Source organism: Polyangium jinanense (assembly GCF_028435365.1).
The window spans coordinates 1-57,671 of record NZ_JAGTJJ010000017.1; the positions used below are offsets into that span (position 1 = coordinate 1).

A 57,671-nucleotide genomic window follows, 5' to 3' on the forward strand; every position below is an offset into this window, starting at 1 on the left:
CTGGACCGAGGGCCGATAAACCGCGCGATGCGCGGTTTATCGGACGGCCCGTGGCAAGACCCTCCACGACCTTGCCAACCAAGACAGCAGCGCTGCCGTATCTCGTAGCGACGTCTTCCCTGTCGACAGCGCGCATCGCGCGCTGTCGCCCCGCGTCCAGGGCTTGCCCTGGTCCGGGTCCAGGGGTGGACAACCCCTGGTCGGGGTCCGGGGTGAAACCCCGGCGCGACGCTGTGAAGAACACCCTCCTCAGAACTGGATGTTCTTCGGGACGGGAGGCGCTTTCTTCTGCGTCTGCGTCGTGCGCACGGGCGTGGGCGTCGTCTTCGCCGTCGCGGTCGTGGTGGGCCGCGCCTGCGGCACGTCCGTCGCGACGGACGTGGACGACGGCGTCGGCGTTGGTGTGGGCGCGGGGAGCGGCGCGGGTTGCGCCTCGGTCTGCGCGGCCGGCACGCCTGGCGGCGTGGCGGGATCCGGGAGGAGCGCGCGCACCAGGAAGAACGCTGCGACGAGTACCACGACCACGCCGACGGCGAACATCACCTTCCGGTTCGAGCCGCCGCGCTGGTTCTTCCACTCTGCGGCGTCGTTTGCGTCGCGTGCGACGCCTGGCAGCGCGAGGGCTGGCGCGGAAGGGGTGACGGGTGGCGGCGCGACGGGCGGCGCGGTCGCGAGGGCGGCGGCGCGCGCGGCGGCGAAACCTGCGACGTCCGCCGGCTGCACCGTGAGCAGGCGGCGCATCTTCGGGGCGAGCCACTCGGACTGGAGAGACAAACCCGAGATGTCCTGCTGGTTTCCGCGCTCGAGGGCCCAGCCTGCGAGCGCGACGCCCATGTCGCGCAGCGACTGCCAGCGTGCCCCGCGCTCCTTGGCCAGGCCTCGCTCGATGATCGCCCAGAGCGCGGCGTCGCCCGTGCCGAAGGCGTGCGTGGGCATCGGCGTGTTCGCCACGATGGCTGCGATGAGCGCGTTGTAGTTCGGCGCGTCGAACGGACGGCGGCCGGTGATCGTCTCGTAGAGCAGGACCGAGTAGGTCCAGACGTCGGTGCGGTGATCGATGTTCGCCTCGCCGCGGGCCTGCTCGGGGGACATGTAGTCGGGGCTTCCGAGGACCTCACCGGCGATCGTGACGTGCCGCTCGACGTCGTTGCGCAGCACGCGCGCGATGCCGAAGTCGAGGAGCTTGGGCACGATCTTCCCCGACTCGTCCGTCGTCAGCATGACGTTGTCGGGCTTGAGATCTCGGTGAACGATGCCCTTCAGATGCGCGGCCGCGAGCGCGGCGGCGACGGGCAGGAGCGTCTGGAGCGCGACGCCTGGATCGAGCCGCTTCTTGCGCGCGAGGATGGCGGAGAGCGACTCGCCCGTGAGCAGCTCCATCACGAGGTAGGGATCCCCGACCTCGGTTTGTCCGAAGTCGAAGACGCGCACGATGCCGGGATGGCCGAGCTTCGCGGCGGCACGCGCCTCCGTCAGCAGGCGCGCGGCGGCCTCTTCGGTGGCGCGATCGCGGCGGATGAGCTTGAGCGCGACGTCGGCGTCGAGGCTCAGGTTTCGCGCGACCCACACGGCGCCCATGCCGCCCTGGCCGAGCACGCGCTGGAGCTGGTACTTGCCGCCGATGAGGTCGCCGGGCGCGTACGCGATGGGCGTGGAGCCGGATCGCTCGGGATCGACGAACGCGCTGTCGCCTTGCGGGCCCAGGCCCGGCGAGGAGCGACGCTGCGGTTCGAGCATGTTCGGCGTGACGGCGGCGAGGCCCGAGGAGGAGCGACGGAGATCGTGACCAGGTGGGACGACCGCGGGCAAACTCGAACCGGAGCGGCGCAACGCATCCGGGCCTTGCGGCGGAGCCCCTGGAAAACTCGGCGACGACGAACGACGGAGCTCGCCGCTCATGCTCGGCGCACCCATGCCCGGCGACGAACTCCGCCCGCTCGCGACGGCCGCGGGCGGCGGCGGAGGCGGAGGCGCGATGAAGGGGAGCCCCGGGGCCGACGTGCGGTTCGGGCGCGGCAGAGACGGGGGGTTCGCGGAAACGGGAGCGGGAGTGGGAGTGGAAGCGCGAGCGGGCGCGGCAGCGGGCGCGGGCGCGGGCGTAGCAGCGGCGGCAGGCGCGGCAGCGGGCGGTGGTTCCGGGACGGGAGGCGCGGAGAATCCGCCTGCGAGCGTCGCGCCGAGCTCGACCTCCCACTCGGGCTCGGGCGCTGCCGCGGCAGGCTCGGCGGGCGCGGGCGCCCCGCTGCTCGAAGCGCGCAGAGGCGCCGGAGCGGCGGGAGCTACCGCCGGGGAGCTGGGCCTGGGAGGTGCGGACATGCGGCCGATCCACGAGCCGACGAACGAGCTCGCGGGGCAAGCGTACACCGGATCGCGTTGCGTGGGCGAGACCTCGACGAACAGAGTGCGTATCGAGCCTCGCGGGCGGGACCTCAGTCGGCTCGCTCGGCTCCGATCGCGTGGCGGATTCGCTCGCCGAGGGCCGGATCCGCGGCCGTCCGCGCGAGCATCTCGCGCTCGATGCGAAGCATGGACGCACGCGGCAAGCCGAGTTCGGCCAGGGTGCGCTCGGCGTGACCGCGCTCGGAGGCGACGACCAGGCGCGCGTACTCGGCCGGGGTGATGGGGCCGCGCTCTTCTTCGAGGCGCGCGACGTAGGCGGCGTCGAAGGCCCGGAGCAGGCGCGTCTTGCCGCGCTCGGACTCGGCGCGGATGGCCTCGGCCCAGTGCCGTTCGAGGTCCGTGTAGCGGGCGAGATCGAGCTCTTCGGCTTCCAGGATCTCGGCGCGTTCGTCACGGCGGCGCGCGATCGATGCGGTGATCTTCGCGCATCGCTCGATGGGGTAGTCGTCGAGCGGGAGCGCGGGCGCGGCCGGGGCTTTCGCGGCCTCCGGCGCAGGCGAGTCCGGCGGCAGCGGCTCGGGCGGCGGAGGGAGCGGCGGGGCCACGCGCGCGGCCATCTCCGCGGTCGCCAGCGGGCCGATCATCGCGGGCGCGTCGACGGTCTCCGGTTCGGGTTCGTCCAGGTCGACCGGCGGAGGGACGGGCGCGGGCGGCACCGGCGCAGGCGCGACGAGCGGAGGCGTTCCCAGCGGCGCGATGCCAAGGCGCGGCACGATCGGCGGCGGCGTGGGCGGCGCGGGAGGCACGACAGGCGGCGCGGGCGGGAGCGGTGGCGCGACGAACGGCAGATCGTGCCGCGAGGGAGGCCGTACCTGCGCGGGCGCGGGGGGCGTGGGGGGCAGAGGAAGGCCCACCTCGTGGGCCGACCGGAGCCCCCCACCATGGGGAGACGGCGGAACCGGGGGAGGCGCGAGCGGCGAGAAGAACGGCAGATCCCGCGCCTGGAAAGGCACGGGCGCGGGAGGCGGCGGCGCGAACGGCAGCGGCGACGGGGCGGCCGGGGGCGCGGGTGGCGCTTGCGTGCGCGGACGCGCGAACGGCAGCGGATCGGCAGCCGGCGTATCCAGACCGACGAACGTCACCTCGTCATCGAAATCCGGATCCATCGGGAACACGCCTGACTCGCGCGGCGGCGGCGCGTGCACCGCGTTCGTCGTGAAGGGCATGATCGGGTGCGGCCGCGAGGGCACGGACGCCGCGCTCGTGACCGAACCATCGGGATCGTCGGGCGCGATTGCGATGTCGTGGAGCCCCTGGAACACGAGCGCCGCGCGCGTGCTCGCCCAGCCCGGACCCACCATCGTGACCATCACGCGCCCGGCCTCGGCCGGATGCACGAGCGCCGCGCGCCCGCGCCAGACCAGCGTGCAGATGCCGCGCGTCGTGTCGAACCACAACGTGTCGGCCGTCAGCGTGATCTCCTCGCGGAGGCCAGGCGCTCGCTCCATCACGACCTCGGGCCGCAACCCCGGCAGGTTCGTCACGAGCCGCGCGTGCTCGTGGTGCAGACCTTCGAGCACGATGCGTTCGTCCGGGCGGATCTCCGGGATCTCTTGATCGTGCGGGGCGACGTTGAAGAACAGCGGATCGAGCCCCTCGGGCAGCGGCGCCTCGTGCCAGCGCGCGAGGGAAAACCGCCCGGCGAGGTGGCCGAGGCGCGCCTCGCGGGAAGGCCATGACGCCGCGATCGGGCCGTATCCGATGGGCTCCACGAGATCCGAAGGCCCCGTCACGTGCCGCCCCGGCGGCTGCAGGTTCGGCAGCTTGATCGCGCCGAACGTGTCTCTCTGATCGTGCCGCATGCCCACCGGGTTCGTCGTCCCGGGCCCGCCCGCGGCGCGCTCGTAGCGCAGGCGAACACGTGTCACGCGCGGGCCTTCGCGCAGCTCTCCCGACGGCGTCACGTGCCGATCGGCGAAGACCTCGATCGCCTTGTCGAGCTCGCCCACGCAGAGACGCGTGAGGATCGATCGCACGGGTACGTCGTTCGGCGCGAACGCGTGGCCCACGAGCACCACGTCGGCGCCGCGCTTGTGGGGAACGAGATCGCAGGGCGAATAGACGCTCAGTCGCGGATCGTCGTCCCAGAAATTGTCCTCCTCGTTCACGTCCTCCTGGGACTCGTGGAGGACCGATGTGCCCGGGGTGAGGAGGTACGTCGCTTTGCAGACGACGAGCAACGCGTGCCTGCGATCGGCCGTGACGAACGGCCGCGCGGCGACCCGGAGCGGGCAATACGAGACGATATCCATGTGAGGAAGTGGCGCTCTAGCCGCGGCTGTAGCGCGCGTAGGCGTTCGCCATCTTCGTGTGGTAGTTGTTCGACGCGTAGTCCTCGCCGTTGTAGCCGCGCGCGAACGAAGCCCAGTTCTTGCTGCGGATGTACCGCACGAGGTTGTTGCCGCGGCAGAAGCCGAGGAAGGCGCGCATGTGCTGCGCCTCGGACTCGTACATGTCGTAGACGAACTGCCGGACGCTCTTCCAGCCGACGAGCTCGTGGTTGAAGCCCATCACCTGGAACATGCCCCAGGAGGCGCTCTTCACCGCCGCATCCGGATCGAGCGCGAAGGCCTCGCGGATCACGGCCCACTGATCCTTCTTGTAGCTCGCGCGCCGGAGCGGGCTCTTGTACGGCGCCGAGAGGTGCGGGTGGCTGCGATCGTAGCGGCCTCCCGTGAGCCGCTTGAAGTGGTGGATCTCGAAGAGGATCTTCGGGCGCTTCTGATCGTCGAAGCCAGTTCGTCCGCCCGACTCGACCTCGGCCACGGCGCGCACCGCGGCTGCCTCGCACTGAAGCTCGCGCGCGGCCGCGTCGAAGTCGCCGGCGGCGAGCCTGCGCGCGGGTCCGCGCACGGGCAGCTCCCACGGACCCGTCGCGGGCGGCGTGCCGAGCGACGAATTCCCACCTTCCGCCGGGGTTTGCGGCTGCTGTTGCTGCGGCTGCTGCGGCTGCTGCGGCTTCGGCTGCGGCTGCGGCGTTCCGCCTCCGTTCGATTGCCCCGGCAGCTTGATCTCTTGGCCCGGCGAGATCTGGTTCGGGTTCTTGATCTGCGGGTTGGCCCGCATGATCTCGTCGACCGTCGTGCCGTTCCGGTTCGCGATCGCGCCCAGCGTGTCGCCCGAGCGCACGGTGTACGTGCTCGGCGACGCGGGGGAGGGGATGGCGCCACCGCCTCCATTGCCCGGGAGCGTGATCTTCTGGCCCACCGAGATCGCGTTCGGATTCTTGATCTGCGGGTTTTGCGCCATGATCGCCTGCACCGTCGTGTTGTTACGGCTGGCGATCGCACCGAGCGTATCCCCCGATTTGACGACGTAGCTCATCGCGACCCTGTTCGTCCGCCGAGGGAGCGCGCTCTCGCACGCACGAGAGGAAAGCCTTCGCTCGGACGCACAAGACGGATATCACAGCCCCGCGCGCGAACCAACGCCCGCGCGCGCGCGTCGCGCTAGTCCCCGATCAGCACCGTGCCGCCGCCGACCACCATGCCATTCGGCGCATCGGCGGGATCGTTACACGTCGTCGCCGGGTCCCCCACGCGGGCGGCGGGGCGGTCCTCGATGAAGACCGAGCCGCTGCCCTGCTCCACGGCCCCCTCGTTCGAAGGTGTCTTCTGGAAAGGGCCGGCCGCGGGCACGTGGGGAGGCGCGTTCGAGGCCCCCGAGCCCACCATCGCGGCCGGCTGATCCTCGAGGAAGACGCTCGACGCGAGGTCCTTGTCGAGCGTTCCCCCGAACGGCATCGGTGTCGGCGTCGGCACGGGCCCGCCGGGCGAGGGCACGAGCAGGACGTGCGTATCCACACCCACGATGCGATCCCCCCGCTTCGCTCCCGGCGCGCCCATCACGTCACTTCGGCTTCGCCTGGAGCTCGAACGACACCATCGCGTCCTTCGAGACCTTCTTGCCGAGCGTCGCCAGCTCGTCGGCGGTCTTCTGCAGGATCGCGCCGAGCGTGTCGCGCGGGCGCACGTCGTGCTCCTCGAGGTTCACGGCGATCGGCTTCGTCGACTTCACGCGGACGGCTGCCACCTTGTCGCCCTCCATCACGAACGTGACCTCGAGCGCCGCCTTCTTCTGCACCGTGCGCTCGTGCAGCCGGAAATCGCCCGTCACGTCGAGCGACACCTTGCGCTCGGGGCCCGTGAGGGCCGCGATGCCCTTCGGCCCTGCCGTCTCGATCTTCGAGATCTTGAACTCGATGTAGCGGTGCTTCGTCCGATCCGCCTCGGGGACGTCCTTGCCGATGCCGAGCCAGTTGCGCGCGTGCTCGTTCTGCAGATCGCTCTTCGTGCGCTCGCCGAACTCCGCCTTCTCGTCGGCGCGCTTCTGCTGGTAGATCACGAGTTTTTCGAGGTCGATCTTCACGAGCCCCGTCGATCGCGTCACGTCCTCCGGATCGACGAAGAGTTCCCCGGAGAGCGAGCCGTCCGCCTCGCCGAAGATCTTCTCGATGGGCGCATCCATCGTGAAGTTCACCTTCGTACCTTGTGCTTCGACCGCGTACGGTTTGCCCGCGTCGGTCTGCGGCTTCGCGGGGGCGAGCGATGAGGAGACGGGAGCGGCGTTCGGGTTCGGCTCGTCCTTCGCGCAGCCGGCCGCGGTGAGCGCGACGAGCGCGAGGACAGGAAGACAGCGGTGAAGGAGGAGGCGTGCGCGTGGCATCTGGCCAGCGTACTACGCGGGCGCGTCGGCGTGGGGAGGGGCGTTCACGCGGGGTCTTTCATGCCCTTCTCGGGCAGCTCCTCGCGGAGCGCAACGCCGCCGAGATTCTGGAGGATCGGCGCGTTCTCGCAGGCGAGGTAGCGGGCGATACCCGTCGCGCTCGTGTTGACGTGGTTGTGCCAGGCCCAGACCGGGATGTAGACGGCGTCGCCCGCCTTCCACTCGATCTTCTGGTCGTGGACGACCGAGTAGCCTTCGCCTTCGAGGACGTAGAGGATCGTCTCGTAGGTGTGGCGGTGCCGGTTCGAGGACTGCCCCGGGTCGAGGTGGCCGATCGTCATGCTGATGCACTTCGAGGGCAGATCGACGAAGAAGACCGGGTGCTTGCGCTCCTTGGAATACTCGTCGCGTTGCCCGTCGCCCTCGACCTGACGGTGGATCAGCTTGTCCGGCATGACGACGCGCGGGCGCGGCGGCGTCTTGTCGAAGTCGGCGGATTGATAGACCTTGTCCTTGCTTTCGGGCTTCGTCGTCATGGTGCCTCCGAGGCGAAAGGCGTGAGCGCGCCGATTGTCGGCGGAGGATACGAGGAGCGCAAGCCGCATCGGGCAGATGCGGCGACGTGCTTCCTGCTTGACACACGTGGGCGCGGCACAGCCGTGCGGAGGAGATTTCGATGAAGGGTTTGGCCGGCAAGGTTGCGATCCTCTCGGGGGGCGCGACGCTCATCGGCGAGGCGTGCGCGAAGGCGCTCGTGTCGTACGGCGCGCGCGTGGTGATCGCCGACATCGACGAGGAAGGCGGCGCCGCGGCGGTCGCGCGGATCGGCGAGGCGGCATCCTTCGTCCGGACCGACGTCACGCGTGACGAGGACATCGCGGCGCTCGTGAGCGGCGTCGCGTCACGTTACGAAAGGCTAGATTTCCTGGTCAACCTGGCGTGCACGTACCTCGATCACGGGGCCGCGACGAGCCGGGCCGACTGGCTGCGCGCGTTCGACGTGAACCTCGTCGGCTCGGTCATGCTGCTCGAGGCGGCGCGGCCGTACCTCGCCCGGACGAAGGGCGCGATCGTGAACTTCAGCTCGCTTTCGGGGAGCGTCGCCCAGACCGGGCGATGGGTGTATCCCGCCACGAAGGCCGCGATCCTGCAGCTCACGCGCAGCCAGGCGATGGACCTCGCGCCCGACGGCATCCGCGTGAACTCGATCTCGCCCGCGTGGACGTGGAGCAACCCGATGAAGCAGATGACGAACGACGACCGCGCCAAGATCGAGGCCGTGGCGAAGCATTTTCACCTGCTCGGGCGCATCGCGGATCCGAGCGAGGTCGCCGAGGCGGTGGCGTTCCTGCTCTCCGACGCGGCGAGCTTCATGACGGGCACGGATCTGCGGGTCGACGGCGGGTATTCGGCGATGGGCCCGGAGCGCGCGCAGCCGGTAGACCTCGACCAAGGGTAAAGAAGCCGAAGCCATGACCGCCCCCGATCGACTCAAGTTCACGACGATCGCCCACGCGACGCACCGCTACCTCTCCCCGCTCTCGCCCGAGAAGGCCGCGTGGCTGATCGACGGGCTCGCGCTCCGCGAAGGCGCCGAGGTGCTCGACATCGGCTGCGGTCGTGCGGGGTTTTTGCTCGATCTCGTGGAGCGTTCTGCCGTGTCGGGGCTCGGCGTCGATCTCAACACGACGTTCATCACCTCGGCACGGGCGGAGGCTGCGCGGCGCGGCGTCGAGGCGCGCGTGCGTTTCGTGGATCAGCCGCTCGCCAAGGCGGTGGGCGATGCGGCGCGCTTCGACGCGATCGTCTGCATGGGTTCGAGCCAGGCGATCGGCACGTTCGCCGAGGCGTTGCGCTGGGCCCATGCGCACCTCGTCCCGGGCGGCGTGGCTTTGTTCGCCGACGGGTTCTGGCGCCGCCGGCCGGATCCCGGCTACCTCGAAGCGCTCGGCGGGGCGACCGAGGACGAGATGACTACGCACGCCGGCAACACGCGCGTCGCCCGCGAGGCCGGCTTCCGCGTGCTCGCGACCGCGTGTGCGAGCGACGACGAGTGGGACGCATACGAGGGCCGCTACTGCGCCGCGATCGAGCGGTACGTCGACGCGAACCCGGCCGACCCGGATGCGCCCGCGATGGCCGCCCGCATCCGCGCCTGGCACGACGCGTACGTGACCTGGGGCCGCGACACGCTGGGGTTCGGTTTCTACACGCTGCTGAAGCCCGCCTCGCGCGAGCCGTAGATCGAGGGAATAGGCAGAGGGTTCTCCTGTTCCCCGCGCCGGAGGGTGCACATGCGCTGGCGAAGGGTCCTCTTGATCGTGGCGCTCCTCTGCGCCGTTTCCCTCGTCATCTCGTTTCTCACCCTCGACCGGTGGCTCTACGTCGCCCTCGACCCTGGCCCGTTCGAGCCGAGCGCCGCGCCTGCCGCGCCGAACTACGCCGAGCCCTCCGCCTGGGCCGCGCTCCCCACCCTCGACGACGACGCCGACGTCTCCTTGCCCGAGCTCCCGGCCCTCGGGCCCGGCGTCGCCAAGGCCGACGTCTTTTATGTCCATCCGACGACGATCGTGGGGACCCAGTGGAACATGCCGATCGACGACCCCGCGGTCGTGAAAGCGACGGCCCGCGGCGCGACGCTCATCCAGGCGAGCGCGTTCAACGCTTGCTGCGCCGTGTACGCGCCGCGGTACCGTCAGGCCAGCGGCAAGGCCTTCGTGCATCCGAGCCCGGACGGCGATCGCGCCATCGATCTCGCGTATGGCGACGTCGCCGCCGCCTTCGCCTCGTTCCTCGAACGGCGCGGCGAAGGGCGCCCGTTCATCCTCGCGTCGCACAGCCAGGGCACCGTGCTCGCTGCGCGCCTGCTCCGGGAAAAGATCTGGGGCAAACCCATCGGAAAACACCTCGTCGTGGCGTACCTGATCGGGGGCCCGATCAGCCGGCAGACGATCGGCGAGGACATCCCGGTCTGCGCGTCCGAGGAGCAAGGGGGCTGCGTCGTCGGCTGGAACGCGCGTGGTCCCCACTACGAGCGCAACGATCTCGAGTTCAAGGATGCCCCCTCAGCCACGCGCATCTGCGTCAATCCACTCACCTGGAAGACCGACGGGGCGGCCGCGCCGGCGTCGCAAAACCAGGGCGCGGTTTTCTTCGACGCGGAGCCGCCCGCGGTCCTGCCGGCGTTCGCCGACGCCGCCTGCCGGGAGGACGGGAACATGTGGATCAGCCAACTGGACCGCATGCCCGCGCGCGACTTCGCGAGCGGGCTCCTGCTCTGGACGATGGGCCCCGAGAACTACCATCCCATCGAGTATCAGCTCTACTACGTGAACCTCCGGAAAAACGCCGTCCGGCGCGTCGAGGCGTTCCAGGCGGCGCACGCCTCGCCCTGAGCGTCAGGGAATCTTCCATCCGGTCGGCGTCACCTCGCCGCCTCCTTCCTTCACGGCCAGATCCACCAGAGCGACCATCCGCCGCGCGATGTCCGTGAAGGTATCCTCGGCGTCGGGATCGTCGGGCAGGCGGTCGGGCAGGGTGGGGCGGGTGCGGTGGATGCGGTAACGGTCGGAGAAACGTTCGTCCGGGAACGCGGCGCGGAGCTCGGGTAGACCTCCGAGCAGCGCGACGAGGGCGCCCATGGTCGCCGTGCCGTTGTCGGAATCCCATCCGGATAGGGTGCCGATCTGCACGGTGCGCGCGAAGTTCCCCTCGCCGAACAGGAGCGCGAGCAGGCCCGTGGCCAGGTTGATCGCGGACTCCGTGAAGCCCCGATACACGAAGCCATGCAGCAACGCCTCGTCCTGGTAACGCCGCGCAATGGCGTCGCGCGTGCTCTCCCAATCGCCCTTGTCGTTCGCCGCGAGGTACGCGGAGAGCACGAAATCGATGACATCGGCGGCCTTCGAGGTGTCCGGGATGTACCGCCGGGCCTCGCGGACGATCCGGACGATCTCCTCGCGCCGCGGCTTGTCCGGATCGACGGTGGCGGCGAGGGAAAACAAGAGGACGTGGAATTGCGCCGCATGCGCCGCGTGATCGCGGGCGGTGGTGCGGATGGGCAGATCCGCGATTCGCAGGGCGAGCTCGGGCATGCCGGGCGCGAGGGCGCCAAACAGCTCGGTCGTGAGCTGCGCGTCGATCTGCAAGGCGTCGGGGTTCCGTGACGGATCGCTCGTTTCCGGCGGGACGAGGCCGCGCTCCATGAGAGCCCGCGCTCTCCGGTTCGACACCCAGATGAAATCGTTCACGTGCGCGCGCCAGCCGTCGCGGATCTGCCTGGGCGAGAGGTGGATGCTGCGCGCCTTGGTCATGAGGTGCAGGTAGACGTATTCGATGTCGGTGTCGTCGTCGGCCTGCCAGGGATCGAGGACGACGAAATCGATCCGCGCCCCGTCCCGGCCGAGAGGTTTTCCCCAGTCGTCGTCGGTGAAAAACGGGTGCGTGATGCGGACGCCTTCGGTCCGGAGCCCCGTCCAGTTCGCGAGGCATTCGCCGATCCACATCGCCCGCAGACGCTCGGCATACGCGGTGCGATCGAGGTGGATCGACGTCACGTCCGCCGCCGCCAGGGATTCCCGGCGGTCCGCGGGATCGGGCCCCGCGCGGCCTGGGTCGCGGCTGCCGCAGCCCGCGAGGCCGGCGATTGTCGAGAGGACGAGGAACGCGCCGACGCGATGTGTGGGTGGGAAGTGCACCCTGTCGGCTCATTGCAAGCGAGGTACCCAGTCGAGGCTGGTCCTTCGGTCCAGGTCTTGTGTAAAGTCACGTCATGACGCCCCCCGTGGCCCTTTCCTTTCGACGCCCCCTTGCCGCTTTCCTCGCGGCATTCCTTCTTTCCGCCATCGGCTGCGACAGCGCGCGCGCGCCTTCCGCGTCGACGTCTTCTTCCACGAGCCCCTCGGCGGCCGCGCCGGCTTCGTCTGCGCAGGCGGAAAAACCCCGCGCCGTGGAGCTCCCGGAGGGCGTTTGTCGCATCGCCGCCAAGGGGTTCCGCGGTGAGGGCCTCACCCTCCGGTTCACGCCAGGCGGCCGCGCATTCGCGATCGTCGGGCAGAAACGCGCCGGCGGCATGGCCGGCCTCTTCGGCTCGGCGGGCGACGGACGCTCGGGGGAGGTCGTGCTCCTCGACGGGCCTGCCAAAAGCTTCGGCGTGCGCATCGAGAACCCGCTCCTCGTGCTGCGTGGTTTCACCGACGTCGCGGACCTCGACCTCCACCCGGCCCGCGCGAGCGTCATCGCCGGCTTTCTCGTCCCCACGCGATTGCGCGTCGTGAGCGCCTCGTCGGCCGGCGTCGAGGTCGCGCCCGAGATCGACAAGAAGGTCGAGCTCGTCGGGAGCCTGCCCGCGCAGCGCGCGACCTGCGCGGAGCTCTCCCTCGACCCCGCCGCGGCCGACGTCGACGCCGCGCTGCCTGCCGCCACGAAGAAGGACACGTACATGCTCCTCCGGGAAGGCGATCCCATCGACCTCGCCGTCGAGCCCGCAGGGACGGCCGTCGCGCGCCTCCGCCCGTCGAGCTCGTCGAGCTCCGTCCGCGTGCTCGACACGAAAGGCAAATCGACCCGCATCGCGTGGTCGCTCGACGGAGGGACCGTCTTCGGCTGGATCTCCTCCTCCGCCCTCGAGAAGCCGCCCGAAGGTCGCCGGCCGGGCGCCGAGGGCCGCATGCGCGCGCTGCCTCCGGAGGAAAAGCCTGTGGAATCGCTCGTCTGCAGCCAGGATGTGCCCCTCGTCGCGGAGGTCGCGGGCGAGCGCGTCGCCGTAGGCCACGTGCGCGCCGGCACGGTCCTCGGCGTGATGGAGCGCGCCGCCCCCTTCGCGCGGATCGCCGCCCCGCGCGGCCCCGACCACGGCTTCGGAGCTCCCCCGCCGGAGACCACCGCCGCCGAGGGCGCGAGCTTCCGGGTCCCCGCCTCCGCGCTCGACGGCTGCAAACCCCGGCCGTCCCGCGCCCCGACGACCCTTCCGTGAGCAAGCGGCTCGGAAGGCGAGCACGGCACGACGGGTCAGTGGCAGCGAAAATCCGCCTCGCCACGCGAAGCGCATGCATTCTCGCAACTGATCCTGGCGCAACCGCATCGGCGCAGGCATCCCCGGCCTTCCTCTCCGTCCGCACATCCGGCGGAACATTGCGCGCTTTTCTTCGAGCATTCACTTTCGCACGCGTTCACACCCTCTTCGGTGAGGATTGGCGCGGACGGGGGTGGCGCGGGCTCGGGCGGGTCGTCGGGCGCGGGCGCCTGCGCGTCATGGGCGGCCGCGTCGGCCGTTTTCGTCGGGCGCGGAGCGTCGGGGAGGGGGGCATTCGTCACAGGAGGCGTCCCGCAAGCGGCCACGACGACGAGTGTGACGGCGACGCGCCATCGACAACGGCAGGTCATACCGCAGCCTACCATTCTTCGGTCGTCGGGGGACCGCGGACGTTCGGGAGTCCTCGGAGCGGGACCATTGTCGCACGTGTCCCCGCGCAAGCCCGGGATCGCCGACATGGTTCATATCCAACTTTTACTTCGTTCTTCTCGCCGAGCCCCCGGGGGGCGTCGGGGGGATGACGCTACACCCGACCTTGGTCGGGTTTTCTCCATCGGCGATACCGTTCATATAGGATGCCGATGAAACAAGAGCAGTTCGAGGGGAAAGATGGCGTAGAGCTGTTCTTGCCCACCTCCTCACGCTCGATGACGGTTTTTCGCGCGCCCCTCACTTCGTCGCGCAGATGAAGGCCGACCCGGGTCCGCGCCGACGAGCGGCTGAAGCGGGACTTCCCGCGGATCCATCTCGGCGCGTATCCCCTGATCACCCACCGGAAAGAGCAGATGACGCAAACGACACGACCCTCGATCCCCGGCTACACCCTCGGCACGCCGGAGGTCGCCACATCACCCATCACCGACGCCGAATTTGCGCTGCTCAAGCAGACCGTCCTGCTCGGCGATGACGACGTCCGCTACCTGCGCATGGCAGGAGAGGTGCTCAGCGACCAGATCGAGGCCATCCTCGATGTCTGGTATGGCTTCGTCGGCTCGAACGCCCATCTCGTGCACTACTTCAGCGGCGCCGACGGTAAACCCGACGCGCGCTATCTGGGCGCCGTGCGCCAGCGCTTCGCCCAGTGGATTCGCGACACGTGCGCGGCGAACTACGACCGCGCGTGGCTCGATTATCAGCACGAGATCGGTCTGCGTCACACGAGCGCGAAGAAGAACCGGACCGACGGCCTCGTATCGCCGGCGCCGCACATTCATCTCCGCTACCTGATCGCCTTCATCGTCCCGATCACGGCGACGATCAAGCCCTTCCTGTCCAAGAAGGGTCATTCGGCCGCGGACGTCGACGGCATGTACACCGCGTGGTTCAAGGCCGTGACGCTGCAGATCACGCTGTGGAGCGAGCCCTACGTGGCGCCCTCGGCGTTCTGACGGTGCGTCTGGCCCGCACACGAACAACGAGGAAACCATGCTCGGTTTGTCAACGCTCGGCATCGTTCATACGGCGATCAGCCTGGTCGCCCTGGGCGCCGCCATCATCGCATTGGTTCGGTACAAGGAGATTTCGCCCCGAACCCTGAGCGGGAAGACGTACGTGATCACGACGATCCTCACCTGCCTCACCGGCTTCGGGATCTTTCGCAATGGCACGTTCGGCCCGCCCCACATTCTGGGCGTCATCACGCTGGTGGTGCTGGCCGTCGCCTGGGCGGCGAAGGCGACCAAGATGTTCGGACGGGCGTCGCCCTACGTCGAGACCGTCGCCTACTCCGCGACGGTCTTCTTCCATCTGGTCCCGGCATTCACGGAGACCCTGACCCGGCTGCCAGTCGGCGCGCCGGTGGCCTCAGGGCCGAACGATCCCATTCTGCAGGGCCCGATCGGAGTCAGCTTCGTCGCGTTTCTCGTCGGTGCCACGCTGCAAGTGCTGCGGCTGCGCGCCGCTGCCGCTGCCACGCGGCGCGTGCTGCCCGCCTGAGAGGGTGTTCCACAGGGATGCGCGGGGCTTTGCCCCGCACCCCAGAAGGGGGCTGTCCGCCCCCTTCACCCCGGACCAGCGCAAGCGCTGGACTCGGGGTCGATGAACTGCGCGATGCGCAGTTCATCGAACAGGCCGTGGCAAGACCCGCGACGACCTTGCCAGCTGAGACAGCAGCGCTGCCGTATGTGCTGGGAACGTCTTCCCTGTCGACAGCGCGCATCGCGCGCTGTCGCCCCGGGTCCAGCGCTTGCGCTGGTCCGGGTCCAGGGGTGGACAACCCCTGGTCGGGGTCCGGGGTGAAACCCCGGCGCCACGCCCCCACCACGGGCTTGCCCTGACACGCGCATCGCGGTAGTGGACCTCCCGCGGCCCGCCTTCCCAGCGGGACGGGGTTCGTGTTGACGAATCCACGGGCGAACGGCCGCGATGACCTCCTCATGACTGAGCTCGCGCTCATCCTCGGCATCAGCCTGCTCGGCATCGGGTTCGCGGGCTACCTCGCGCGCTGGGTGCTTGGTTGCCCTACGGGGGAGGGGGACATGCCGCGCGTGGCTGCTCGTATCCGCGCGGCTGCGGTGTTCTTCACGAAGCGGCTGCGCGGCACCATCCTCGCTGTCTCGGCTGTGCCTGGGGGCGGCATCTTCCTCGCTTATGGCCTTGCTCGGCAGAAGCCTGAGGCCCAGGCGTTCCCGCCGCTCGAGCTCGGGGCTTGGCTCACGCTTTCGTTCGCTCTCGGCGTCGGCTCGGCTGTTGCGGCTGCGCAGGTTGCTTCTTGGACTGCCGCGCGCGCGAACGTGCGTGCGGCGAGTGGTGCTCGGCGCTCGCTCGATCATGCGCTGCAGATCGCCATCCGCGGCGGCGCTGTCTCGGGGCTGTTTTCTGTCTCGCTCGGGCTTGTTGGGCTTGTCGGCCTCTTCGCTGCGGTCTTTGCGACGAAGGGCGGCTTCTCGGCTGAACCTGGCGCTGCGCTGAAGCTTGCTCCCTCGATCCCGCTCGTCATCGCTGGTTATGCGCTCGGCGGCGCGTTTGCTGCGCTCATCGCCGAGCTCGGCGGCGGCGCCTTTGCGAAGAGCGCGGACATGGGCGCCGACCTTGCTGGCAAAGAGCTCGGCTTGCCTGAGGACGATGCTCGCAACCCGGCCACGATCGCGGATCTTGCGGGCGACTGCGCGGGGGAGGGCGCGGGCAAGGCTGCGTCCGCGTTTGCTTCGACCGTGGCGGAGAACCTCGGCGCGATGCTGATTGGGGCTGCTGTCTTCCGCGGGAACGAGGGCATCCCGAGTGTGCTCTCGATCATGCTGTTTCCCGTGGTCACGCGCGCTTTCGGCGTGCTCGCCGCGATGTTCGGCGTGATGGTCGTGCGCACGGATGACCGCGAGGATCCGATGAATGCGCTCGCTCGGGGCTTGTTCGTGACGGCGCTGCTCGGCGCGGCGGGCACGGCGGGCGCGGCGAAGTGGCTGCTCGGCAAGCACTGGCTGCCGCTCTTCGGCGCGGCCGCCGTGGGCATGGCTGCTGGGATCCTCCTCCTCTTCGTGGCGCAGTACTACACGGAGAGCCGCTACCGTCCCGTCCGTGAGATCGCCGAGGCCGCGCGCGTCGGCCCGCCGCTTGCGCTCCTCCGCGGGGCTTCGGTGGGCCTCGAGGGCGCGCTCGCTCCGCTCGTGATCCTCGGCGCGGCCGTGGCGTCGGCGCACGTGCTTGGCGCGCGCACCGGCCTTGAAGGCGGCGGCGCGCTCGGGATCGCGGTGGCCACGATGGGGCTGCTCGGCACGGCTGCTTACGCGCTCGCCATGGCCGGGTTCGCGCCGATCATCGACAGCGCGGGCGGGATCGTGGAGATGACGATCGGTCGCGAGCGCCCGGATGTTCGCGGGCGGACCGTGGTCCTCGACGCCGTTGGCAACACGGCGAAGGCGTTTGCCAGGGCGCACGCGGGCGCGGCGGCGCTCCTCGCGACCTCCATGCTCGTGTCGGTTTGGCTGGAGGAGGCCAAGCGACGGCTGCCTGCGGGCAAACCGGCTGCGGCGGCCGCGAATTCGCTCGCGGTGGGCCGGCCGGAGGTGTACCTCGGCGCGGCCGTCGGCATCGTCCTGGTCGTATGGTTTGCCTCGCGGTGTATCGGTGGCGTGTCACGCGCGGCCAGGCGTGTGCTCGATGAGGCGCGCCGGCAGATCAACGCGCCCTCGTCGCTCGGGACGAGCACGGCATGGACCCCGCCGCATCCGCGGGCGTCGCGGTCGAGCCAGTCCGCGGCGCCTGCCACGCGGGGTGGGCTTGTGGCGCCCGACCTGGACGCTTGCGTGGAGCTCGGCAGCCGCGCTGCGCTCGGCCATGCGATCACGCCGGCCCTGGTCGCCGCCTCGGTACCGATCGCGGTGGGACTGGGCTTGCGCTTCGCCGGAACGGAAGATAATCCTCTAGCCGTTGCCGACGCGGTCGCTGCCTTGATCCTGGCCGCGACGATCGCAGGCGTCCTTGGCGCGCTCCTGCTCGGCAATGCGGGGGGCGCTTGGGACAATGCGAAGAAGTACATCGTGACCGGGGCGCACGGCGGGCGGTACCTCGTCGACGAGACCGGCGCGCGGGTCGACAACCCGACGTACCTCGCGGCGGCCTGCGGTGACACGGTCGGCGATCCGCTGAAGGACGCCGCCGGGCCCGCGATCCACGTGCTCGTGAAAATGCTTCCCGTGGTCACGCTCGTCTTTTTGCCGTTCTTCGTCTAGTCCGCGCCAGAAGGCGCGAAAACCACCCGATCGACGCGCCCGCTCGCCGCGGGACAAACCCCCCATTCAAACGTGCCGCCTCCGATCACCGACGCACTCTCCACCTTGAGCGACCGCGGGCTGCGCCGTTTGCTCGGCGCTCGCACGTTCCTACGCGGACTCGAATACTTCCGAAGGCGCGTCGTCGAGGACATCGACGTCCAGGAGATGAGCTCGAGCGGCGTCGTCCGCGCGAGCGACTCCGAGCCGTACCCGGTAAAGGTCGAGCTCACGCCGGACGGCATCAAGTCGTACTGCTCGTGCCCGACGTTCTCGAAGGGGGGCCAGCACTGCAAGCACGTCGCCGCCCTTCTCATCACGCTGCGGGATCAAGCCCGCGGCGCGCAGCCGAGGCCGGGCCCGCCCGCCCCGATGATGCCGCAGACGGCGCACGCCGGCGGCGATGCTTTGAAGCGCGTGCGAAGGCGCGATCGTCCGCGCGGCACGCAGCCGCCGCTCGGTAGCCCCGGCCCGGGCGCCCCGATGGGGCACATGGGCGCAAGCGAGAGGACCTCGATGGCCGCGATGGGACCGCCCGGCTCGTCCGTGATCACAGCGCCGCAGCAAGACGCGACGGCGAAACAAACCGGCATCGGCGCGTGGCTGCCGCCCGAGGGGCTCGGCGGCTCGCGGCGCGTGGAGTTCCGCCTGCACGTCCGCCAGGGCGCGCTCACGGTCACGGTGCTCGACGCCGACGCGCGCGTGCCGATCCTGCCCTCGACGGCGCTCGCCTGGCAGGCGCTCTACCCGACGCCCGATCGCGACGCCCTGCGCCTCCTCGCCCGCTTCGAAAGCGGCAACCCGCGACACCCCGCGGTCGACGTGCGTGGCGAGGACGTGGCCGAGCTTCTGCCCTTGCTCGAAGGCCAGCGTGTGCTGCTCGAGCCCGCACTCATGCAGCTCCGTTTCGCCGAGGAGCCTTTGCGCCCGCGCTTCGACCTCGAGACCGTCGGCGGTGACACGATCATCGTGAAGGCGAGCTTCGAGCGCCCGACCGACAGGCGCCGCTTCTCACTGCTCCAGGGCGGCTGGTTCGAGGGTTGGCCCGGCTGGCACGTCGACACGCAGGAGGGCATCGCGCGGCGCCTCGACAAACGCGTCTCGCCCGCCGCGATGCGCAGGCTCCTGCGCTCGCCCACGATCGGCGAGCCGATGCGTGACCTCGTGCGCCTGATCATGCAGGGCTTGCCGAAGGTCGCGCTCGAGGTCGGCGCGGAGCTGCCGGACCTCGCGCAGATCGCCGACGTCGTGGATCTGCCGCCGACGTTCCGCATGCGCGCCGGCGGTTCGCTCGTCGAGGCGCACGTGCAGCTCTACGCCGCGTATGGCGAGGAGGAAGTGCAGGTCCGCGCCGACGGCATCTCGCCGCCCGTGCTTGTGCAGCCGCCCGAGGAGGGCATGAAGCGCGCGCGGTGCGTGCGTGTCGACATCGCGGCGCAGCAGGAGGCGGCGGCGCGCTTGCTCGGCCTCGGCCTCAAGCCCGACGAGACGGGCCAGGAGTTCGTGGCGAATGGCGACGCGGCCATCCGCTTCTGGAGCGATGGCCTCGCGGAGCTGCCCGAGGACTGGGACCTCTTCGTCCCCGAGGATCTCGTCGACACGCAGGTGCGGCACAAGCCGCTCGGCGTCTTCGCGAAGGTCACGAGCGGCATGGACTGGCTCAACGTCAAGCTCACGTTCGAGAGCGAGGGCGTGGCCGTCGATCGCGACGAGCTCCGACGCTGTCTCACCGAGGGCAAGCGCTACGTGCGCCTCGAGGACGGCTCGTTCGCGCCGCTCGATCCGGACACGATCCGCGCCATGCTCGACCGCGAGATCGAGCTCATGACGGCGGCCGGTCGCACCGGAAAGCTCCCGCTCGCGCACGCGGGCCGTATCCAGGAGCTGCTCTCGCAGGTGAGCGGATCGAGCGTGGGCCAGGGCGCGCGCGAGCTCTTCCACAAGCTCTCCAGCATCGAGGAGATCGAGAGCACGAAGAAGCCCCGCGCGCTCAAGGCGACGCTGCGCCCCTACCAGGAGGCCGGCCTCTCGTGGCTCAAGTTCATCCACGACATCGGCTCCGGCGGCGTGCTCGCGGACGACATGGGCCTCGGCAAGACGGTGCAGACGATCGCCCTGCTCCTCAGCGTCAAGCAGGAGGAGAAGCACGTCAAAGCGCTGATCGTGGCCCCGACGAGCGTCGTGACGAACTGGGAGCGCGAGCTCGTCCGGTTCGCGCCGACGCTCAAGGTGGCGCTCTGGCACGGCGCGGATCGCAAGGACCAGATCGAGGAGGTCCAGGAGGCCGAGGTCATCATCACGAGCTACGCGCTGCTCCGCCGCGACGAGGAGTTCCTCGCGAAGCTCGACCTCACCTACGCGATCCTCGACGAGGCGCAGCACATCAAGAACCCGCTGTCCGCGACCGCGGCCGCCGCGAAGCGCCTCAAGGCGCGCCGCAGGCTCGCGCTCACGGGCACGCCGATCGAGAACCGCCTCTCCGAGATCTGGTCGATCTTCGACTTCGTCTCGCCGGGCCTGCTCGGCTCGCTCGACAAGTTCGAGGCGCGCCTGGCGCGCCCGATCGAGGCCGGCGACTACAAGGCCGCGCAGCGCCTGCGTTCGATCATCCACCCCTTCATCCTGCGCCGCACGAAGCAGGAGGTCGCCAAGGACCTGCCCGAGAAGATCGAGACCGATCAGATCTGCGATCTCACGGGCGATCAGCGGTCGATCTACATGCAGGTGGCGCGCGAGGTGCGGGCCCAGGTGCTCGGCGAGGTGGAGCGTGTCGGCATCGCCAAGAGCCAGCTCCAGATCCTCGCGGGCCTCACGCGGCTGCGCCAGGCGGCCTGCGATCCGCGGCTCCTCGGCCTGCCGCGCGAGTTCTCGGACGAGGACTCGGGCAAGCTCGTGGCGCTGCGCGAGCTCATCGCGAACGCGGTCGAGGGCGGCCACAAGGTGCTCGTCTTCAGCCAGTTCGTGATGATGCTGAAGATCATCGAGCGGGCGATGAAGGAGGACGGCGTGGCCTACGAGTACCTCGACGGCGCGACGAAGGACCGCGCGGAGCGCGTGGAGCGCTTCCAGAACGATCCGACGGTGCCGGTCTTCCTGATCAGCCTGAAGGCCGGCGGAACGGGCCTCAACCTGACGGCGGCGGACACGGTCATCCACTTCGATCCGTGGTGGAACCCGGCCGTGGAGCAGCAGGCGACGGATCGCGCGCACCGCATCGGACAAACCCGCGTCGTGACGGCGTACCGCCTCGTCGCGGAGGGGACGATCGAGGAGAAGATCCTGCAGCTCAAGGCGAAGAAGCGCGAGCTCGTGGCCTCGGTCCTCAGCGAGGATCAGGGCGGCGCGAAGAAGCTCACGAAGGCCGACGTGGAAGAGCTGTTCGCGGTGGATTGAACGCGGCCCTCGGGGGGAGGGCCGGGGGCAGGGAAGGGGCCCGCGCCGCGTCTTGCGGCCGCGGGCCTTACTTCTTCCCGCTCAGGATCATGAGGTGGTACTTGCCGAACTCGCTCTGGCCGAGGGTGTAGAGCACCTCGATGAGCAGCCGGTAGGGCGTGGTCTTGTCGGCGACGATGCGCGCCTCGGACGTGGACGGGTCGAGGCCCTTCGCCGCGCGGACGGCCTTGTCGATCTCGCGCGCGTGCTGCAGCGAGTTCGCCAGCGGCACGATGTAGAGGTCGTTCGGGCCGCTGCGCTTGTGCTTGGCTTCGATGCCCGACTGCGCGAGCTGCTCGCGGCTCGGCAGCGTCACGACGGGGGTGGACTCTTCGCCGACCAGGATCTGCGTCTTCGAGACGACCACGAGCACGCCCTCGTCGCTCGGCTCGCCGACCATCACGGATTGCGGCAGGCGCAGGTCGTCGGACTGCGGGATCGCGCCGGCCGACGAGGCGAGGCTCTTCAGCAAGAAGACCAGGATGATGGTCATCAGGTCGAGCATCGCCGTGATGTTGAGGAAGTCGATCTCGGGCTCGCGCGCGTTCTTGCGCTTCGCCTTTCGAAGGGCTGCCTTGTACTTGACGATGCTGCCCTTCTGGGCCTGCACGGGACGCGGGCGCGGGGCGGGACGGGGCGCGTTCGGGCCGCTGTCTTGCCCGGCTTCGGGCTCGAAGGTCTCGTCGATGTTCATCGCGCCACCCCGAAGTGCACGTCCGAGAAGAGCTCTTCTTCGCCGTCCTTCCGGAGCGCGTCCATCGTGTCGATGATCGTCCCGTACTCGACGCCCGGGTTCGCGGTGATGGTCACCTGGGTCTCCTCCTTGAACTCGGGGGCCGCGTTCTTGAGCCGCTTCGCGCAGCTCGTGACGGCGGAGAAGTCGTGCACGCCGCCCTCGCGCATCGGGATCGTGATGCCGGCGCCGATGCCCTGGCAGCCCGGGGCGACGTTGCCGCTCGAGGTCTTGAGCGAGATGCCCTGCGTCGTGATGAACGCCGAGAGGTTCAGCGCCTTCGTCGCCACGTCGCTCCGACCTTTGCCGCCGATCGCGGGCGGGGTCGTGTCGATCGAGGCGATGAAGGTGACCGAGACGCTGGCGAGCACGAACATCATCACGTTCGTGATGATGTCGAGGAAGGGCACGATGTTGAGCTCACCCGCCTCCTCGCCCGGCTCCGGATCTTTCGGCTGGGAAAGCCGCCGGATGCGCGATTTCTGCGAGGCGCTGAGCGGAGCGTCGTGGGTCTCGGCCATGGGCGACGCTCTAGAAGTTCGGCTTGGCGATCGTCAGCAGGTTGAACACGCGCTCGGTGGTCGACTCCAGATCGTGCTGGATGTTCTTCGACCGCGTGTGGAGCAGGACGTGCGCGATCATGCAGAGCACGGCGATGCCGAGGCCGAACGCCGTGTTGTACATGGCCTCCGCGATGCCGTTCGAGAGCATCTGCTGCTTGACGGCGGCGGAGAGGCCGGGGGCCGAGATCGAGGCGAAGGTCTTGATGAGACCGCTGACGGTGCCGATGAGGCCGATCAGCGTGGCGATGTTCGCGAGGGACCAGAGGAGCGCGACGCGCTTCTCGACGGCGGGCTTGAGCTCGGAGAGCTTCTCGCTGAGGGCGGCGTCGATCTCGTCGGCGCCTTTGCTTGCCTGCGTGAGGCCGGCCTTGACGAGCTGCAGGATCGGGTAATCGCCGGCGTCGCAGAGCTTGATGGCGCGGTCGATGTTGCCTGCGACCACGAGCTTCTTGATCTGGGCGAAGAACTCCTTGGAGTTCACGCGGTAGCGATCGAGCTGGAAGTAGGCGCGCTCGATGATGACCGTCACCACGATCGCCGAGACGACGAGGTTCATCACGAGGAAGGTGGGGTTCTCCTTGATGGCCCCCCACATCCCGACCTCTCCTCCTTCGGACGCCAACATGAACAGGTGACGCATCCTCGCAGTCCCTTTCTCCCTACCTAGTCACCAGAGCGCCACGAGCCGTGGTTATGCCCCATGCGCAAAAGTCGCGTTGGGGCGCGACTATAGCCGTCGCTCGATCTCCCAGGCAAGCGACAGACGGCGCGTGTGAGCGGAGCCCCCGCCGAAGCGAGACGTGGGCTGCTTGGGCTTTGTCCGATGAGGCTGGATCCTTCCAAGTTCGTGGCGAACGTGCGGTGTTTCCCGTGTAGCTCGCGCGATCTCGACCAAATGTTGCTTGACGAGAGAGGGTCTGAATCGCGAAGATGCCGGTCGCCTGGGCGATGAAGCTTCAACGTGGGCCGATTCGCGCTGGGTCGACGGAGACGACGATCCTTGGATACCGGCCATTTGCCCCGTTCGGATGCGGGCGGGTAGACTGGCCCCGGATCACGCGAGACCGTGCGCGAACACGGGATCTCGAGATCCATCCGGGATCACCGCTTACGAAGAGACCCGAGACGGAACGAAGCCAAACACCCTACTTGCGTTGGGGCGCGCGGCTCGGCTAGCGTCCTGGTTCGCTTGGATGCCTTGGCCGAAGTCGCACCCTCCCCAGCGATGCAACGAAGCGGAATTCAACGCGGAGAGCAACGAGCGGGGCGCGGGGCGCGAGGCCGCGACGGCCAGCGCGATCGCACGAAGACCGTCGCAGTAACTGCCGCATTCGATCCGGAATGGCTTTCATGTAGAGTGCGACACCTCGGCCCGAGCGGACGCGAGGCAAGCTGGAGGACCTGACAAATGCACGCAGCGTACGAGCACTTCAAAGAAGGTGGATGGGGCATGTGGCCCATCTTGTTCTGGTCGATCCTCACGATCGGCATCATCGTGGAGCGCTCCATCTATCTGTTCGGCGCGTCGATCAACAAGGACGTCTTCCTCGCCACGATGCAGAAGTGCATCCTCGCGGGTGACGTGGCCAAGGCCGTCAAGATGTGCTCCGCCGCCAACGCGCCGCTCGCCCGCATCGTGCAGGCTGGCCTCGTGAAGGTGAACCGTCCGGACGAGGAAGTTCAGGCTGCGATGGACGAGGCCGCGCTCCGCGAGCTTCCGCGCCTCAGCAAGAACACCGCGTACCTCGGCCTCCTCGCGAACCTCGCGATGCTCTCGGGCCTCCTCGGCACCGTGACGGGTCTCATCATGGCATTCGGCTCCGTCTCCGGTGAGTCGATCGATCCGAGCCAGAAGGCGCGCGTTCTCGCGGCAGGCATCTCGGAGGCCATGAACTGCACGGCGTTCGGCCTCGCCGTCGCGATCATCGCCCTCATCGGCTTCGCCATTCTCAACGGCAAGACGCAGCACCTCGAGGACGACATCAACGAGGCGTCGGTCATGGTGCTGAACCTCGTCGTGACGAACCGCCAGAAGGTGAACGTCGCGGCCGTGGGCCAGGCGGCTGCCTGAAATCCACCTCCGGGGCGGCGCCTGCGCCCGCGCCGCCCCCGCCGTGATCTCGGGAGAAACTTTCACCCAGATCCGTTGTCGTACAAAGGGCAATGCCCTGCCCACGAGGGCGGGCAACGGTAGCGTGTAGGGGGCGCGTCATGCGTCCCCATCGCAGTACGCTCGCGAGAGCGAGCATCGCAGGAGGCAGCCCATGGGTGGCGTAGACGTAGGCAGCGAGGGCGGCAAAAAGAAGGCGACGAACGCGGAAATCAACATGGTCCCGTTCATCGACCTGTTGATGTGCACGATCGCGTTCCTCTTGATCACGGCTGTGTGGGTCACGAACTCGCGCATGAACGCGGACGCGCAGGTGCCTGGGCCGCCGAACCCCGACAAGGAACTCACGCCGCAGACGCCCGAGAAGGTGCTGAATCTGCACATCGGCGAGAGCGATTTCGCGCTCGTGTGGAAGCAGGGCGCGACCGTCGTGAGCGAGGTGCGTGTCCCCAAGCCGCCGCCGAGTGACAGCGCCGTGATCCGGTATTCGGACCTCGCGAAGAAGATCGAGGCCGAGTGGAACACCAACGGCAGCCATCGCGATCCGAGCGACAAGAAGCTCGATCAGGCGATCATGCACACCGACAACCGCACTCCTTTCAAGGAGATCGTCGCGGTGCTCGACGCGCTCTACGCGACGAAGCGCAAGGTGAAGCTTGAGGCTGGGGAGAAGGATCTCCCGGCCTTCAACATGACGTTCTCCGTCCGCTGAGCAAGGAGACCTGAGATGGGTGGCCACGCCAAACCTCCGGCGAAACATCACAACCCGCACGCCCACGTCATCCACCAGCCTGGCCGGCGGTTGATGCACCACATCCCGCTGAAGTTCGTGTGGAACAAGGTAGCGGGACACGGCAGGCGGAGCGGCAACGCCGCGCTGAACCTGGTCAGCTTCATCGACTTCTTGATCACCACCGTCATCTTCCTCCTGATGTCCTTCTCGGCGTCCGGTGAGATCACGGTCGACAAGAACGTCAAGCTGCCGAAGGCCGAAAACGTCGAGGACATCATCGACGCGCCGATGGTCGCCGTGAACGGCAACCAGATCCTCGTCGACGGCACGCTCGCCGGCTCGACGCGCGCGATCGAGGAGCTCGGCCGTATGCAGAAGATCGACGAGCTCTTCAACCTCCTGAAGAACAAGCGCGAGCTCTGGAAGCAGGTGCAGCCGAACAAGCCGTTCCCCGGCGTCTGCATCCTCCAGGTCGATCAGAACGTGCCCGCGATCGTCGTGAAGAGCGTCTTCCAGACCGCTGCGTTCGCCGGTTATCCGAACGTCAGCTTCATGGTCGCCAAGCTCCCCAAGAGCGGCTGAAAGCTACCCCCATGCCGCCCAGCGCGGATGAACGACCCCGCGGCCTGCCCTCGCTGATCCAGTCCAAGCAGGACCGCGGGGCAGGCCGTATGCGTTGGCCCGCCCCCAAGGTCTGGGCCTGGATCGGCCTCGTGATGGCCGTTACGGTCATCATCCAGTGGAAGTGGTCCCAAGGCCGCCTCGAGAGCGAACGAAGCGGCGTCCTCGCCAAACAACGCGCCGTCGTCGCCGAGCTCGGTCCCCGCTGGTTCCCCTTGCGTGACCGGATCGAGCGCTGGACGGTCGACCTCGCGAAAGACCCGGCCCCGGACGTCGTCGAGACGGAGATCCTCAAGGCCTGGAACTTCCGCGACAAACCCGGCATCTACCTCCGCCTCGACGCCGACCAGGCCACGAGCGCGGATGCCATCCGCAAAGCCGCGAACGATTCGTTGCGGGATGGTTTCACCGCCTGCCTGTTCACGGCGGAAAACAAGAACCAGCTCTCCGACAAGGAGTGCAAGCTCACCCGAGATTGCGCCTTCGGCGAGATCTGCAACGAGCTCGATCGCTGCGCGCCGCCCGCGCAACCCTACAACCTGCGCGTCGCGTACCGAGCGATGCGTATCCTCTCCGAGGACTGGGTGCGGGAGGCGCAGGAAGCATCGGGTGAGCTGAAGCTGCGCGCGCTCACGAGCTTTTTCGAGGACGCGGTCCGCGACGACATTCCGATCGCGGTCGATCTGCTCACCCGCGCGCAGTACTTCGCCGTCGTCCTCGACGAGACGCCGCCGAACTTCCAGGTCCCCGCGGGCATGTCGAAGTCCGAGGCCTTGCGCGCCGTGCCCCATGCGTCGCGCGTCGGCATCTGGCGGCTTTCGGACAACAAGCTCGTCCTCCGCATCCGCCGCTCGCCCGAGGTGGAGCTCAAGATGGCCGGCGCGCAGCTCGATGAGCGCGTCGTGAACGCCCAGAAGCGTCAGGCCTTGAGCTGCGCGCTCGCGAACACCGTTCGCGACGCGATGGGTGATGCCCAGGCGGGTGTCGTCCCTCCCACGCCGTAAGACGCGCCGCCTCAGTTTTCCGGAAAAACCCGCGCCAGGATGTGCAGATCCGTGAGGTTCTGCCCCGTCGGGCCCGTGTCGATCGCCGTGCCGAGGGCACGGTGGATCGGAGCGTCGTCGTAGCCGGCGAGGGCTGCGTCGATTCGTGTTGCATCGAAGTCACCCGCCGCGCCGGAGCTCACGACCGCGCCCGCGGCGGAGGAGCTTCCGTCGGTGCCGTCCGAGGCACCGCAGAGGAGCGCGACGCCCGGCGGGAGTTTTTTCAGGGCAGCCAGCGCGACCCAGCCCGCGCGTCCGCCACGTCCACGCACGGGCGGTAAGGCGAGCGTCGGCTCGCAGGCGACGACGATCGCGCTCCCCGGGGCGAGGGCCGCGGCCTGCGCGAGGCGTTTTTCCACCACATCACGCGCGTCGCCGCCTTCGGGTGGGTCGATCCGGACGGAAAAACCCCCAGCGGAAAGGTGTGCGGCGGCCACGCGGGCGAAGTCCTCGGGGCCGGCGAGCAGGTGAGCCTCGGTGCGCGTGGGAAAGGGTTGTTCCGTTGTGTCGTCGAGGTAAGGGGCGAGGCGCGCGGCGAGCTCTGCCGGCGCGTATCGGGCGAGCGCGGCGCGAGCTTCGGCCGCGGTCGTGGGATCCGGGACCGTGGGGCCGGAGCCGATGTCGTGGAGTGCGCCGCCGACGACGTCGGAGAGGGCGAGCGTCTGCACGAGCGCGGGCGCTGCCGCGGCAGCGAGGCGTCCGCCCTTGATGCGCGAGAGGTGGCGGCGGACGAGGTTCACGTCGTGGATGGGCGCGCCGCCTTCGAGGAGCGCGCGGACGACGCGGCGTTCGTCCTCGAGCTCGAGTCCGGGCGGAGGCAACACGAGGAGCGCGGAGCTGCCGCCCGAGATCAACGCGAGGACGAAATCCTTGGGGCCGAGGCCATCGACTTGCGCGAGGGCCGCATGGGCGGCTGCGACGCTGCGTTCGTCGGGGACAGGGTGCGCCGCGCGGAGGACGACGGGCGCGCTTCGGAGATCGAGTCCGCGAAAGTCGGTGGGCGCGCCGTCGACGGTCACGACGAGCGTGCCCTCGATGGAATCGCCCCAGCGGGAAAGGGCGCCTTGTGCCATCGCGGCGGCCGCTTTGCCCGCGGCGAAGAGCCGGACGCGCGCGCCCTCGGGAGGTCGCGGGGGCAAGGCCTCGGCGACGAGGCGCGCGGGGTCGAGCGCGGAAAGGCTTTCGAGGAAGACCTCGGCGAGGACGCGCCGCAGGGCCTCCTCGGCGGCGCTCATCGCACGAGCCGATCGGCCGCGTCCACGAGGTGAACGGGGACGATGTGGCGCCAGGCGAGCGTGACCGAGAGCAGCGCGCCCTGGTCGATCAGGCGGAAAGGACCCGCGTCGGTGAACGCGCTCGGCCGGATGCGGAGCGCGCCCCGCACACCGAGAATCGGCCCCGTGGCCGTGGCGAAAAATGGGATGCCGATCCCCATGGAGAACTCGAACCCCGGCTCGGCGCCAAACGTGCCTCCACGCGGTGCTTCCCAGAAGGCGCCCATGCCGAGGGCGAACGAGTCGAGGACGAGGTCGAGGCGCGCAGGACCACGCTCCAGGTTCGTCGCGAAGCGGCCGAGGAAGAGCGGCTCGAGCACCACGCCGGCCGCGATCGATCGCGTGACCGCCGGGCCGTCCGTGCCGAGGGCGTCCGTGTAGTGCACGTACAGGCCCGCGGACGAGAGGTACAGGAGGGACGCGTGCGCGGCGAGCGCGGGGCCTCCGCGGGCGAACGCGGCGCCGGCCCCGATGCGCATGTCGAGGTCGCCGTCGAGGCGCCCGTACACGCCGTCGGGCCCGTCGTCCTCGGCGCGCGCGGCCGCGGCCGAGCTTGCGAGCGCGAGCAGCACGGCGAGGCCCGCGCCGCGCGCCCAAGAGACGCGCGCGCGGCTCAACGGACGAACGCCTCCCGCATCGCGTCGCGCAGCTCCGGGGCGAAGATCAGCCGGCAGCGGGTGAGCGTCTCGTTGCGCAGACGATCGAGCAAGAACGAAACCTCCGACGGGGGACGGGGCCTGCCCTTCGGGAAGACCACGTGCAGCGAGTCGTCCTCGGCATACGGCGTGTCCGTCGCGACGTCGAGGCCCACGTAGAGGTCCGGATCGAGCCCCTGCTCCGCGGCGATCGCGCGCGCGGCGGCGAGCGCCTTCGTTCGCGCCTCCTCGTCGAGCGCGCCGAACGCGTGGCTCGTGGATCCCTCGTCCTCCCCTTGCGCCTCGGGCGATAGCTCGATCGTCTTGAAGAGCGAGCGCGCGCGGAGCCTCCGGCAGAGATCACTCAGCGTCGGGTCCTTCGCGTCCTCCCACGCGTGGATGGCGCCGAGCAGGACCTGGTCGTCGAGGTCGAGGTACTGCTCGAGCGTGGGTACGTCCCCGGCGGCGACGGCGGCGATCGCGGGTGGCAGGACGGGCAGGCGCGTGCCATCCACGACGAGCGCGAGGGCACGACGAAGGATCGCGCCGATCATCCACTCGGCCGCGCGCGTCGCTTTGTGAAAGTAGACCTGTTGGAACATGAAGTAGCGCGCGAGCAGGAACGACTCGATCGCGACGATGCCCTTCTGCCCGTCGATGGCGAGCGAGGGCGCGTGGTGGCCGGGTGGGCCGCTCGGCTCGCTGAAGCGGAGGCTGCGGAGCAGCCACGGCAGGTCGTAGTCGCCGTAGCGCACGCCTGTCGCGTGCGCGTCGCGCAGGAGGTAGTCGCAGCGATCGACGTCGAAGGTGCCGCTGACCGCGCGCGCAAGGTAGGGCAGCTCGTGCTTGCCTGCGACGAGATCGGCCACGCGTCGCGGCAGGCTCGGGTCGTCCTCGGCGAGGATCTGGTGCAGCTCGCATGCCGGGTCGAGCAGGATTCGGGCGGTCCATGTCTCGTGCTCAACGGCGCCTGGCATCGCAGCCTCGAACAGATGCGAGAGCGGCCCGTGCCCCACGTCGTGAAGCAGCGCCGCCGCGATGGCATCGCGCGCGCGTTCGCTCGTCACGCGTTGCCAGAACGGCAGCTCTCGATCGATCTGCCTGAGCCGCACGAGCAGAAGTTTCATCACGTGCGCGGCGCCGATCGCGTGCGAGAAGCGCGTGTGCTCCGCGCCCGGGTACGCGAGCGAGGTGAGCCCGAGCTGGCGGATACGCCGAAGCCGCTGCATCTCTCGTGCGCCGAGGAGTCGCGGCACGATCGAGTCTTCTTCACTTTCGAACGCGACGAGCCCATGCACCGGGTCACGCAGGATCACGCTTGTCCTCCAGGAATCCATCGTAGTCCCGCATCACTTGTCCGGCATCTCCTGCGCGCATCGGGAGTTCCCTGACGCCTTCGATCACGCTCAAAAAATTCCCGGAAAAACCCATGTCGAAATCCAGTCGTGGTAGCAGCGGAGCCCATGCGAGGCGCGCGAGATGCGCACGAAAACGGCGCGAAGACACGCAGAAATGCGCCGATTGGGGGGTGTCGGTGTTCACTTCGTCGTGTAGTGTCGTTCGTTGGACGTGAAGCGAGTTGACGCATCCGAAAACCCTCCTCCCATGTCGGTGATGTCATGACCTCCATCGGCGGACGACACGGCGAAGCCGCTCTGGAACCTGCACACGGTGCCTCGAAGGGACAACGCGCCTCGCGCGCTTTGGACCCCGAGCCCGCGTCCGACGAGACCGGAGGCGGATCGCCCCGCCGGCTCGATCACATCCTCCGCGCGCTCCCCGACTCCGAGCTCGCGGCGCTCATCCGGCGCCTCGGCATACGCATCGATACGCAGAAGCGCATCGACGCTCCATCGCAGGTCGCCCGCGCGCTCGTCGGCATCCCCGACGTGCGTGATCCGTCGCGCCTGCAGGCGTCGAGCCGGGAGCTCTTGCACCGGATCGCCGAGGCCGGCGGCGCGCTCGTCGTGCCGACGCTGCCCTCGGGGCTAGAGCCGCTCGTCGCGCGTGGCGTGGTGTACGCGCGCAAGATCGACGAAGGCATCGAGCTCGTCCTGCCAACCGCGTTCCTCGTGCAGCTCAAGTCCTGGGAGAGCGAGGACCCGCGCGCCCTCCGCGCGCTCCTCTCGCAGGCGTCCTTCGAAACGGTCAGCGCCGTGGCCGCGCACTACCTCGGCCGTCCGGCCACGCCGCCGATCGCGCTCTCGCTCGAAGCCGCATGGGAGACGCTCTGCGACACGGCGCGCTTGCAGTCGGAGGTCGAGCGGCTCGCGCCGGTCGAGCGTCGGTTGCTCGAAGCGATCGAGGCCGTCGGCGGTGAGGTCGACACGCAGGAGCTGCTCGACCTCGAGCGTGAGCCCATGCGCCTGCGCGGCGCCACGGGCATCACCGCCAGCCGGCGAGGCGCGGGCTTCGCGCTCGAGCGCCGCGCCTTCCTGATCCCGATCCACCCGAACCGCCACGTCATCCCGACCGAGATCGCGAACATCGTCGGCGCCGAGCGCCGCAAGGCCCGCGAGGCGCGCCGCGCGCAGATCCGATCGTTCGTCCTCGAAGAAGATCACGCGCCGCGCCGCGCCCGCTTCGCCCCCGACCCGGGCATGCTCGCGCTCGGCCTGGCGTACGCCGTGCGCGAGCCGGGGAGCGACGTTCGTCCTGGCGTGGGCACGCCTCGCTCGCTCCTCGTTCGTCTCGCCCAGCGCTTCGGCCGCGACGTGGAGATGGTCGCGCTCTCGGCTGCGGTCTCGCGCGCCATCGGTTTGTGGGAGCCGTCCGCCGCTTCCGCGGCCACGCCGCCGGGATCACTCGCCGTGCACGAGCTCGGCCGTGTCCTCTTCGACACGTGGCGCCGCGGCGGCGCGTGGGACGAAGCGCGCCCCGAGCGCGAGGTGTTACGTGCGGCCTCCGAGGGCCGCGAGTCGAGCCCGATCGGCGCGCTACGCGAGATGGTCATCGACGCGTTGCAAGAGCTCGGCGAAGGACGCTGGGTGCCGTGGGCCTCGCTCCGCGGCTACCTCGCCGCGGACGATCGCATCGGCGGCGTCGAGCGGCTCCTCCGCCGCTGGGGCGATCGCACCTCGAACGAGGCGCCCGAGGTCCTCGAGATCACCCGCCGTATCGCGCTCGAGTCCTTGCCGGCGCTCGGCATCATCGACCTCGGCGGCGACGATCTCGACGACGGTCCCGCCTTGCGCCTCACGCCGCGCGGCCGCGCCATGCTCGCGGGCACCTCGCCGAGCTTCGATCCGTCCCCGAGCCATTTCGTCGAGACGCAGATCCTCCAGATCGCCCCCTCGGCGCGGATCGCGCACGTGCTCGCGCTCGTCCCGTTCGCCGAGATCACGCGTATCGGCGACAAGGTCGACCTCCTCCTCGCGCCCTCGTCGATCGCGCGCGCCCTCTCCGCGGGGCTCGAGAGCGACGCGCTGCGCGCGCGGATCGAGGCCGTCGCGAAGCTCCCCGAGGGCATCTCGCAGATGCTCATCCAGGCGAGCGTGGTGATCGGCCGCGCGAGCTTCGTCCCGGCCGCGGGCTTCTTGTGGGTCGAGGACGCGGAGATCCGCGAGCTCTTGCGCACGCGGCGCCCGGCTTCCGAGCTCTTCATCGATCCGTCCCCGCCATCTGGTTTGCTCCTCGCGCCCGACGTTGATCTCGAGCGCCTCGTACGACGCTGTCGCGCGCTCGGCGTCGAGGTCGAGTGCGACGGCAACCTCCTGCGCGCGCGCTCCGTCACGCCGATGCCTTCGAGTCAGGAGGCGCCGTCGCGCGCGCCTTCGACGAGCCGCGGTCGATCACGGACGCCGGCGCCGCGCACCACGCGCTCCTGACGGAGGATCACGCACGCCCGGAAAGGCGTGCGTGGTCGTGAGGCGCGGCGCGCAGCCGTGCTTTCCGGGAGGCATGACGGCCGATCTGGCTGATACTCCAACGCCCATGCCCCCCGATCGGCTGCGAATCGTCATCGGCCTCGCGAGCGCGCTCGGGCTCGCCGTGCTCCTCGCGCAGCCGAAGGTGAAGGCGCTCGAGCAGCGCTTCGGCGTCACCGTCCTCATCTCCGCGGGCGTGCCGTTCCTTGCGATGGGCGCAGTCTTCTCGCTCGACAGCGTGGGCATCTTGACGCCGCAGGTCCTCATCGACCTCAAGCCCGCGTTCGAGTTTGGCCTCGGCTGGGTCGGGTTCATCGTGGGCTTGCACTTCGACGTGCGCAAACTCGACGCGCTGCCTGCGTCGCTCGGCCCCGTCATCGTGCTCGAGTCCGTCGTCCCGATGCTCACGACCGCGGGCTTCTGCGCCATGGCGCTGCTCGGCATGGGTGTGCCGTGGGAGCGAAACGCCTTCGCGCGTGACGCCCTCGTGCTCGCGGCCTGCGCCGCGCCGAGCGCGCCGATCAGCATGGAGCTCTGGGAGCGCCGCGTCGGCCGCAAGGCCGCGCGCATGATCGACGAGATCACGAGCCTCGACGAGGTCACGGGCCTCGCGCTCCTCGGCGTCGTTGCGATCCTCTTCCGCCCGGAGAACGACACGACACGCTGGGTCTTGCCGGCGTCGGCGTGGCTCCTCCTGACGCTCGGCCTCGGCGGCGTGCTCGGCATCCTCACGTACGTCCTCCTGCGCGGCGCGCGCAACGCGGCCGAGGAGCTCACGCTCCTGCTCGGCGCGGTCGCGCTCTCCGCGGGCGTCGCGGGCTACCTCGCGCTCAGCGTCCCCGTCGTCTGCGCGATCGCGGGCGCCTTGCTCGCGAACCTCCCGATCCGCGATCTCGAAGGTTTGAAGAAGACGCTCCTCGACGTCGAGCGCCCGATCTACCTGATCTTCCTTCTCGTCGTCGGCGCGACGTGGCGGCCGCTCGAGTGGCAGGGCTGGCTCCTCGCGACCGCGTTCGTCCTCGCGCGCGTCGCGGGCAAACGCCTCGGCGCGATCTGGTCGAAGCGCGTGGGCCCGAAGGAGCTGCCGAGCGCGCGCATGCTGGCGCTCGCGCTCGCGCCGCAGAGCCCGAGCGCCATCGTCCTCATGGTCAGCGCGGCGACGCTGTACCACGGCTACGGCCCCGAGCGCGTCCGCTGGGCCATCAACGCCGTGATCATCGGCGGCGTGCTCACCGAGGTCGTGGTGCGGATGCTCGAGTGGCGGCGCCGGCGCACCGGCGTGGATCTCACCCCGATCCCGCCCACCCGCGTGCAGGCCCCGGAGGCGCCGAGGCCCCAGGTTGACGAAGCTCCGGTCATCACGACGACCCCGGAGGGCAGCGCGTGATCCGCGCAGCGCTCGTCCTCGCGCTCGTCGCCGGCATCTCCTTCGCCGCGCGCTCCTTCTTGCCCGCCGACGCCACGATCACGGGCTCGGGCGCGGCGCTCGCGTTTGGCTTTTTGCTGATCGCGGCGATGCAGACGGGGCACATCTTCCACGATCTCCGTTTGCCGCACCTCACGGGCTTCATCCTTTGCGGCGCGATCTTCGGCCCCGAGGTGCTCCGCCTCATCACGCCGTCGATGCTCGGCGACCTCACGCTGGTGAAGAAGGTCGCGGTCGGGCTCATCGCACTGAACGCCGGATGCGAGCTCAACTTCGCGCGCCTCCGCCCGAAGATCCGCAGCATCGGCCTCGTTTCGATCTTCGGCCTCCTCACCGAGTTCGTCCTTCTCTTCGGCCTCTTCGCGTTCGTCCTCAAGCGCATTGACTTCACCGCGGACATGACCTCGGCGCAGCGCCTCGCGGTCGCGCTCATCTGCGCCACCGTCCTCTGCGCGCTTTCGCCGGCCGTCGTGATGGGCATCCTCAAGGAGACGCGCGCGGTCGGCCCGCTCAGCGAGATGTGCCTCTCGATCGTGGTGCTCGCGGATCTCGCGGTCGTCATCGCCTTCTCGTTCACCGAGTCCGTGGCGCGCGCCGTGTTCCCGCCCGAGGCTGCGGCAAGCGGCGCGGGCGGGCACTCGATTTTCGGCGCCCTCGCGGTGCACATCTTCGGCTCCATCGCGACCGGCATTGCCGTCGGCCTCATCTCGGCGCTCTACATTCGCCGTGTGGGCCAGCGCATCGGCCTCTTCGTTTTCGCCGTCCTCTTCGTCGTCGCCGAGATCGGCGGCGCCCTGCACCTCGACCCGCTGCTCGTTGGCCTCTCCGCGGGCCTCTTCCTGGAGAACATCAGCCCCGTCAGCGGCCACGAAGTCATCCACGAGACCGAGGTCGCGGCGATGCCCACCTTTGCTGTCTTCTTCGCGGTCGTCGGCGCCGAGGTACACCTGCACGCCTTCTTCACGGTCGCGCCCTATGCGGCCATGGCGGCGCTCACCCGCGCGGCGGGCATCTACGCCGGCGCGCGCTTCGGCGCTCGCGTCGCGAAGGTCGATCCCGAGGTCGCGGCCCGCATCCCCTTCGGCATGTTCCCGCAGGCCGGCGTCGCGATCGGCCTCGCGAACCTCGTCGCGAACTCGTTCAAGCCGTGGGGCCAGGCCGCATCCACGCTCATCCTCGGCACGATCGTCATCAACGAGATGCTCGGCCCCGTCCTCTTCCGCATCGCCCTCGCGCGCGCGGGTGAGATCAGCAAGAAGCGTGAAGCAAGCCTCCTCGATCTGCCCTCGCACGCCCCCACGCCTGAGGCCGACGTCGAGGCCACGTGACGCGAAGCTCGCGCGCGTGGCCTTTGCGCCGGGCTTCCCTGTAACATCGCCGCCGGAGGACGAGAGGTGACGAGCGCATTCGATCCGGGGCCTTCGGGCGACACGTTCCCGTGCGGCCAGTGCGGCGCGAAGCTCGGCTACGACGCCGGCGCGCAGGCCATGAAGTGCCCTTATTGCGGCTTTCAGCAGGCCATCCCGCAGGCGACCGGGGGCCTCGTCCGCGAGATCCCGATCGAAGAGGGCATGCGCCTCGCCGCGCGTGGCTACGGCACGCCGGTCGCGCAGGTGAGCTGCCGCGAGTGCGGCGCGACGGTCAACGTCCCGCCGGGCGAGCAGACCGCGACGTGCACGTTTTGCCGCTCCCACCAGGTCCTCGCGCAGGAGTCCGCGGGCACGGCGATCCGGCCCGAGTCCGTCGTCCCTTTCAAGGTCGACAAGAACAACGCGAACCATCGCTTCGAAGAGTGGCTCGGCTCGCTCTGGTTCCGCCCGAACGACCTCAAGAAGATGGCCAAGGTCGAGGGGTTTGCCGGCGTGTACGTCCCTTACTGGACGTTCGACGCGCGCGTCGACTCCTCGTGGACCGCCGAGGCCGGCTACCATTATTACGAGACCGAAACGTACACGGACGAGCAGGGCAACCGTCAGACGCGGCAGGTGCAGAAGACGCGCTGGGAGCCGGCGCGTGGCCGTCGCACCGACGCCTTCGACGACGTGATCGTGTGCGCCTCGAAGGGCCTTCCCGAGAACCTCGGGGATGACTTCCGCACCTTCAACACGCGCGAGCTCACGCCCTACCGACCCGAGTTCCTCGCCGGCTGGCGCGCCGAGTCCTACGCGATCGATCTCATGCCCGCGTGGCAAACGGGGCAAACCATCATGGCCTCCACCCAGCGGAGCCGCTGCGGGAGCGACGTTCCGGGCGACGAGCACAGGAACCTGCACGTCGACAACCACTTCTCGTACGTGACCTTCAAGCACGTGCTCTTGCCCGTGTGGATCGCGGCCTATCGGTACCAGGACAAGCCCTACCAGTTCCTCGTGAACGGACAGACCGGCGAGGTGATCGGCAAGGCGCCGTATTCGTTCTGGAAGATCTTCTTCTTCGTTCTCTTCCTGGTCGCCCTCGTCGTGGGCATCGCCGTCGTCGTGAAGGGCCAGAAGAGCGGTTCGTCGTCGGACGAGCGCACGCCGGCGACCTCGCCCGCGAAGGCCCCCTCGCGAAGCCGTCGCTAGGTTCTTCTCTCCGCACCTCTGGCCGCGCTCGCCGCTTGCAATCGCGGGCCGACGGGGCACGCTCTCCGGCCATGCGATCGATCCGTCCGCCCCTTCGAAAGCGCCGCGCGCGAGCCGCGGTGCTCCTCGCCTCTGCGCTCGCGTTCGCCGCGCCGCTCGCTTCGCCCTCGTTCGTCGCGACTGCTCGTGCCGAGCAGAAGGCCGAGATCAAGGTCCCGTTCGAGAAGTACACGCTGCCGAACGGCCTCACGGTGATCCTGCACGAGGATCACGCGCTGCCGCTCGTCGTGGTGAACACGATGGTGAAGGTGGGCTCGCGCTTCGAGGAGCCGAAGCGCACGGGCTTCGCGCACCTCTTCGAGCACCTCATGTTCATGGGCACGCGCCGCGCGCCGCCCAAGATGTTCGACACGTGGATGGAGTCCGAGGGCGGCTGGAACAACGCGTGGACCAGCGAGGACCGCACGGACTACTTCGACGTCGGCCCTGCGCACACGCTGAAGCTCTTGCTCTGGCTCGAGGCCGATCGCTTCTCCTCGCTCGCCGACGAGATGACGAAGGAAAAACTCGACGTCCAGCGCGAGGTCGTGCGCAACGAGCGACGCCAGCGCACGGAGAACGAGCCTTACGGCAAGGTCGAGTTGCGCCTCCCCGAGCTGCTCTTCCCCGCGGATCATCCCTACCACCACCCGGTGATCGGCTCGCACGAGGACCTGCAGGCCGCGACCGTGGACGACGTGAAGGGCTTCTTCAAGCGCTGGTACGTTCCGAACAACGCCTCGCTCGTGGTCGCGGGGGACTTCTCGCCGGCCGAGATCAAGCCGGTCATCGAGAAGTGGTTCGGCTCGATCCCGTCCTCGCCCGTGCCCGCGGCGCCCCCGGCGAAGCCCGTGAAGCTCGACAAGGTCGTGCGCGACACGCTCACGGACAAGGTGGAGCTCGGCAAGGTCGTGATGGCGTGGCACAGCCCCGCGCGGTACGCGCCCGGCGACGCGGAGCTCGACCTGCTCAGCGTAATCCTCACCGACGGCAAGGCGAGCCGGCTCTACAAGGCGCTCGTCTACGACAAGGCGATCGCGCAGGAGGTCTCGGCCTACCAAGCGTCCGGAGATCTCGGCTCGTACTTCCTCGTCGAGGCCATCGCGCGCCCCGGCGTGACCCTCGCCCAGCTCGAAGCCGCGATCGACGAGGAGATGAAGAAGATCACGAACGAGGCCGTGAGCGCGGCGGAGATCGCGCGCGCAAAAAACCAGTTCGAGACGAGCTTCGTCTCGCGGCTGCAGTCGGTCACCGCGCGCGCTTCCATGCTGAACCAGTACGAGACGTACGTCGGGGATCCGGGCTTCGCCGAGAAGGATCTCGCGCGCTACCGCGGCGTCACGCCGGAGTCGCTCCAGCGAATCGTGAAGAGCCACCTCGACCCGAACGGCCGCGTGATCATCCACGTGGAGCCCGAAAAGAAGACGAACGGCGCCGGAGGTGCCCCGTGAGGTTTGCCAAGAAGTCGGCCTTGCTCTCGCTCGCCGCGGTGACGGCGCTCGCCGCGTGCGGCGCCGAGCCGCAGGTTCAGCCGGCCGATCCGACGACGAAGGAAACGACCCCGCCCGTCGCCGAGACGAAGCCAGCGGCATCCGCGGTGGACCTGCTCGGCCCGAAGCCGGAGCTTCCGCCGAGCCGTCCGTTCACACCTCCCGCCGTCGAGACGTTCACGACCAAGAACGGCCTCTCGGTCTGGCTCGTGGAGAAACACGGCTTGCCGCTCGTGTCGGCGGTGCTCGTCGTGCGCGGCGGGTCCTCGGCCGATCCGGCGAACCAGCCCGGCCTGATGCACATCACGACCGACATGCTCGACGAGGGCGCCGGCAAGCGCAGCGCCGTCGAGGTGTCGAGCGGCATCAACGACCTCGGCGCGACGCTCGCGCTCGGCACGAGCGCCGACGCGAGCGTCGTTTCGCTCACGGTGCTGAAGAACAACTTCAACGCGGCGTTCGGCATCTTCTCCGATGTCGTCGCGCGGCCGCACTTCGACGCGAAGGAGTGGAAGCGCGTCTCGGAGCTCTGGCAGAACAACCTGAAGAAGCGGTCCGACGAGCCGATGAGCGTCTCGCGCGTGATCAACGCCGCGGTGCTCTTCGGCCCGGACACGCCCTACGGCCACCCCGCCGATGGCTCGCTCGAAGCGGCGGCGAAGCTCGATCTGCCCACCGTGAAGCGCTTCTACACGGAGAGCTTCCGCCCCGATCGCGCGGTGCTCGTCGTGGCCGGCGACATCTCCCGCAAGGAGGTGACGGACATCGTCGACGCGCAGCTCGGCGCCTGGAAAGCGCCGCCCGCGAAAGCCGCGCCGAAGCAGGCGGACTTCCCGGGCCCGCGCGCTGCTTCGGCGCGCCCGAAGCTCGTGCTCGTCGATCGGCCCGGCGCCCCGCAGTCCGTCATCGCGGTCGTGCGCGATGGCGTGGCCGCGAACGATCCCACGCTGCCGCGGCTCGAGCTCATCAACACGGCGCTCGGCGGCTCGTTCACGTCGCGGCTCAACATGAACCTGCGCGAGGAGCATCACTGGGCGTACGGCGCGGGCTCGACGTTCCAGGAGAGCCGCAACAAGGGCGGGTTCTGGGCCATCGCCTCGGTCGAGACGCCCGCGACGGGCGTCGCGTTGAAGGAGATGCTGAGCGAGCTGACGAAGATGGCGGCTTCCGGGCCGACGGCGGAGGAGCTGGAGAAGGCGAAGGCGCAGGATCGCGCCGACCTCATGCAGACCTACGAGACCGTGAGCGGCACGGCGCGCAGGCTCGCGACACTGGCGCGGCTCGGGCTCTCGCCGTCGCACGACAGCGAGGCGACCCGCGCGCGGCAGAGCGCGACGCTCACGGAGGTCACGGCGCTCGCGAAGACGCACGTGGATCCGGCGTCGGCGACGGTGATCGTGGTGGGCCCGCGCGATGCGGTCGGCCCGCAACTCGCGACGCTCAGCCTCGGCGAACCCGAGCTCTGGGATCCGGAGGGCAAGCCGGCGAATGCGGCGGCGAAGCCCGCGGACAAACCGGCCGCGAAGGCCGCGGACAAGCCGGCACCGAAGAAGGGCAAGTAGAAGGCGCTGGGTGGGGAGAGGAAAGGCCCGGTCGACGTGGTGTCGGCCGGGCCTTTTTCGTTCACGGCACGGTCGGGACGAAGTCGACCGGGCTTGTCGGGGCGCCGTTGTGCAGGACGCCGTTGCCGAACCAGTACACGAAGCGCGGCTGCGGCACGCCGTCGATGAGGACTTCGAGGCGGAGGATCGCGCCGGGCGTCGTGCTGATCTCGAGCGCGTCGTAGTCCACGCCCGTATCGACGTGCAGATCGACCGTCCCCGCGGCTTCATTGATGTTCACGTGGTCGGCGCCTTCGAGATCGTCCGTCGTGATGGCGTCGATCGTCGAGCTCGTGTCGACCGACATGAAGATGTCCATCGGGCAAACCGCGCCGGAGAAGCTCGTGTCGCAGGTCGTCCAGACCCGGTACACGCCGCTCGAGTAGTACTCGACGAACACCCCCACGCCGTCGCCCGGGACCGCGTCGAGCTGGACATCGGTCTCGATGCTCATCTCCATCGGCACCTCCGAGGGCCGCGGGCCGTCGTCGATGATCACCGTATCGTCATCGTCGTCGTCGACGATGATGCATCCCGTCGTGGTGCTCCCCAGGCCGACGCAGGCGACGAGCCCGAGAACGGCCGGCCACACCGTCAGTGAACCAAGCTTCACGTTGCGTAGAAAAGAAGGCATCGGGCGTGCTCCTGTTCGGCGGTTTCGCAAGAGACGGGCCAAGATCAGCGGGTTACCGCCCTCGCCGCGGCGACGGCGAGAACGAACGCGACGGCGACGACGACGAACGCGACGGCGACGACGAACGCGAGGGCGAGATCGAAGGTCGCGAGGGCGAGGCCGAGGGCCGCGACGGCGAGACCGAGGGACGCGAGGGCGAGACCGACGGCCGCGACGGCGAGGCCGAGGGACGCGACTCGGTCGACGGGCGCGACTCGGTCGCTGGCCGCGAGGGCTTCGGCGAGGAGGCGGCCGGCCTCGACGGCGCGACCGCGGGGCGCGAGGGCGAGGCGCTCGGCGTGGACACCTCGGGGCGGCTGCCACGCACGTCACGCGGGCTGACCTCGCCGCGCGGGCTGCGATCGACCTGCACGCCACGACCCTCGGCATGCGCGCCGTTGGCCCTGGAAACGGACGGCGCGGCGACGAGCCCGCGCGACGGGGCCGGCATCGTCTTCGCCTGCGCCGTCGTGCTGCGGCGCGAATAAGCGACCGCGCGCGCATCGGGCGCCGAGCGTTTTTCCGGGGCAGCCCCGGAGGGGATCTTCGCCTCGGCGAGCGTGGGCGAGGCCGGGCGATACGACGAACGCGCGTTTGCGCCGCCGCCACCGCCGCCCGCCGTGGGTTGGGCCGGGCGATACGGGCGCGAATGCGCGCCGATGCGGCGAACGACGTCACGATCCCGCACGACGTACGTGTGCACGTGGCGGTGGAAGACGTAGCTCGACGGGCAGAACACGAACGCCGACGACGGCGTCACCCACACGTTCACCGCGGAGCCGCCGAACCAGTACCAGGTCGGCGCCATCGGAGCCCAGCCGACGTAGCCATAATCCGTCATGCGCCACGTGACCCACGCGGGCGCATACACGCGGCCCGGGATCCAGCCCCAGCCGCGACCGCCGATCCAGGTCCAGCGACCGTAATGGAACGGGATGTAGCCCCAGTCGTAATCGCTGACCCACATCCAGTTGCTGTCGGCGTCGAGCTCCCAGTGGCCCGCGGTCTGATACGGCGCGAAGTCCGATCCGACGACGCTCGCGCTCGGCACCCAGACCGTGCCGTACGTGCCATCGTCGACCCACGTGCCGTAGGCCGCGAGCGGCTCGCGGAAATCGTTGAGCGCGGCCGGATCCGTGTCGACGTATTCGTCGGCCGACACCGACACGCTGACCTGCGCGTCCACGGCTTGCGTGGGCTGGAAGCCAGCGGCATTCGGGGCGGTGTTCTCCTCGGGCGCGTCGCTCGTCCAGCCCTGGGGCAGGCCCGCGGGTGTATCCGCTTGGACTGCCAGAGGTGTGAACGAAAGTGCTGCCGCGAGGAGCGACAGCGCGACAGAAGTGAAGCGACGCCCTGGCAAGGCGGGCCGGGGCGCGGGGCGATCGTTGCTGGGCGACGTCTCGGCAAAGCGCATGGCGTTCATGATGATGGGACCTCGTCGAAGCAGTTGCCAGAGCGGAAGCGCTCGTCGCTACGGTCTTGCAAACGTCGTTCCGCGCCGTGATCCCTTGGACGGGCGAGGGGCGGGATCGTTGCTGCGCCTCGTGATCTCGGCCCGCGGGGCGCTCAGAGGTCGGGGCGCGAACCTGCCTGCGCAGGATCTTCGTTCCGATGCAGGTCCCAGTTCCAACGGCCCCTGCAGTGCATGTAAGGTGGCCCCGTGCGTGCACGGCAAGGATGGGCAGGGCTTTTCGCGTTCGCGATGGGCTTTTCCCTCGCGGGCGCTTCATCGGCCCAGGAAAACAAGGCCCGTCTCGACGAGGGCATCCGCATCGACCAGCTCCAGCCGGCCTCGCCGGAGAGCCCCTTCCTTCGTGCGCTCGGACCTCACGAGAAGGGCCCGAACACCATCGAGTTCGCGTTCGGCCTGTCGTTCGACTACGGCATGGGGCTGCTCAAGGCCGTCACCGTCGATGGGCAAGGCGGCGAGAACGTCGCGGCGACGCCCGTCAAAAACGCGCTGCTCGCGCACGTCGGCGGCTCGATCACGCCGCTGCCCTGGCTCACCGTCGACCTCGCGCTCCCCGTCGCGCTCTTCATCAACGGCGACGAGCCGTTCGACAAGTACGGCGTCCTCATCCGTCAGTCCGAGACGTTCGGCGTCGGAGATCTCCGTGCAGGTCTCCATTTCCGTCCGGTCGACACGAAGGCCTTCACGTTCGTCGCGGGCGCACGGTTCTGGGCGCCTGTCGGGTCAACGGCGTCGTTCCTCTCGGACAAGAGGCTTCGCGCCGAGGTGGATCTCGGCATTGCGAGCGAGAAGGACCGGCTGCGGTGGGGTTGCACGGCGTTCGTGTCGCCCCTGTTCTTCATCGATGTCGCCGGCTCCGACGGCGAGCGGATCGCGCTCGCGTGCGCCGCGCAGTTCCGCGCCGCGTCGTTTCTGTGGGTCGGGCTCGAGCCGAGCTTCGCGATGTTCAACCAGACCCACGCGTCCGTGGACGCGGGCAAGGATCCTCCGAGCTCGATCGATCTGCAGATCGAGCCGCTCGCATCGGTGCGCATGGCGTTCGGCGGGATGCAGATCGGTGTGAGCGGCGGGCCCGGGTTCGGCGGCGCCGCGGGCGCGCCGGGCTTCCGCGGGGTCCTGAGCCTCGCGTACGTCGGCGGGGGACGGCCCAAGCCGGTCGCGCCCAAGGGGCCGCCGGATGGCGACCTCGACAAGATCCCCGACGCCGAAGACGCCTGCCCTGCCGAGGCGGGGCCCGAGAACGCGGATCCGAAGAAGCGCGGCTGTCCGTCGAGCGACAAGGACGGCGACAACATCATCGACGAAGAGGACGCTTGCCCGCAGAGCCCGGGCGTCAAGCACGCGAGCGCCGAGGCGAACGGTTGTCCGGACGTCGACAACGATCAGCTCCCGGAGCCCGTGGACAAGTGCCCCGTGGAGCCGGGGCCGGCGCCCGAGGGCTGCCCGAAGTACGCGCGGCTCAAGGGAGAATCGTTCGAGATCAAACCGCCGATCAAGTTCAGCACGGGCGATCAGCTCACGCCCGAGGGGCAAGCGGCGCTCGAGGAGATCGCGGCGACGATGCGCGCGAACCCGAAGATCGAGCAGGTCAGCGTCTCGCTCGGCACGAAGGGCGTGAGCGCGGACCTCAGCGATCGGCGGGCGCAGGCGATCATCTTCGTGCTGCGGTCGGGTAGCCTCGACTCGAACCGCTACGAGCTCGTCCTGCGCGACGATCTGCGTGCGGGTACCGTTCAGGCGCGCATCATCAAGTAGGACCATGACCCGAGCGAAGGCAGCTCTGTCCCGCGGCGCGCTCGCGCTCGTCGCGGCGGCTGCCTTCTTCGGGCATGCGCGCGCGATCGGCGCGGGCTTCGTCTTCGATGATCGCGGCGCGATCCAGGAGAACCCGGTCGTGCAGGGCGACCTCGATCTCGGGGCGCTCTTCGGCTCGGATTTCTGGGGGCGTCCGCCGGGCGAGGGGCCGGGGACGTGGCGGCCGCTCGTCGTGCTCTCGTTCTGGCTGAACAAGCACATCACGGGCGGGTTTCACGAGACGAACCTCCTCTTGCACGCGGCGACGTCGGTGGTGCTCGCGCTCGCGCTTTCGCGGCACACGGGGCGGACGACGTTCGCCGTCGTCGCGGCGATGGTGTTCGGCGTGCTCGGCGTCAACACGGAGGCCGTGGTGGGGCTCGTGGGGCGCGCGGACGTGATGGCGGCAGGGCTAGGGTGGCTCGCGTGGTTCGTCGCGGGGCGCGCGGACGAGCCAGAGGAGCCTCGGAGCAGCCTGTGGGCGGCGCTCGCGTTTGCGGGGGCGCTCGCCTCCAAGGAGTCCGCGATCGTCTTTCCGCTGTTTCTTTTCCTGGCCGATCGGCTCCTCGCGCCGCCGGGGCGCGCGCCACGGATCCTTTCGGCGCGGTACGGTTCTCTCGTCGCCGCGGCGGTCCTCGTGATCGCGTTGCGCACCGTGGCCTTCGCGTCGCCGCTCGCCGCGGTTTCTCGCGAGCTCCAGGCAAACCCGCTGCTCGCCGAGGGATGGGGGCCGCGGATCTTTACCTCGCTGCGGCTGTTTGCCATGGCGCTCGGCAAGATCGTCCTGCCCGTGGGTTTGTCGGCGGACTACTCGTACGCCGCGATCCTGCCCGAGCACAGCCCGTTCGCGCTGCCTGTCCTCGTCGGGGCGCTCGTGCTCGTGGGACTCGTCGTGCTTTCGATCCGCCTGCGCCGGCGAGAGCCGCTCTTCGCGCTCGCGGCCGTGATGGTGCTCGTGCCGTGGATCGTCATGAGTCAGCTCCCCTTCGTGCTGCCGACGATCTTCGCCGAGCGGCTGCTTTATCTGCCGGCCGCGGGCTTCGCGCTCATGGTTGCGCGGATCGGCGAGTGGATGCTGGAGCGAACGCCGGGGGGGCTCGTTTTCCCCGCAGCATCCGCGGGGAAGGGGAAGAAGCGCGCGGCGCAGAAGCGGCCGAAGGTGGAGCCGGCGAACCTGCGCTCGTTCGTGCTCGTGCTCGGCCCCGTGATGCTCGCCAATCTGGCGCTCGCGTGGAGCCGCGCCGCGGACTGGGAGAACGATCGGACGCTGTTCGCGTCGGCGATGGAGGTCGTGCCGAGGTCGGCGCGGGCGCATCACAACTACGGCTCGGCGCTGCTCAACGAGGGCAAGTCCGCCGCGTCGATCGCGTCGTTCGAGCGTGCCGTCGAGATCCTCCCGACGTGGTCCGAGCCGCACGCGCAGCTCGGGGTGGCGATGCTCGACACGGGGCGCGTGCGCGAGGCGGAAGAGCACTTCCGCAAGGCCGTGGAGCTCGATCCGGACTCGACGAAGGCCGTCTTCAACCTCTCGGTTTTCCTCGCCCGGCAAGGCCGACTCGAAGAGGTGCGGGCGAACCTCGCGCCCTTCGTCGAGCGTCACCCGAACCGCGCCCGCGAGGCCGCGCTACTCCGTCAAATCGAGGCGGATCTGCGTTCCCCGCAGCGCCCCTGACGCTTCATTCGTCGTCGTCCCAGCTCCGACGCGCCGCCGCCGCGTCGCCCTCGGGCGGCGGTTTTTCTCCCGTCGGGTTCGAGCTTTTGCGCAGCCGCGCGAGCTCGTCTTCCGCCATCGAGAGCCGGCGATCCGCCTCGCGTAGCCGGCCGCTCACCACGCGCAGGACGCCCATCGCGATCTCGGCCGTGTCGTGCACTGCAGCGCTGAAATCCTCGCCCGACACGCGCAGGAGCTCCACGGGTTCGAGGCTCACCGCCGTCGCGGCGCGGGGCTCGCGATCGATGATCGACGTCTCGCCGAAGACTTCGTTCGCACCGAGCCGCACGACCTCCTTGCCCTCGACGCGCAGGCTCACCGAGCCCGAGATGATGAAGTAGAGCGCGGCGCCCGAATCGCCTTGCCGGAAGATCACCTCGCCGCGCGGCAGGCCGAGCACCTCCGAGGTCCGCGCAAGGCCCACGAGCTCATCGCCCGAGATCTTCGAGAGGATCGGGACACGCTGCAAAAAGAGGACTTTTTCGATCGTCGTGTACATGCCGTCTCCCGCGTCGATCCCGCTCCGCCCCGTCCTCGCAAAGTACGCAGCCCACCGCGCGACGACCCGATCCGGATCCGCCGAAAGGGCCCGGAGTTTTTCCTCCGCGCCCTCGGCACGCGTCTCGACCACCGCGATCGCCGCAGCCTCGCGCACGAGCGGATCGGGCGCGTCGAGCGCGACGAGCGCGTCCTTCGCGCACGCCTCGATCCGGTGCGCCGCGACCGCTTCGAGCACGAGCGCGGCGCGGTACGGGTCGTTCGACTGGAGCTCGGATCGCACGAAGGTCACGACGTCGTCCGTGCTCGGAGCCGCGCCGCCGCGCGGCAGGCCCTCGGCGAGCTCCAGGTAGCGCTCGAAGAGCGCGACGAGCCGCGCGCCGCGCCGGCGATCGAGCAGCGATTCGAGCACCTCGAAGGCGTTCGCCCGGAGCGAGCGATCCTTGCCGAAGACGTGCGTCCGCACGCCGGCCACGACCTCGCGCGGGTAGACGAGCTCGCAGAGGCGCAGGATGCGGATGAGGCCCTTGCGCAGGCGGCGCTCGACGTGCGCGTCGAGCAGCGGGCGCGCGAGGCGAGGGCGGACCAGGAGGTAGGCGTCACGCTCGCGCTCGTGCGTCTGGGCTTCGCGTTCGATGCGCTCGCGGATGGGCTCGAGCGGCGCAGGCGGCGCACCAAGCGCGAGGCGCAGCCGCGAGGCAGAGGCGAGCACCTTCTGCCTGACCCGGTCGTCCGGTTCGTCCACCCGATCGAGCAGCGCGGCGAGTGCGGCGCTCGTGCCGATCCGCGAGAAAAGTCGTGGGATCGCGAGGCGCACGGTCGCATCCGCACCCGGATCGGAGAGCGTCGCCACGAGCCGCGGGATCGCGCGATCGCCGAGCGCCACGATGGCATTCGACGCGGCCTTCCCGAGCGTGTGATCGGCGAGCGCTTCGCAGAGGAGCGGCAAGAGCTTCGGCGCGGCTACCGTCGCCGAGGCCGAGAGCGCAGCCTTTCTGACGGCCGGATCTGCGTCGGCGAGCAGCCGCGCGACCGCGCGTTCGAGCTGCGGTTGTCCCACCAAACCAAGCACCCGCGCGGCCGTCACGCGCTCGGCGGGATCCTCGCTGTCGAGCAGATCTCGCAGCCTCGGCGCGCCTTCCAGCATCCCGCCGAGCCCGCCGTGACGGAGCAGCGCCGCGATCGACGCGGCCCGCACGGCCTCGTCACCCCCTCGCGTCGCGAGCGCGCAAAGCTCCTCGTGTGCGTCTTCGCCGAGCGCGTTCGCCAGGAGCTCGACCGCGATGCCTCGGACCTCGGGATCGGTATCTTCGAGCCGTTCGCGGGCCAGCGTCGCGGCGTCGGGGTGCCCCACGGCGCGGGAGGTGCGGAGCGCCGCGGCCCGCACGCGCGACGAGACGTGCCGCGTGAGCGCGGGCAGCGCCTCGCGGACGCGCGCCGGATCGAGCTGCCGCAGCCGATCGAGGGCGAAGAGCACCTGCGGCGCATCGAGGCTCGACAGCGCCCCCGCGAGCGCGGCCACGGCCCTGCCGCCGCGCTGGGGCATCTCCGGCGTGAGCTTGCCGCGCAGGAGCGTCCCCTGCATCGCCTCCACGTAGCCGCGCCGCACCGTGAGCAGGAGCGGCAGGATCGTGAGGCCGATCGGCAGCGTCACGTAGCCGAGTTTCGCCGCGGCCGTGATGAGCGAAGCTCCCGGCTGTGCTTCGTTCGCCGAGGGGCTGAACGCGAGCAGCAGCGCCGCGCCGACGCCGCAGCCGAGAGGCTTCATGATCGCGGACGCGAGCGTTCGCACCCGATCCCGGAGCGCCGCGGGGAACGGGAAGAACAGGATCTGCAGCGTCACGTCGAAGATCGAGAACTGCAGCGCGTTGTCGCTCGCCTTGAGCACCGCCGCGAGCGGCATCGAGGGGAAGGCGAGGAGCAGCGTCGTGCTCGCGAGGAACGCGATGGGCATCGTGGCCGCGCCGCCGAGCACGCCCGCGCGATCGAGCATCCGCGGCGTGACCACGAGCTGGACGAAGAGCCCGACGATCCCGATGACGCCGTAAAACGTGCCCATGAACCGCGCGAGCGAATCGCGGTCCGGGTACGACGTGCGGGCGATCGCCTTGAACTGGTAATCGCCGACCGTGAGGATCGTGTAGACGACCAGGATCGTCACGGCGAGGGCGCCGACGTACCGCGAGTTGAAGAGCGGCGTCTGCTCTTGCTTTTGCGCGTTCGGCCGATCGTCGGCGCGGCTCCGCGAGGTCGTGCCGTGCCTTCGCGCGACGATGCGGCAGAGGAGGGCCACGCCGAGCAGGGCCGCGACGAGCACGAAGATGAGGTTTTCCGCGCCGATGATGGGCGCGATCGCGCCCGCGCCGAGGCCCGAGACCACCGTGCCCGCGATGTGCCCCGCGCCGATCAACCCGAAGATCCGCCGGGCGCTGCGCGCGTCGTAGAGGTCCTGCGCGATGCTCCAGGCGAGCATGCCGGTCAGGTTCGCGATGACGTCGGCCCAGATCGCGAAGATCAGGTACGCGGGCCCGATGTCCTCGCCGATGAGCACGCGGAGCAGGACGTAACTCGCGGCCGCGCCGAGCGCGAACACCGCGCCGAAACGCGCGCGCGGCAGCTTCCGGAGCCCGCGCTCGTAGCCGAAGGCCACGACGGCCGAGACCACGCCGTACGCCATCCACATCGGCGCGATCCACGTGACGGGAAAACGCGTCAAAAAGAGCGCGTCGCGCGCGGTGCGGCCGACGACGAGCAAGAGGGCGGACAGGAAGAGCAGCGTCGACAGGAGCACGACGCGCTCGACCTCGGCCCGGCTGAGGGCGATGCCGAGGAGCGACGACGCGGCGGCGTGGCGCGCTTTGTCCCGGTTCGTCGCGACGGTCCCCTGGCTCGGGCCTTCGTGCGGCAAGGACGGGGATGCGGTCGGGACGGGAGGTTCGGCCACGTGGCGTGAAAGGGTAGTATACCGTAACGAGACGGTCGCCTTGGTAGGCCATGGTGGGCGCCCGGCTCCCGATGTCGGGGCAGGCCCGAGCCCGGCTGTTCGTGTTCAGGACGACCGGGCGAGCGCGACTGTGGCAACTGGGGATACGTTTTTCGCGACGAACGCGCCGTGACGCGCCGTCAATAATGCCAGGGGAATTTCTTGTAATCGGGTTTGCGCTTTTCCAGGAACGCGTCGCGGCCCTCTTCGGCCTCCTCGGTGCCGTAGGCGAGCCGCGTCGCCTCGCCGGCGAAGAGCTGCTGGCCCACGAGGCCCTCGTCCGGGAGGTTGAAGCCGTATTTCAGCATTCGCATCGCGGTCGGGCTCTTGCCGTTGATGAGCGCGCCCCATTCGAGCGCCACCTTCTCCAGGTCCTCGTGCGGCACGGCGGCGTTCACCATCCCCATCGCCGCAGCCTGCTCCGCCGTGTAATCGAGGCCGAGGAAGAAGATCTCCCGCGCCTTCTTCTGCCCGACCTGACGCGCGAGCAGCGCCGATCCGTAGCCGCTGTCAAAGCTCGCCACGTCGGGATCCGTCTGCTTGAACCGCGCGTGCTCCCGGCTCGCGAGCGTCATGTCGCAGACGACGTGCAGGCTGTGCCCGCCGCCCACGGCCCAGCCCGGCACGACGGCGATCACGACCTTCGGCATGAAACGAATGAGACGCTGCACCTCCAGGATGTGCAGTCGGCCGAGGCGCGCCGCGTCCACCTCGCCGGCCTCGCTCCCCTCGTATTTGTACCCATCCTTGCCGCGAATTCGTTGATCGCCGCCCGAGCAGAAGGCCCAGCCGCCGTCCTTCGGCGAGGGGCCGTTGCCCGTGATGAGCACGCAGCCCACGTCCGACGTGATCCGCGCGTGCTCGAGCGCCGTGTAGAGCTCGTCCACCGTCTTCGGCCGAAACGCGTTGCGCACCTCGGGCCGGTGGAAAGCGATACGCACGGTGCCCTGGTCCACGGCGCGGTGGTAGGTGATGTCCGTGAACGAAAAACCCGGCACCTCGCGCCAGCGCGCGGGATCGAAGATCGCTGAGACGGTCATGGAATCGAGCCTCCTCGCGGCCGCGACCCTACACGTCCCCCGCGGCATCCGCCACAGGCCCTCGCGCGTGTTGTCAACTTGTCACGCGTGGCGCATCCGTCCGGCCAACTCGTCACGCGGAGGGCTCCGTCCGGATGGAATCGCCCGCGCGCAGCAGGATTTGCTCCGTGGCACGAGCTGTGCTCAAACACGCGGGATGGATACAGCTTCGTCGGGTCTTTTGGACGGGAGGCGGCGCATGTTTCGCTCGGCGTGGGCAGCGCTTTTGGTCGCGGCGGGGGGGCTCACGAGCGGCGCGGCGGAGGCGCAGACGGTGGCGCTCCAGTCGCAGCAGCCCGTCGTCCGGACGCCCCAATCGGACCATACGGCCACGCCCTGGGACATCAACCGCGAGGAGTGCCTGGACCCCGAGGACACCTTCACCTTCAACCTCACGTTCTCGGGGTTCACGAGCTCGTATTCGTTCGAGGTCTGGGGCACGACGACGGCAGGGATCGATTGCAAGGATCCGATGCAACGCACCGGCGCCGCGCCTCAATGCTTTCAGCTCAATCCATCGGAGCTCCCTCAAGCGAACCCCAAGGACAACATCGGGAAGGTCGTGCTGACGGCGCAGGAGATGGTGGCCGTCGATCAGGACCCCGACGTCCAGGCCTGCGCGGAGAACAGCATCACGGGGGCGGAGAAGGCGCTCGCGGTGCATTTCATGCTCTTCGGGAGCGGCTCGGTGGTCGCCAGCGCGACGTGGTCGAAGACGAAACTCGACCTCTGGGGGCCCGCTGCCCCGAAGAACGTGTCCCTGACGCAGGGGGACGGTGGCTTCGAGGTCGACTTCGATCCTCCGACGGACACCGATTTCGCGGGCGTCGCCGTGTATTGCGCCAAAGGAAACGCCCTCTTCCCGAGCGGTCAGACCATCAATGGCGGCGCGGGGGGGAGCGGGGGCGCGGGCGGGAGCGGGGGCGCGGGCGGCGCGGGGGGGAGCGGGGGCGCGGGCGGGAGCGAGAGCGCGACGTGCACGAGCCCCTTCGCCGCGGGGCAGCGGCCCGATCCCACGTGGACGCCTTGTGGCACCACCAGCAAGGTCTCCGATCTGGAGAACGGCGTCACCTACGCGGTCGCCGTGGCGGCCAAGGATACCCGTGGCAATGTTGGACCGCTGTCCGAGGTGCACTGCGTGGCGCCCATCCCGGTCGACGATTTCTTCGAGGTCTACAATCAGCTCGGCGGCAAGGGCGGTGGCCTCTGCTCCGCTTCGGCTTCGCCCAGCTCCCGGGCCGCGGGGCTCTTCGGCGGCGCGGTCGCCCTGTCCGCGGTCGCGTTCGGCTTGCGACGGCGCAGGAGACCGCAAAGAGGCGGACGCGGCGCCGGCAGCGAGGGGGCGTCGTGATGCGGACGAAGATTTTCGCTTCGGCGCTCGTCGCCCTCGCCGCGCTGCTCGCCGCCGAGGGCGCGGAGGCGCAAACGACGAGGCGGATCCGCGATTCGAACTGGCGACAGAGCGAGCGCGGGAGCGTGCAGCAGGGCAGCCCTCAGCGGTTCGCGCTCGAGCTCCGCTTTGGCCCTTATTATCCGGCCGTCGACGACGAGTTCGGCGGCGATGGCCCGTACAGCAAGTTCTTCGGCGACAAGGGCCGGTTCCATTTCGGCGCCGAGTTCGATTGGCAAGCGCTGCGCATTCCCTGGGTCGGCTCGCTCGGACCTGGCATCGGCCTGGGATACACCTCGGCGTCGGGCAAGGCCTTCCGCGAGGGGACGTACGACGCGCCCGACGGGGCGTATTATTATGACGATCGGCGCGTGGGCGAGACGTCGCTCACCATTCTCCCGATGCACCTCTCGGCCGTGCTCCGCTTCGACGAGCTCTTCCGCCGCACCGGGATTCCGATCATTCCTTATGGCAAGATCGGCTTCGGTGCGGGCCTCTGGTGGGTCGACGTCGGGGATGAAACGGCAGAGGTCGGGACCGGCGATGACGCCGTCAAGGGCCGCGGATTCAGTTATGGCGTGCACTGGGCGCTCGGCGGCATGCTCGCGCTCGACTGGCTCGGCCGCCGCTCGATGGCCGCGCTCGATCAGGAGTCGGGCATCAACCACGTGCACCTTTTCGGCGAGTGGACGAACCAGAACCTCGGCCTCGGCGCGAATCAAATGAAGGTCGGCACCTCGACCTGGACCGTGGGCCTCACGCTCGAGATGTGAACACGCGTCAGGGGGTTTCGAGGGCCCCGGGCGTATACACGAACGGCTTTCCGTTCGCGGGATCGACGAGCCCCTCGGTGTACGCCTTGATCTTGGCGTCGCCGAGGAGCTCGGACCAGTGGCGGATCCGCGCTCGGGCGCGGTCGATCTCGGGTGTTTGGATGCTCCACGCCCTCGCCCGGAGCAACGCGTCGGCGTAATGGCGGACCAGGGCGGCCTCGGTCGCCTGGAGCCAGTTTTCCCGCGCGGACTGGAACATCTCCTCGCGCCTCCGGCGGAGCTCCTGCGACATGGAAGCGAGGTTCGGATCGCCGCTCGTCGCGGCCTTGTCGAGCAACTCTTCTTCTTTGTCGGTGTAGAGTTTTACGCGGGGCGGCTCGGCGCCCGCGAGGCGCTGACGCAGGACGTCGTAAAGGGCGGCTTGCTGGATGCGCGCGCGGATCGAAACGACGCGGGGCTCGGGGCGCACGGCGAGCCAATCGAATTCGCTGCTGAGGCTGTGGACCACGGCGAAATCGTCGTCGTACGCCTTCTTGACCTCCATGATGTTGCCCGCGTAGGGCTCGATCGCCCGATCGATATCGAGCCGCCGGGGGATTCTCTTCACGATCGCGGCGTACACGCACGCGGGCTCGTTCTCGTCCTCGGCCTTGCCGGGCGGGCAGGCGGCGTCGGGAGCTTCGGCTGCAGGCGTGGTCTCGGGGGCGGGATCGGCGGGGGTGTTCGTGGTCGCCGCCGGCGCCGCCACGCGTGGCTCGGAGGGCGTGGGTGTGGCGCAGGCCGTGGCGGCGGTCGTGAGTGCGGCGAGGAGGAAGGAGCGTCGCACGATGAGCCGAGTATACAGCTTGACGCCGCGTGCGTGCTGGGCGAATGCAATTTCGTGGGCAGCGATCTCTACGATGTGAGCATTCGATCCTACCGGGAGTGGACGCGCGACGAGGCCGAGCGGCGCGCCCTCGCGCTCGGGCCGAATATCGAGACGGCGGTGCGCTTCTTCGACGAGGAAGGTCCCTTCGTCGAGGCGCGATTCCACGTGAAGAGCATTCACCCTGATGCGCCGATCGCGTGGGATCACGGCTTCGTGGTCCGGCTCTTCGACGAGGCCGTGCTGGAATGCGAGGCGCCTGCGGGCGAGACGTTCGGCTACGAATGCACGCCCCTCGCCCGCGAGATCCAGACCCTTTGGAAGATGAAGTTCGAGTTCGACAAAAAGAAGAAGCTCCCCGTCCTCGTCGCGGACGTCCTCGTGAAGCAGCGCGGCTCCGGGCGCAATCGCAATCCGATGGGGGACACGGCGGAGTTCGTCGCTTTCTTGCCGAAGCGGCTCGCGCCGAACATCTCGAAGCTAGGACATTTCGCGTCGCGTGCTTGGTCCGGGCCCACGTGGAGGCAATGTGAAGACGAACCGAGGACGAAACGGCCGCGGTTCGCGCATGTGTTTCCTGTTCGCCGCTCGTTCGTCCTGGGAACGTCGCTGGAATCCGCGATAGGCATCGTGCCCCGCGCCGAGGGAGGCGTGTATGTGCTGACCCCGCTGCTCCTCGCCGCGGTTTCGCGGAACGGCGAGGTCACGCCCGTGTTCGAGGTCGGAGCGGTGAGCGGGGGCGCCGTCGCGAAATCGATCGCCGTGGATAGCGCGGGGAACGTGTGGATCGGCACGGCCAAGGGATTGGTCCTGCGCGAGCGCTCGGGCGAGGTGACACGTTTCGGGGCGAAGCACGGGATCAAGAGCGCGGTGGGCGTGGCGATCGGGCCGGATGGACGGGTCTTCGCCGGAGGAAAGGACGGGCTTTTCGTCCGCACGGAGGCGGGAGGGTCGTGGTCGCTCGTCCATCCGGACCTCGAGGGCGAGGATATTCGAACCGTGCATGCCGGCGAGGACGGCACGATATGGGCGACGAGCCTCCGATACGTGTGGAGGGTTCGTCCGGATGGAACCCTCGACAAGATGGGCAGCCGGCAGGGCATCGGTAGCATCAGGCATGTGATTCCGCTCCCGGACGGCTCTGCCTGGGTCATCCCCACCCTCGGGGCCGTCGTCCGCGTTGCCGCGACCGCCCCGAGCGCGACGCCTTGCCCGATCGCGCAAAACCTGGCCCCCGAGGGAGTTTGGGAGGGGGTCGTCAGGAAAAACGGCGCTTCGGTCCTCGTCACGGGAACGGCGCACGTCCTTCGCATCGAGGAGGACGCGGCGCCGCGTTGCTTCGTTTTCGAGAATACCTGCGAGGCGCTGCGCGAGGAGAACATATGGGTCCCCTACGTGTGTCTTTCCCACGAGGGGGACGTGTTCGTCGCGACGGCGATGGGGCTCTCGATCGCGCGGGCCGAGGATCTCGCCGCGGCAACACAAACGACGCCGCTCAATGCGGATCTGCCGCACTTCGCGCATATCGAACCGGTTCGGCTGCAGCCGGGGAGCGACGAGGCGTCGGGTGGGGACGTCGTCGATTTCCAGGGCAAGAACGTCGTGCTGACGGGCACGCTGGGGACGATGATGCGCGCGGAGGCGGAGAAGCTGCTCGTGGCGCACGGGGCGGTGCTGTCGGATTCGGTCGGGAAGAAGACCGATTACCTCATTGCAGGGGCCAAGGCCGGGAGCAAGCTGGCGAAGGCGGAGCAGCTTGGCGTGAAGGTGCTCGGGGAGGATGCGCTCGTCGCCTTGAAACAAGGGAAAGCGGCGCCGGCCGCGAAGGCCGAGGCAAAAGAAGCGAAGCCCGCGAAGGCGCCGCCGCGCAAGGAAGCGGCCGATCTTGCGCGGTTGTTCCCGCTTTCCGATCAGCCCGGCGCGCCCGCGGGAAACCTCGAGCGTGGCCTCATGCGGAGCCTCGCGGAGTCGAGCGTGCCGATGACGCCAGCGCAATGGAAGAAGCTCGTCGCCAAACACAAGAAGTTCCTGGATGCCGGCGGCGCGGGCGGAGTGTTCCATTCGCTGGAGGCGAGTGGCCTGGTCATGGCCGTGTATGCCGGCGGGTCGGGAGGGAAGCGGGACGATCAGGCGAGCTTGCAACGCCATCGGCTCCCGCCCGATTTCGACGCGAAAAAAGCGCGCCTGCCCTGGGCGAGCGGCTGCAGCATGATCGCGGAGAAGGTGGATTTCTCCGGCGCTGATCTCTCGCACGGCAATTACACCGACTCGTTCATGGCCGGCGCGCGTTTCGACGGCGCGAAGCTCGCCGGCTCGGATTTCTCGCGCACGGACTTCACGGGCGCGAGCTTCCGTGACGCGGATCTCTCGGGCGCCGATTTCGAGCACTGCGATCTGCGCGGCGCGGATTTCACGGGCGCAAAGCTCGCCGGCGCGCGGTTCCCGGGCGCGAAGCTCGACGGCGTCATCGTCTGATTCAGGGCTCGACGAAGAATTTCGGCGCTTCGATCCGCTCGCCTTTGCAACGCGGGCAGCGGCTCGGGCGGCCGAAGGCGCGGCGATCCTCGAAGACGTATCCACAGCCGAGGCAGGTCGCGGGGCTCACGCCGAGGGCGCTGCCTTGCCCGGCGAGCGAGCGGGCGACGTGTTCGAGGTGGGCGAGTACGTCCTTCTCGCGGAGCCCGAGCGAGATGGCGAGCGCGCGCGCCGTGGATCGACCGGACCGCAATGCTTCGAGCAGCGCCTGCCGCGTGGTCTCGGCGCGCTCCTTGGGTACGGGCGGCTCCTTTTCCTTCATACGACGACAATTCTACAGGAAGAGCGCACGGAAAGCACGGTCCTCCGTGGGGCGGGCGGCGAGGAAATGCCGGGACGCCCTGATTTCCTGATAGAGTAGGGCTGATGAAGCGCTCGCTCTTCCTCCTCGTCCGGGCCGCGATCGTCGTGGGCCTCGGGCTCGGTTCGGTCGCATGTTCCTCGAACGCCGAGGAGCCGCTTGATTGTCCGACGATCTCGCCGCCCGCAGGCGCACCGAAGCTGCTCGGGGCCGATTGTGATCCGCTGGTCCCGACGCAATGCGGCTATCCGTTCCCCTCGAACGTGTGGCTCGAGGACGATACGAGCAGGCCGACGGGGAAACGCGTGGCGTTCGGCGCGACGACACTCCCGGTCGCGGCGGGCCACGGGCCGCTGGATCCGGAATGGTGGGCGCCGAGTGATGGGTTTTCCCCGGGGCAGCCGGCGTTGACGCACCTGCCGGGTGCGACGATCACGGGATTGCCGACGCAGGATTCGATCGAGCTCTCGCTGTCGGACACGTCGCCAACCGTGATTCTGGATGCGGAGACGGGCGAGCGGGTGCCTCATTTCTCGGAGCTCGATCAAAGCCTCGTGACGGAGGCGGACGAGGAGCGTGCGCTGCTCGTGCGGCCGGTCGTGCGTCTCGCGGACGCGCGGCGGTACATCGTGGCGATCCGGAACGTGGTGGACGCGGGCGGCAAAACCATTGCGCCGTCCCCGGCGTTTCAGGCGCTCCGGGACGGGACGGGGTCGTGTGAGCCTTCGGTCGAGAGGCGGCGCGAGCTTTACGGCGATATCTTCGCGCGGCTGGAGAAAGCGGGGATCCCGCGGAAGGATCTTCAGATTGCGTGGGATTTCACCACGGCGAGCCGCGAAAACAACACGGCGGGGCTCGTGGCGATGCGGGACGACGCGCTCATGAAGGTGGGCGCGGAGGGGCCGGAGTACACGCTGACGAGCACGGAGGAGTTCACGGAGGAGGAAAACCCGCGGATCTGGAGGCGGCTCGTCGGGATGATGAAGGTGCCGCTGTACCTGGACGCGCCGGGGCCGGGGGCGTCGCTCGTGCGGGGGGACGATGGTTTGCCGAAGCAGAACGGCTTCGCCGAATACGAGTTCGTGGTGCACGTGCCGCACGCGGCGAAGCAGGGGCAGAAGCTCGCGCTCATCCAGAATGGCCACGGGCTGCTCGGCTCGAAGTTCGAGGGGGGCGACGGATACCTCGGGGAGCTCGCGAATCGGCACGGATACGTGGCCTTCTCGGTGGATCTCGTGGGCATGGCCAGCGAGGACGTCCCGAGCATCACGGACGCGCTGGTGACGGACGCGGGGGCGTTCCGGAAGAGCGTGGACCGGCAGCACCAGGGCATTCTGAACAGCCTTTTGGCGATGCGAATGATGTCGGGCCGCTTCGTGAACGAGCCGCTCTTGCAGGTGAACGGCGAGAGCGTGATCGACCCGGCGCAGCGATTTTACCGCGGCGATAGCCAGGGCGGGATCTTCGGGACGACGTACATGGCGCTCTCGACGGACGTGATGCGTGGGCTCGTGAGCGTGCCGGGCATGCCCTACACGATGCTGCTGGATCGGAGCACCGATTTCGCGCCGTTTTTCCTGTTCCTGAAGGGCGCTTACGGGACGGGCCGGAACATTCAGCTCGTGGAAGGGCTGATGCAGATGTTGTGGGATCGAACGGAGCC

44 protein-coding genes (1 of these 44 running past the window's edge) are annotated in these 57,671 nt (G+C 69.3%); 24 read left to right on the forward strand and 20 right to left on the reverse strand.

Annotated features, from left to right (window positions below):
- Positions 1 to 249: 249 nt before the first annotated feature.
- The 6 genes from KEG57_RS25575 to KEG57_RS25600 all read right to left on the reverse strand — a co-directional run bounded on the left by KEG57_RS25575 (position 250) and on the right by KEG57_RS25600 (position 7,601).
- Positions 250 to 2,316, reverse strand: coding sequence for a serine/threonine-protein kinase (locus KEG57_RS25575; protein WP_272428871.1), 2,067 nt, complete (start codon positions 2,314 to 2,316; stop codon positions 250 to 252).
- 113 nt (positions 2,317 to 2,429) lie between these two features.
- Positions 2,430 to 4,652 (reverse strand): DUF2169 family type VI secretion system accessory protein, encoded by a 2,223-nt coding sequence (locus KEG57_RS25580; RefSeq protein WP_272428872.1) that lies wholly within the window; start codon positions 4,650 to 4,652, stop codon positions 2,430 to 2,432.
- Positions 4,653 to 4,668: 16 nt separating this feature from the next.
- Positions 4,669 to 5,724, reverse strand: a complete 1,056-nt coding sequence (locus KEG57_RS25585) for an N-acetylmuramidase domain-containing protein (RefSeq protein ID WP_272428874.1) — start codon at positions 5,722 to 5,724, stop codon at positions 4,669 to 4,671.
- Positions 5,725 to 5,849: 125 nt separating this feature from the next.
- Positions 5,850 to 6,245, reverse strand: a complete 396-nt coding sequence (locus KEG57_RS25590; RefSeq protein WP_272428876.1) for a PAAR domain-containing protein — start codon at positions 6,243 to 6,245, stop codon at positions 5,850 to 5,852.
- A gap of 4 nt (positions 6,246 to 6,249) precedes the next feature.
- Positions 6,250 to 7,065: a YceI family protein gene (locus KEG57_RS25595; RefSeq protein WP_272428878.1), complete on the reverse strand. Its 816-nt coding sequence runs from the start codon at positions 7,063 to 7,065 to the stop codon at positions 6,250 to 6,252.
- Between the two features lie 44 nt (positions 7,066 to 7,109).
- Positions 7,110 to 7,601 carry a cupin domain-containing protein gene (locus tag KEG57_RS25600; protein WP_272428879.1) on the reverse strand — a complete coding sequence of 164 codons (492 nt, stop codon included), beginning with the start codon at positions 7,599 to 7,601 and terminating at the stop codon, positions 7,110 to 7,112.
- Between the two features lie 140 nt (positions 7,602 to 7,741).
- Here KEG57_RS25600 and KEG57_RS25605 point away from each other — a divergent pair, with 140 nt between their 5' ends.
- Genes KEG57_RS25605 through KEG57_RS25615 form a run of 3 tightly spaced genes read left to right on the forward strand, consistent with a single transcriptional unit; the run spans position 7,742 to position 10,460 of the window.
- Positions 7,742 to 8,524 (forward strand): SDR family oxidoreductase, encoded by a 783-nt coding sequence (locus KEG57_RS25605; RefSeq protein ID WP_272428881.1) that lies wholly within the window; start codon positions 7,742 to 7,744, stop codon positions 8,522 to 8,524.
- A 13-nt stretch (positions 8,525 to 8,537) separates the two neighbouring features.
- A complete protein-coding gene (locus KEG57_RS25610) occupies positions 8,538 to 9,308 on the forward strand; it encodes an SAM-dependent methyltransferase (RefSeq protein WP_272428883.1) in 771 nt (256 codons plus the stop codon).
- Between the two features lie 51 nt (positions 9,309 to 9,359).
- Entirely contained in the window at positions 9,360 to 10,460 is a 1,101-nt protein-coding gene (locus tag KEG57_RS25615) for a DUF3089 domain-containing protein (RefSeq protein WP_272428884.1), read from the forward strand.
- Positions 10,461 to 10,463: 3 nt separating this feature from the next.
- Here KEG57_RS25615 and KEG57_RS25620 read toward each other — a convergent pair whose 3' ends face one another.
- Positions 10,464 to 11,762 carry an ADP-ribosylglycohydrolase family protein gene (locus KEG57_RS25620; RefSeq protein ID WP_272428885.1) on the reverse strand — a complete coding sequence of 433 codons (1,299 nt, stop codon included), beginning with the start codon at positions 11,760 to 11,762 and terminating at the stop codon, positions 10,464 to 10,466.
- A gap of 74 nt (positions 11,763 to 11,836) precedes the next feature.
- On the opposite strand from KEG57_RS25620, the gene KEG57_RS25625 reads away from it, so the two are divergent.
- The 5 genes from KEG57_RS25625 (at position 11,837) to KEG57_RS25645 (ending at position 21,198) form a co-directional block, all read left to right on the forward strand.
- Complete coding sequence (locus KEG57_RS25625; RefSeq protein WP_272428887.1) at positions 11,837 to 13,039, forward strand: hypothetical protein; 1,203 nt, start codon at positions 11,837 to 11,839, stop codon at positions 13,037 to 13,039.
- A gap of 845 nt (positions 13,040 to 13,884) precedes the next feature.
- Positions 13,885 to 14,487, forward strand: a complete 603-nt coding sequence (locus KEG57_RS25630; RefSeq protein WP_272428889.1) for a protoglobin domain-containing protein — start codon at positions 13,885 to 13,887, stop codon at positions 14,485 to 14,487.
- Positions 14,488 to 14,524: 37 nt separating this feature from the next.
- Positions 14,525 to 15,034 (forward strand): DUF2306 domain-containing protein, encoded by a 510-nt coding sequence (locus tag KEG57_RS25635; RefSeq protein ID WP_272428891.1) that lies wholly within the window; start codon positions 14,525 to 14,527, stop codon positions 15,032 to 15,034.
- Between the two features lie 440 nt (positions 15,035 to 15,474).
- Positions 15,475 to 17,766, forward strand: coding sequence for a sodium/proton-translocating pyrophosphatase (locus tag KEG57_RS25640; protein WP_272427737.1), 2,292 nt, complete (start codon positions 15,475 to 15,477; stop codon positions 17,764 to 17,766).
- A 105-nt stretch (positions 17,767 to 17,871) separates the two neighbouring features.
- On the forward strand, positions 17,872 to 21,198 hold the full coding sequence (locus tag KEG57_RS25645; RefSeq protein ID WP_272427736.1) for a DEAD/DEAH box helicase: 3,327 nt from the start codon (positions 17,872 to 17,874) through the stop codon (positions 21,196 to 21,198).
- Positions 21,199 to 21,265: 67 nt separating this feature from the next.
- Here the strand turns inward: KEG57_RS25645 and KEG57_RS25650 are convergent, their stop codons facing one another.
- The 3 genes from KEG57_RS25650 to KEG57_RS25660 are packed head-to-tail and all read right to left on the reverse strand — an operon-like array spanning position 21,266 to position 23,128.
- Complete coding sequence (locus KEG57_RS25650; protein ID WP_272427735.1) at positions 21,266 to 21,931, reverse strand: ExbD/TolR family protein; 666 nt, start codon at positions 21,929 to 21,931, stop codon at positions 21,266 to 21,268.
- On the reverse strand, positions 21,928 to 22,491 hold the full coding sequence (locus tag KEG57_RS25655; RefSeq protein ID WP_272427734.1) for a biopolymer transporter ExbD: 564 nt from the start codon (positions 22,489 to 22,491) through the stop codon (positions 21,928 to 21,930). Before KEG57_RS25655 ends, KEG57_RS25650 begins: the two co-directional genes overlap by 4 nt.
- Before the next feature lie 10 nt (positions 22,492 to 22,501).
- Positions 22,502 to 23,128: a MotA/TolQ/ExbB proton channel family protein gene (locus KEG57_RS25660; RefSeq protein ID WP_272427733.1), complete on the reverse strand. Its 627-nt coding sequence runs from the start codon at positions 23,126 to 23,128 to the stop codon at positions 22,502 to 22,504.
- 855 nt (positions 23,129 to 23,983) lie between these two features.
- Between KEG57_RS25660 and KEG57_RS25665 the strand changes: the two genes are divergently transcribed.
- From KEG57_RS25665 to KEG57_RS25680, 4 genes are all read left to right on the forward strand, one after another.
- Positions 23,984 to 24,604, forward strand: coding sequence for a MotA/TolQ/ExbB proton channel family protein (locus KEG57_RS25665; RefSeq protein ID WP_272458863.1), 621 nt, complete (start codon positions 23,984 to 23,986; stop codon positions 24,602 to 24,604).
- Positions 24,605 to 24,797: 193 nt separating this feature from the next.
- Complete coding sequence (locus tag KEG57_RS25670; protein ID WP_272427731.1) at positions 24,798 to 25,355, forward strand: biopolymer transporter ExbD; 558 nt, start codon at positions 24,798 to 24,800, stop codon at positions 25,353 to 25,355.
- Between the two features lie 15 nt (positions 25,356 to 25,370).
- Positions 25,371 to 25,958 (forward strand): ExbD/TolR family protein, encoded by a 588-nt coding sequence (locus tag KEG57_RS25675; RefSeq protein ID WP_272427730.1) that lies wholly within the window; start codon positions 25,371 to 25,373, stop codon positions 25,956 to 25,958.
- A gap of 89 nt (positions 25,959 to 26,047) precedes the next feature.
- Complete coding sequence (locus KEG57_RS25680) at positions 26,048 to 27,001, forward strand: hypothetical protein (protein ID WP_272427729.1); 954 nt, start codon at positions 26,048 to 26,050, stop codon at positions 26,999 to 27,001.
- 11 nt (positions 27,002 to 27,012) lie between these two features.
- Here the strand turns inward: KEG57_RS25680 and KEG57_RS25685 are convergent, their stop codons facing one another.
- From KEG57_RS25685 to KEG57_RS25700, 4 genes are read right to left on the reverse strand one after another with little or no spacing between them, the layout of a single operon-like run.
- On the reverse strand, positions 27,013 to 28,275 hold the full coding sequence (locus KEG57_RS25685) for a DUF4147 domain-containing protein (RefSeq protein WP_272427728.1): 1,263 nt from the start codon (positions 28,273 to 28,275) through the stop codon (positions 27,013 to 27,015).
- A complete protein-coding gene (locus KEG57_RS25690) occupies positions 28,272 to 28,931 on the reverse strand; it encodes a hypothetical protein (protein WP_272427727.1) in 660 nt (219 codons plus the stop codon). The genes KEG57_RS25685 and KEG57_RS25690 overlap by 4 nt, the downstream gene beginning before the upstream one ends.
- Entirely contained in the window at positions 28,928 to 30,265 is a 1,338-nt protein-coding gene (locus KEG57_RS25695) for an HD domain-containing protein (protein WP_272427726.1), read from the reverse strand. Before KEG57_RS25695 ends, KEG57_RS25690 begins: the two co-directional genes overlap by 4 nt.
- Positions 30,252 to 30,491 (reverse strand): hypothetical protein, encoded by a 240-nt coding sequence (locus tag KEG57_RS25700; RefSeq protein WP_272427725.1) that lies wholly within the window; start codon positions 30,489 to 30,491, stop codon positions 30,252 to 30,254. Before KEG57_RS25700 ends, KEG57_RS25695 begins: the two co-directional genes overlap by 14 nt.
- Positions 30,492 to 30,568: 77 nt before the next feature.
- Between KEG57_RS25700 and KEG57_RS25705 the strand changes: the two genes are divergently transcribed.
- The 6 genes from KEG57_RS25705 (at position 30,569) to KEG57_RS25730 (ending at position 39,896) form a co-directional block, all read left to right on the forward strand.
- Entirely contained in the window at positions 30,569 to 32,776 is a 2,208-nt protein-coding gene (locus tag KEG57_RS25705) for a hypothetical protein (RefSeq protein WP_272427724.1), read from the forward strand.
- Between the two features lie 106 nt (positions 32,777 to 32,882).
- Positions 32,883 to 34,202 (forward strand): cation:proton antiporter, encoded by a 1,320-nt coding sequence (locus KEG57_RS25710; RefSeq protein WP_272427723.1) that lies wholly within the window; start codon positions 32,883 to 32,885, stop codon positions 34,200 to 34,202.
- Positions 34,199 to 35,569 (forward strand): cation:proton antiporter, encoded by a 1,371-nt coding sequence (locus KEG57_RS25715; protein ID WP_272427722.1) that lies wholly within the window; start codon positions 34,199 to 34,201, stop codon positions 35,567 to 35,569. Before KEG57_RS25710 ends, KEG57_RS25715 begins: the two co-directional genes overlap by 4 nt.
- 66 nt (positions 35,570 to 35,635) lie before the next feature.
- Positions 35,636 to 36,805 (forward strand): TFIIB-type zinc ribbon-containing protein, encoded by a 1,170-nt coding sequence (locus KEG57_RS25720; protein WP_272427721.1) that lies wholly within the window; start codon positions 35,636 to 35,638, stop codon positions 36,803 to 36,805.
- Positions 36,806 to 36,876: 71 nt separating this feature from the next.
- Positions 36,877 to 38,295, forward strand: a complete 1,419-nt coding sequence (locus tag KEG57_RS25725) for a M16 family metallopeptidase (RefSeq protein ID WP_272427720.1) — start codon at positions 36,877 to 36,879, stop codon at positions 38,293 to 38,295.
- Positions 38,292 to 39,896 carry a M16 family metallopeptidase gene (locus KEG57_RS25730; RefSeq protein WP_272427719.1) on the forward strand — a complete coding sequence of 535 codons (1,605 nt, stop codon included), beginning with the start codon at positions 38,292 to 38,294 and terminating at the stop codon, positions 39,894 to 39,896. Before KEG57_RS25725 ends, KEG57_RS25730 begins: the two co-directional genes overlap by 4 nt.
- Positions 39,897 to 39,957: 61 nt before the next feature.
- Here the strand turns inward: KEG57_RS25730 and KEG57_RS25735 are convergent, their stop codons facing one another.
- Positions 39,958 to 40,569, reverse strand: a complete 612-nt coding sequence (locus KEG57_RS25735; RefSeq protein ID WP_272427718.1) for a hypothetical protein — start codon at positions 40,567 to 40,569, stop codon at positions 39,958 to 39,960.
- 52 nt (positions 40,570 to 40,621) lie between these two features.
- Positions 40,622 to 42,031: a DUF6600 domain-containing protein gene (locus tag KEG57_RS25740; protein ID WP_272427717.1), complete on the reverse strand. Its 1,410-nt coding sequence runs from the start codon at positions 42,029 to 42,031 to the stop codon at positions 40,622 to 40,624.
- A 237-nt stretch (positions 42,032 to 42,268) separates the two neighbouring features.
- Here KEG57_RS25740 and KEG57_RS25745 point away from each other — a divergent pair, with 237 nt between their 5' ends.
- Together KEG57_RS25745 and KEG57_RS25750 are read left to right on the forward strand one after the other, a co-directional pair.
- The gene (locus tag KEG57_RS25745; RefSeq protein WP_272427716.1) at positions 42,269 to 43,834 is read left to right on the forward strand and encodes an OmpA family protein; all 1,566 of its coding nucleotides are present in this window, start codon (positions 42,269 to 42,271) and stop codon (positions 43,832 to 43,834) included.
- Between the two features lie 4 nt (positions 43,835 to 43,838).
- Complete coding sequence (locus tag KEG57_RS25750; protein WP_272427715.1) at positions 43,839 to 45,545, forward strand: tetratricopeptide repeat protein; 1,707 nt, start codon at positions 43,839 to 43,841, stop codon at positions 45,543 to 45,545.
- 4 nt (positions 45,546 to 45,549) lie between these two features.
- On the opposite strand, the gene KEG57_RS25755 is transcribed toward KEG57_RS25750, so the two are convergent.
- Together KEG57_RS25755 and KEG57_RS25760 are read right to left on the reverse strand one after the other, a co-directional pair.
- Positions 45,550 to 49,026: an Npt1/Npt2 family nucleotide transporter gene (locus KEG57_RS25755; protein ID WP_272427714.1), complete on the reverse strand. Its 3,477-nt coding sequence runs from the start codon at positions 49,024 to 49,026 to the stop codon at positions 45,550 to 45,552.
- 179 nt (positions 49,027 to 49,205) lie between these two features.
- On the reverse strand, positions 49,206 to 50,105 hold the full coding sequence (locus KEG57_RS25760) for a 1,4-dihydroxy-2-naphthoyl-CoA synthase (protein WP_272427713.1): 900 nt from the start codon (positions 50,103 to 50,105) through the stop codon (positions 49,206 to 49,208).
- 238 nt (positions 50,106 to 50,343) lie between these two features.
- On the opposite strand from KEG57_RS25760, the gene KEG57_RS25765 reads away from it, so the two are divergent.
- Both KEG57_RS25765 and KEG57_RS25770 read left to right on the forward strand, forming a co-directional pair.
- Positions 50,344 to 51,495: a hypothetical protein gene (locus KEG57_RS25765; protein ID WP_272427712.1), complete on the forward strand. Its 1,152-nt coding sequence runs from the start codon at positions 50,344 to 50,346 to the stop codon at positions 51,493 to 51,495.
- Positions 51,495 to 52,307 (forward strand): MXAN_2562 family outer membrane beta-barrel protein, encoded by an 813-nt coding sequence (locus KEG57_RS25770; protein ID WP_272427711.1) that lies wholly within the window; start codon positions 51,495 to 51,497, stop codon positions 52,305 to 52,307. Before KEG57_RS25765 ends, KEG57_RS25770 begins: the two co-directional genes overlap by 1 nt.
- 7 nt (positions 52,308 to 52,314) lie before the next feature.
- On the opposite strand, the gene KEG57_RS25775 is transcribed toward KEG57_RS25770, so the two are convergent.
- Positions 52,315 to 53,133: a hypothetical protein gene (locus KEG57_RS25775; RefSeq protein ID WP_272427709.1), complete on the reverse strand. Its 819-nt coding sequence runs from the start codon at positions 53,131 to 53,133 to the stop codon at positions 52,315 to 52,317.
- A gap of 33 nt (positions 53,134 to 53,166) precedes the next feature.
- On the opposite strand from KEG57_RS25775, the gene KEG57_RS25780 reads away from it, so the two are divergent.
- On the forward strand, positions 53,167 to 55,647 hold the full coding sequence (locus tag KEG57_RS25780) for a pentapeptide repeat-containing protein (protein WP_272458864.1): 2,481 nt from the start codon (positions 53,167 to 53,169) through the stop codon (positions 55,645 to 55,647).
- A 1-nt stretch (position 55,648) separates the two neighbouring features.
- On the opposite strand, the gene KEG57_RS25785 is transcribed toward KEG57_RS25780, so the two are convergent.
- On the reverse strand, positions 55,649 to 55,969 hold the full coding sequence (locus tag KEG57_RS25785) for a transcriptional regulator (RefSeq protein ID WP_272427707.1): 321 nt from the start codon (positions 55,967 to 55,969) through the stop codon (positions 55,649 to 55,651).
- A 104-nt stretch (positions 55,970 to 56,073) separates the two neighbouring features.
- On the opposite strand from KEG57_RS25785, the gene KEG57_RS25790 reads away from it, so the two are divergent.
- A protein-coding gene (locus KEG57_RS25790) for a hypothetical protein (RefSeq protein WP_272427706.1) crosses the window boundary here: on the forward strand, positions 56,074 to 57,671 show its 5' portion. It continues 385 nt past the right edge of the window; 1,598 of the gene's 1,983 nt are visible here — the first part of the coding sequence; the start codon lies at positions 56,074 to 56,076; its stop codon lies beyond the right edge, outside the window.

Bases quoted from the DNA above. Each gene is read 5' to 3' on its own strand.
- KEG57_RS25655 (WP_272427734.1), bottom strand. From the start codon at position 22,491: ATGGCCGAGACCCACGACGCTCCGCTCAGCGCCTCGCAGAAATCGCGC.
- KEG57_RS25590 (WP_272428876.1), bottom strand. From the start codon at position 6,245: ATGGGCGCGCCGGGAGCGAAGCGGGGGGATCGCATCGTGGGTGTGGAT.
- KEG57_RS25770 (WP_272427711.1), top strand. From the start codon at position 51,495: ATGCGGACGAAGATTTTCGCTTCGGCGCTCGTCGCCCTCGCCGCGCTG.
- KEG57_RS25680 (WP_272427729.1), top strand. From the start codon at position 26,048: ATGCGTTGGCCCGCCCCCAAGGTCTGGGCCTGGATCGGCCTCGTGATG.
- KEG57_RS25685 (WP_272427728.1), bottom strand. From the start codon at position 28,275: ATGAGCGCCGCCGAGGAGGCCCTGCGGCGCGTCCTCGCCGAGGTCTTC.
- KEG57_RS25735 (WP_272427718.1), bottom strand. From the start codon at position 40,569: ATGCCTTCTTTTCTACGCAACGTGAAGCTTGGTTCACTGACGGTGTGG.
- KEG57_RS25605 (WP_272428881.1), top strand. From the start codon at position 7,742: ATGAAGGGTTTGGCCGGCAAGGTTGCGATCCTCTCGGGGGGCGCGACG.
- KEG57_RS25650 (WP_272427735.1), bottom strand. From the start codon at position 21,931: ATGAACATCGACGAGACCTTCGAGCCCGAAGCCGGGCAAGACAGCGGC.
- KEG57_RS25585 (WP_272428874.1), bottom strand. From the start codon at position 5,724: ATGAGCTACGTCGTCAAATCGGGGGATACGCTCGGTGCGATCGCCAGC.
- KEG57_RS25705 (WP_272427724.1), top strand. From the start codon at position 30,569: ATGACCTCCATCGGCGGACGACACGGCGAAGCCGCTCTGGAACCTGCA.
- KEG57_RS25785 (WP_272427707.1), bottom strand. From the start codon at position 55,969: ATGAAGGAAAAGGAGCCGCCCGTACCCAAGGAGCGCGCCGAGACCACG.
- KEG57_RS25600 (WP_272428879.1), bottom strand. From the start codon at position 7,601: ATGACGACGAAGCCCGAAAGCAAGGACAAGGTCTATCAATCCGCCGAC.
- KEG57_RS25725 (WP_272427720.1), top strand. From the start codon at position 36,877: ATGCGATCGATCCGTCCGCCCCTTCGAAAGCGCCGCGCGCGAGCCGCG.
- KEG57_RS25610 (WP_272428883.1), top strand. From the start codon at position 8,538: ATGACCGCCCCCGATCGACTCAAGTTCACGACGATCGCCCACGCGACG.
- KEG57_RS25710 (WP_272427723.1), top strand. From the start codon at position 32,883: ATGCCCCCCGATCGGCTGCGAATCGTCATCGGCCTCGCGAGCGCGCTC.
- KEG57_RS25575 (WP_272428871.1), bottom strand. From the start codon at position 2,316: ATGTCCGCACCTCCCAGGCCCAGCTCCCCGGCGGTAGCTCCCGCCGCT.
- KEG57_RS25750 (WP_272427715.1), top strand. From the start codon at position 43,839: ATGACCCGAGCGAAGGCAGCTCTGTCCCGCGGCGCGCTCGCGCTCGTC.
- KEG57_RS25675 (WP_272427730.1), top strand. From the start codon at position 25,371: ATGGGTGGCCACGCCAAACCTCCGGCGAAACATCACAACCCGCACGCC.
- KEG57_RS25660 (WP_272427733.1), bottom strand. From the start codon at position 23,128: ATGTGGGGGGCCATCAAGGAGAACCCCACCTTCCTCGTGATGAACCTC.
- KEG57_RS25740 (WP_272427717.1), bottom strand. From the start codon at position 42,031: ATGAACGCCATGCGCTTTGCCGAGACGTCGCCCAGCAACGATCGCCCC.
- KEG57_RS25670 (WP_272427731.1), top strand. From the start codon at position 24,798: ATGGGTGGCGTAGACGTAGGCAGCGAGGGCGGCAAAAAGAAGGCGACG.
- KEG57_RS25635 (WP_272428891.1), top strand. From the start codon at position 14,525: ATGCTCGGTTTGTCAACGCTCGGCATCGTTCATACGGCGATCAGCCTG.
- KEG57_RS25625 (WP_272428887.1), top strand. From the start codon at position 11,837: ATGACGCCCCCCGTGGCCCTTTCCTTTCGACGCCCCCTTGCCGCTTTC.
- KEG57_RS25595 (WP_272428878.1), bottom strand. From the start codon at position 7,065: ATGCCACGCGCACGCCTCCTCCTTCACCGCTGTCTTCCTGTCCTCGCG.
- KEG57_RS25665 (WP_272458863.1), top strand. From the start codon at position 23,984: ATGTGGCCCATCTTGTTCTGGTCGATCCTCACGATCGGCATCATCGTG.
- KEG57_RS25615 (WP_272428884.1), top strand. From the start codon at position 9,360: ATGCGCTGGCGAAGGGTCCTCTTGATCGTGGCGCTCCTCTGCGCCGTT.
- KEG57_RS25630 (WP_272428889.1), top strand. From the start codon at position 13,885: ATGACGCAAACGACACGACCCTCGATCCCCGGCTACACCCTCGGCACG.
- KEG57_RS25580 (WP_272428872.1), bottom strand. From the start codon at position 4,652: ATGGATATCGTCTCGTATTGCCCGCTCCGGGTCGCCGCGCGGCCGTTC.
- KEG57_RS25640 (WP_272427737.1), top strand. From the start codon at position 15,475: ATGACTGAGCTCGCGCTCATCCTCGGCATCAGCCTGCTCGGCATCGGG.
- KEG57_RS25760 (WP_272427713.1), bottom strand. From the start codon at position 50,105: ATGACCGTCTCAGCGATCTTCGATCCCGCGCGCTGGCGCGAGGTGCCG.
- KEG57_RS25765 (WP_272427712.1), top strand. From the start codon at position 50,344: ATGTTTCGCTCGGCGTGGGCAGCGCTTTTGGTCGCGGCGGGGGGGCTC.